The 57,671-nt window shown below is 48.3% G+C and carries 47 protein-coding genes, 1 tRNA gene and 1 pseudogene (1 of these 49 running past the window's edge); 22 read left to right on the top strand and 27 right to left on the bottom strand.

The genetic code is table 11. The features are described 5' to 3' along the window. Positions 1 to 258, top strand: the 3' end of a protein-coding gene (locus WBG78_RS05230) for a tetratricopeptide repeat protein (RefSeq protein ID WP_337325332.1). 945 nt of this gene lie to the left of the window's left edge; only the last 258 of its 1,203 coding nucleotides appear in the window; its start codon lies beyond the left edge, outside the window; the stop codon is at positions 256 to 258. 560 nt (positions 259 to 818) lie between these two features. Here WBG78_RS05230 and WBG78_RS05225 read toward each other — a convergent pair. Further along, complete coding sequence (locus tag WBG78_RS05225; RefSeq protein WP_337325331.1) at positions 819 to 1,361, bottom strand: thioredoxin family protein; 543 nt, start codon at positions 1,359 to 1,361, stop codon at positions 819 to 821. 248 nt (positions 1,362 to 1,609) lie between these two features. Between WBG78_RS05225 and WBG78_RS05220 the strand changes: the two genes are divergently transcribed. Further along, positions 1,610 to 1,807: a hypothetical protein gene (locus WBG78_RS05220; RefSeq protein ID WP_337325330.1), complete on the top strand. Its 198-nt coding sequence runs from the start codon at positions 1,610 to 1,612 to the stop codon at positions 1,805 to 1,807. A 6-nt stretch (positions 1,808 to 1,813) separates the two neighbouring features. Here the strand turns inward: WBG78_RS05220 and WBG78_RS05215 are convergent, their stop codons facing one another. The 4 genes from WBG78_RS05215 to WBG78_RS05200 form a co-directional block, all read right to left on the bottom strand. Continuing rightward, positions 1,814 to 2,431: a hypothetical protein gene (locus WBG78_RS05215; RefSeq protein ID WP_337325329.1), complete on the bottom strand. Its 618-nt coding sequence runs from the start codon at positions 2,429 to 2,431 to the stop codon at positions 1,814 to 1,816. Continuing rightward, positions 2,415 to 2,981, bottom strand: a complete 567-nt coding sequence (locus WBG78_RS05210; RefSeq protein ID WP_337325328.1) for a YkgJ family cysteine cluster protein — start codon at positions 2,979 to 2,981, stop codon at positions 2,415 to 2,417. The genes WBG78_RS05215 and WBG78_RS05210 overlap by 17 nt, the downstream gene beginning before the upstream one ends. Before the next feature lie 22 nt (positions 2,982 to 3,003). Beyond that, positions 3,004 to 3,504, bottom strand: a complete 501-nt coding sequence (locus tag WBG78_RS05205; RefSeq protein ID WP_337325327.1) for a nuclear transport factor 2 family protein — start codon at positions 3,502 to 3,504, stop codon at positions 3,004 to 3,006. Between the two features lie 246 nt (positions 3,505 to 3,750). Beyond that, on the bottom strand, positions 3,751 to 4,611 hold the full coding sequence (locus WBG78_RS05200; RefSeq protein ID WP_337325326.1) for an aminotransferase class IV: 861 nt from the start codon (positions 4,609 to 4,611) through the stop codon (positions 3,751 to 3,753). 157 nt (positions 4,612 to 4,768) lie between these two features. Here WBG78_RS05200 and WBG78_RS05195 point away from each other — a divergent pair, with 157 nt between their 5' ends. Next, a complete protein-coding gene (locus WBG78_RS05195) occupies positions 4,769 to 5,263 on the top strand; it encodes a heme-binding domain-containing protein (RefSeq protein WP_337325325.1) in 495 nt (164 codons plus the stop codon). A gap of 180 nt (positions 5,264 to 5,443) precedes the next feature. Beyond that, positions 5,444 to 7,864: a TonB-dependent receptor domain-containing protein gene (locus tag WBG78_RS05190; RefSeq protein ID WP_337325324.1), complete on the top strand. Its 2,421-nt coding sequence runs from the start codon at positions 5,444 to 5,446 to the stop codon at positions 7,862 to 7,864. A gap of 27 nt (positions 7,865 to 7,891) precedes the next feature. On the opposite strand, the gene WBG78_RS05185 is transcribed toward WBG78_RS05190, so the two are convergent. Together WBG78_RS05185 and WBG78_RS05180 are read right to left on the bottom strand one after the other, a co-directional pair. Further along, complete coding sequence (locus WBG78_RS05185) at positions 7,892 to 9,325, bottom strand: ATP-binding cassette domain-containing protein (RefSeq protein ID WP_337325323.1); 1,434 nt, start codon at positions 9,323 to 9,325, stop codon at positions 7,892 to 7,894. A gap of 407 nt (positions 9,326 to 9,732) precedes the next feature. Further along, a complete protein-coding gene (locus WBG78_RS05180) occupies positions 9,733 to 11,262 on the bottom strand; it encodes a TolB family protein (RefSeq protein WP_337325322.1) in 1,530 nt (509 codons plus the stop codon). A gap of 244 nt (positions 11,263 to 11,506) precedes the next feature. Between WBG78_RS05180 and WBG78_RS05175 the strand changes: the two genes are divergently transcribed. Further along, positions 11,507 to 12,532 carry a metallophosphoesterase gene (locus tag WBG78_RS05175; protein WP_337325321.1) on the top strand — a complete coding sequence of 342 codons (1,026 nt, stop codon included), beginning with the start codon at positions 11,507 to 11,509 and terminating at the stop codon, positions 12,530 to 12,532. Positions 12,533 to 12,604: 72 nt separating this feature from the next. Here the strand turns inward: WBG78_RS05175 and WBG78_RS05170 are convergent, their stop codons facing one another. The 4 genes from WBG78_RS05170 to WBG78_RS05155 all read right to left on the bottom strand — a co-directional run bounded on the left by WBG78_RS05170 (position 12,605) and on the right by WBG78_RS05155 (position 14,901). Then, positions 12,605 to 13,210, bottom strand: coding sequence for a superoxide dismutase (locus tag WBG78_RS05170; protein ID WP_337325320.1), 606 nt, complete (start codon positions 13,208 to 13,210; stop codon positions 12,605 to 12,607). 214 nt (positions 13,211 to 13,424) lie between these two features. Beyond that, entirely contained in the window at positions 13,425 to 13,772 is a 348-nt protein-coding gene (locus tag WBG78_RS05165) for a DUF3127 domain-containing protein (protein ID WP_337325319.1), read from the bottom strand. Positions 13,773 to 13,795: 23 nt separating this feature from the next. After that, positions 13,796 to 14,242: a nucleoside deaminase gene (locus WBG78_RS05160; protein WP_337325318.1), complete on the bottom strand. Its 447-nt coding sequence runs from the start codon at positions 14,240 to 14,242 to the stop codon at positions 13,796 to 13,798. An 89-nt stretch (positions 14,243 to 14,331) separates the two neighbouring features. Further along, the gene (locus tag WBG78_RS05155; protein WP_337325317.1) at positions 14,332 to 14,901 is read right to left on the bottom strand and encodes a hypothetical protein; all 570 of its coding nucleotides are present in this window, start codon (positions 14,899 to 14,901) and stop codon (positions 14,332 to 14,334) included. Between the two features lie 112 nt (positions 14,902 to 15,013). Here WBG78_RS05155 and aspS point away from each other — a divergent pair, with 112 nt between their 5' ends. The 6 genes from aspS (at position 15,014) to WBG78_RS05125 (ending at position 24,762) form a co-directional block, all read left to right on the top strand. Further along, positions 15,014 to 16,771 (top strand): aspartate--tRNA ligase, encoded by a 1,758-nt coding sequence (gene aspS / locus WBG78_RS05150; protein WP_337325316.1) that lies wholly within the window; start codon positions 15,014 to 15,016, stop codon positions 16,769 to 16,771. A gap of 95 nt (positions 16,772 to 16,866) precedes the next feature. Next, entirely contained in the window at positions 16,867 to 18,084 is a 1,218-nt protein-coding gene (locus WBG78_RS05145) for an alpha/beta hydrolase family protein (protein WP_337325315.1), read from the top strand. Between the two features lie 79 nt (positions 18,085 to 18,163). Continuing rightward, the gene (gene speB / locus WBG78_RS05140) at positions 18,164 to 18,955 is read left to right on the top strand and encodes an agmatinase (protein ID WP_337325314.1); all 792 of its coding nucleotides are present in this window, start codon (positions 18,164 to 18,166) and stop codon (positions 18,953 to 18,955) included. Positions 18,956 to 19,037: 82 nt separating this feature from the next. Further along, entirely contained in the window at positions 19,038 to 20,705 is a 1,668-nt protein-coding gene (locus WBG78_RS05135; protein WP_337325313.1) for an N-acyl-D-amino-acid deacylase family protein, read from the top strand. 273 nt (positions 20,706 to 20,978) lie between these two features. Next, complete coding sequence (locus WBG78_RS05130; RefSeq protein ID WP_337325312.1) at positions 20,979 to 22,664, top strand: N-acyl-D-amino-acid deacylase family protein; 1,686 nt, start codon at positions 20,979 to 20,981, stop codon at positions 22,662 to 22,664. Positions 22,665 to 22,764: 100 nt separating this feature from the next. Beyond that, positions 22,765 to 24,762 (top strand): OmpA family protein, encoded by a 1,998-nt coding sequence (locus WBG78_RS05125; protein WP_337325311.1) that lies wholly within the window; start codon positions 22,765 to 22,767, stop codon positions 24,760 to 24,762. An 11-nt stretch (positions 24,763 to 24,773) separates the two neighbouring features. On the opposite strand, the gene WBG78_RS05120 is transcribed toward WBG78_RS05125, so the two are convergent. Both WBG78_RS05120 and WBG78_RS05115 read right to left on the bottom strand, forming a co-directional pair. Beyond that, entirely contained in the window at positions 24,774 to 25,187 is a 414-nt protein-coding gene (locus WBG78_RS05120) for a response regulator (protein WP_337325310.1), read from the bottom strand. Positions 25,188 to 25,328: 141 nt separating this feature from the next. Then, complete coding sequence (locus WBG78_RS05115; protein ID WP_337325309.1) at positions 25,329 to 27,680, bottom strand: TonB-dependent receptor; 2,352 nt, start codon at positions 27,678 to 27,680, stop codon at positions 25,329 to 25,331. A 313-nt stretch (positions 27,681 to 27,993) separates the two neighbouring features. On the opposite strand from WBG78_RS05115, the gene WBG78_RS05110 reads away from it, so the two are divergent. After that, positions 27,994 to 28,638, top strand: a complete 645-nt coding sequence (locus tag WBG78_RS05110) for a DedA family protein (RefSeq protein WP_337325308.1) — start codon at positions 27,994 to 27,996, stop codon at positions 28,636 to 28,638. A 14-nt stretch (positions 28,639 to 28,652) separates the two neighbouring features. Here the strand turns inward: WBG78_RS05110 and WBG78_RS05105 are convergent, their stop codons facing one another. The 7 genes and pseudogenes from WBG78_RS05105 to WBG78_RS05075 form a co-directional block, all read right to left on the bottom strand. Then, a complete protein-coding gene (locus WBG78_RS05105; protein WP_337325307.1) occupies positions 28,653 to 32,429 on the bottom strand; it encodes a metallophosphoesterase in 3,777 nt (1,258 codons plus the stop codon). Between the two features lie 120 nt (positions 32,430 to 32,549). Next, complete coding sequence (locus WBG78_RS05100) at positions 32,550 to 33,680, bottom strand: sensor histidine kinase (RefSeq protein WP_337325306.1); 1,131 nt, start codon at positions 33,678 to 33,680, stop codon at positions 32,550 to 32,552. A gap of 255 nt (positions 33,681 to 33,935) precedes the next feature. Beyond that, positions 33,936 to 35,378: an efflux transporter outer membrane subunit gene (locus WBG78_RS05095; protein ID WP_337325305.1), complete on the bottom strand. Its 1,443-nt coding sequence runs from the start codon at positions 35,376 to 35,378 to the stop codon at positions 33,936 to 33,938. Between the two features lie 5 nt (positions 35,379 to 35,383). Beyond that, a pseudogene (locus tag WBG78_RS05090) lies at positions 35,384 to 38,540 on the bottom strand (efflux RND transporter permease subunit). A gap of 30 nt (positions 38,541 to 38,570) precedes the next feature. Then, positions 38,571 to 39,728, bottom strand: a complete 1,158-nt coding sequence (locus WBG78_RS05085) for an efflux RND transporter periplasmic adaptor subunit (protein WP_337325304.1) — start codon at positions 39,726 to 39,728, stop codon at positions 38,571 to 38,573. An 81-nt stretch (positions 39,729 to 39,809) separates the two neighbouring features. After that, complete coding sequence (locus tag WBG78_RS05080) at positions 39,810 to 40,193, bottom strand: hypothetical protein (protein ID WP_337325303.1); 384 nt, start codon at positions 40,191 to 40,193, stop codon at positions 39,810 to 39,812. A 385-nt stretch (positions 40,194 to 40,578) separates the two neighbouring features. Continuing rightward, complete coding sequence (locus WBG78_RS05075; RefSeq protein ID WP_337325302.1) at positions 40,579 to 40,941, bottom strand: DoxX family protein; 363 nt, start codon at positions 40,939 to 40,941, stop codon at positions 40,579 to 40,581. 119 nt (positions 40,942 to 41,060) lie between these two features. Between WBG78_RS05075 and WBG78_RS05070 the strand changes: the two genes are divergently transcribed. Then, entirely contained in the window at positions 41,061 to 41,495 is a 435-nt protein-coding gene (locus tag WBG78_RS05070) for a winged helix-turn-helix transcriptional regulator (RefSeq protein WP_337325301.1), read from the top strand. A gap of 130 nt (positions 41,496 to 41,625) precedes the next feature. Here WBG78_RS05070 and WBG78_RS05065 read toward each other — a convergent pair whose 3' ends face one another. Both WBG78_RS05065 and WBG78_RS05060 read right to left on the bottom strand, forming a co-directional pair. Continuing rightward, positions 41,626 to 42,816: an FG-GAP repeat domain-containing protein gene (locus WBG78_RS05065; protein ID WP_337325300.1), complete on the bottom strand. Its 1,191-nt coding sequence runs from the start codon at positions 42,814 to 42,816 to the stop codon at positions 41,626 to 41,628. Position 42,817: 1 nt separating this feature from the next. After that, on the bottom strand, positions 42,818 to 45,895 hold the full coding sequence (locus tag WBG78_RS05060) for a PVC-type heme-binding CxxCH protein (protein ID WP_337325299.1): 3,078 nt from the start codon (positions 45,893 to 45,895) through the stop codon (positions 42,818 to 42,820). Positions 45,896 to 46,220: 325 nt separating this feature from the next. Between WBG78_RS05060 and WBG78_RS05055 the strand changes: the two genes are divergently transcribed. The 3 genes from WBG78_RS05055 to WBG78_RS05045 are packed head-to-tail and all read left to right on the top strand — an operon-like array spanning position 46,221 to position 49,121. Next, complete coding sequence (locus WBG78_RS05055) at positions 46,221 to 47,093, top strand: diacylglycerol/lipid kinase family protein (protein WP_337325298.1); 873 nt, start codon at positions 46,221 to 46,223, stop codon at positions 47,091 to 47,093. Further along, positions 47,090 to 48,184, top strand: coding sequence for an App1 family protein (locus WBG78_RS05050; protein ID WP_337325297.1), 1,095 nt, complete (start codon positions 47,090 to 47,092; stop codon positions 48,182 to 48,184). The genes WBG78_RS05055 and WBG78_RS05050 overlap by 4 nt, the downstream gene beginning before the upstream one ends. A gap of 1 nt (position 48,185) precedes the next feature. Beyond that, positions 48,186 to 49,121 (top strand): cation diffusion facilitator family transporter, encoded by a 936-nt coding sequence (locus WBG78_RS05045; RefSeq protein ID WP_337325296.1) that lies wholly within the window; start codon positions 48,186 to 48,188, stop codon positions 49,119 to 49,121. Positions 49,122 to 49,195: 74 nt separating this feature from the next. Here WBG78_RS05045 and WBG78_RS05040 read toward each other — a convergent pair whose 3' ends face one another. Next, positions 49,196 to 49,564 (bottom strand): hypothetical protein, encoded by a 369-nt coding sequence (locus WBG78_RS05040; protein WP_337325295.1) that lies wholly within the window; start codon positions 49,562 to 49,564, stop codon positions 49,196 to 49,198. A gap of 171 nt (positions 49,565 to 49,735) precedes the next feature. On the opposite strand from WBG78_RS05040, the gene WBG78_RS05035 reads away from it, so the two are divergent. From WBG78_RS05035 to WBG78_RS05020, 4 genes are all read left to right on the top strand, one after another. Beyond that, positions 49,736 to 52,330, top strand: a complete 2,595-nt coding sequence (locus tag WBG78_RS05035; RefSeq protein WP_337325294.1) for a helix-turn-helix transcriptional regulator — start codon at positions 49,736 to 49,738, stop codon at positions 52,328 to 52,330. Between the two features lie 110 nt (positions 52,331 to 52,440). Further along, positions 52,441 to 52,725 carry a DUF4242 domain-containing protein gene (locus tag WBG78_RS05030; protein WP_337325293.1) on the top strand — a complete coding sequence of 95 codons (285 nt, stop codon included), beginning with the start codon at positions 52,441 to 52,443 and terminating at the stop codon, positions 52,723 to 52,725. A 33-nt stretch (positions 52,726 to 52,758) separates the two neighbouring features. Then, positions 52,759 to 54,003, top strand: coding sequence for a DUF1624 domain-containing protein (locus tag WBG78_RS05025; protein WP_337325292.1), 1,245 nt, complete (start codon positions 52,759 to 52,761; stop codon positions 54,001 to 54,003). A gap of 540 nt (positions 54,004 to 54,543) precedes the next feature. Then, positions 54,544 to 54,615, top strand: a tRNA-Arg gene (locus WBG78_RS05020). 177 nt (positions 54,616 to 54,792) lie between these two features. On the opposite strand, the gene WBG78_RS05015 is transcribed toward WBG78_RS05020, so the two are convergent. The 4 genes from WBG78_RS05015 to WBG78_RS05000 all read right to left on the bottom strand — a co-directional run bounded on the left by WBG78_RS05015 (position 54,793) and on the right by WBG78_RS05000 (position 56,214). Then, positions 54,793 to 55,137: a hypothetical protein gene (locus tag WBG78_RS05015; protein WP_337325291.1), complete on the bottom strand. Its 345-nt coding sequence runs from the start codon at positions 55,135 to 55,137 to the stop codon at positions 54,793 to 54,795. A gap of 84 nt (positions 55,138 to 55,221) precedes the next feature. Beyond that, complete coding sequence (locus WBG78_RS05010) at positions 55,222 to 55,494, bottom strand: hypothetical protein (RefSeq protein WP_337325290.1); 273 nt, start codon at positions 55,492 to 55,494, stop codon at positions 55,222 to 55,224. Between the two features lie 179 nt (positions 55,495 to 55,673). Continuing rightward, the gene (locus WBG78_RS05005; protein WP_337325289.1) at positions 55,674 to 55,907 is read right to left on the bottom strand and encodes a hypothetical protein; all 234 of its coding nucleotides are present in this window, start codon (positions 55,905 to 55,907) and stop codon (positions 55,674 to 55,676) included. Positions 55,908 to 56,052: 145 nt separating this feature from the next. After that, entirely contained in the window at positions 56,053 to 56,214 is a 162-nt protein-coding gene (locus WBG78_RS05000; protein ID WP_337325288.1) for a hypothetical protein, read from the bottom strand. Between the two features lie 101 nt (positions 56,215 to 56,315). Here WBG78_RS05000 and WBG78_RS04995 point away from each other — a divergent pair, with 101 nt between their 5' ends. Together WBG78_RS04995 and WBG78_RS04990 are read left to right on the top strand one after the other, a co-directional pair. Next, positions 56,316 to 57,248, top strand: coding sequence for a hypothetical protein (locus WBG78_RS04995; protein WP_337325287.1), 933 nt, complete (start codon positions 56,316 to 56,318; stop codon positions 57,246 to 57,248). Positions 57,249 to 57,256: 8 nt separating this feature from the next. Further along, positions 57,257 to 57,616, top strand: coding sequence for a hypothetical protein (locus WBG78_RS04990; RefSeq protein ID WP_337325286.1), 360 nt, complete (start codon positions 57,257 to 57,259; stop codon positions 57,614 to 57,616). Positions 57,617 to 57,671 lie beyond the last annotated feature (55 nt).

Here is a 57,671-nt window from a genome sequence, read left to right as displayed (position 1 = left end):
TATAGTGAGGAAAGCAGCCGCAACATCGCGCAGATGGAGATGATCATTGAATTTGAGGAAAAGGAGCATGAACTGTCCTCACTTCGCGCCCAGTCTGAAATCGATCGTCTCGAACTGCGGTCCCGGACCCTCTTTATTGTTGTCATTACCATTTCCGGCCTGGCGATCGTTGGAGGGTATAACTTTTATTATATCAACAAGAAACAGTCCCTGAAGGCCCGAAAAGAACTTGCGAAGGCCCTTTCCAGGGACAAATAGGGCTTTCTGCACTTCGGCGATTACCGCCCATCTTTTTGCGCAAATAGCTTTGGAGGAAGGTAAACTGCCCTTATTTTTACCGCAAATAAGACAGACATGTTTCATCAGTTTATTGGGGACGGCGCAAACGTATTCATCGCTATAGCAGCTGTGGTTATAGGTTTTCTTGCTGCCCTTGGCTTCACAGATTTCAGGAAAACTACCAAGAAGGAAAACGAGGATCATAACCATCATTGATCTCCCGTTAGGGATCGGTGAGATTTTCCTTTGTTAGCAGATCGGTATTAGATTCAGTTCCAGATTACGAGCAGTTTAGCTCCAGTTCATTGCCGGGAAACGGTGGGGCGCATCTGGGCAATTCGTTAAATTCCATCAAAATGAAAAAGGCTGTCCCATTGGGCAGCCTTTCTTTTTTCAATGTCTTAGGTATAACGGCTTATAGTGACCTTACAGTGACCTTATAGTGACATGAGAGGCCTCTTAGAAGCCTCTTAGATGCTGCAGGTAGCTGGCTTCGGATTAAAGTGCATATAGTGCCTCAGCTGGCGGGCCGTCAGGGGCTAGTACGGAGACTTGTATTGCTTTTCAAACTCCTGCCAGGCGATCGTCTTGAAATGGCCCTCACCAATATATGTTGCAATTGGAAGGAACTCAGGCGCCTTGCGATAACCAGCGAGTGGCAGCAACAGATTGTAATTCTCATCGAGGAAAACCACTGTTGGATATGAGAGTTGATTATTCAGCAACGCTGCAGCGAGCTGATGATATCCACGGCCGCCCTCTCCCACATACTTGTATGTATTGCCATTGAATACAACATCCTCTTTTTGTTCGCCGTCGAACTTCACAGGGTAGAAATTTTCATTCAATTGCTTCGCTACGAGCGGATCACTGAAGGTATTCTTGTCCATGACCTTGCACCATCCGCACCAGGTAGTATAGACGTCGATAAAGATTGGTTTCTTCACCGTCTTGGACTTTTCCATCGCCTGTTCGATCGTCATCCACTTGACCGGTCCTTCCTCAGCGGCTTTATCGGTGGTCAGGGAAGTTGAACCCGCGAGTACAATCGCGAGTCCGAAGAGTAAAAATATCTTGTTCATACCTGTCATGGTTAATGACTTCAGCTAGACAAATTTATCAATGTAAGGCATTGAGCCATCGGTGTTAACGGTTGACGACCCAAAATTTCGCCAGCCTGCTCGTAACCTATACCCGTTACCGGGGTACTTATTGTACGAAACGATAAATCAGCGTGTTCATAACTGAACGATATAGCCTTCAAAATGGTGCCAAATATGTGAAAAACCACGATTGGCCTGGTGGCATGCAATTAGTAAACACCAGGGCTGTGAAACGGGGCCTTACATATCGCAGCATCATTCTCGCACTCGGAATCGGCGTTGCGTTGATTGTTGTCCTTACGTTTTGGGCATCACGTAAGCATTCCCCTGTCGCGATAACAAAACCTGTTGCAAGCATCATCCCGCAGGCATCCGATGTTTCGTTCCTTAAAGACCTGTTAAAGAAATCCGAAGTTATCTATTGATGAGCTCTACTTGCCCGAGCGAACCTTCCGCCTGGGAGCGTCTTTGAGATCGAAGTAATCCCTGTTGAGATTAAACACCAGTGAGAAGCGATGGCGGCTGATCGAACTGATGCCTCCGTCGCTGGAAACCGGTATGGCGTATCCATAGAAAACATTGGCAAATCCGAGTATGGAAATGCCGGCCTTCGGAGTGATCATCAGAGAATTGCGATTACCCCCCTCGCCGTCGTAGTTGTGATCAATAAAGTAAGTTGCATCAGCTGCAAGCCCGAAAAGTCCCGCAGTAACCTCATAACCCAGCTTTGGTCCGAGAAGGATGTTGCTGTCGTCGATGAATACATCTACGGTAGTGTAGGGGCCGTGAGACAACAGCGTGAGTGGATGCCGGTAAATGCTATGCCACTGTATGCCTAATTCTACGAAGGCCCGGTCCATAGCACCAACGCCAAGTTTGGGTACAATACGAGGTTTGGTCCAGAACCGTTCGAACGGAGTGCGTTGTACTTCCTGCGAAGGCGATGTATAAATGATTGTATCAGGTACCGTTGGCGTGCTTTGTGCCCATGCTCCACCGGCGGCAACCAAAAACAATATCACCAGCCAATTTCTACTCGCGGTACGCATAGTAATGCAATATAACTTCTATTGCCCTCCGGATGGCCTCGTTGATCGGGAAAAATTCCTTCGTCAAGACCGGATCAATCGCATGCAGCCGCATGTAGTATTGACTCATTACAGGAACCGGTTCTCCGTTGGACAATCCTGCCTCGGCAGCTTCGTAATTTTCTTTCTGCTCCGACTTGATTATCTGGCAGGTAACGAGTTCGCGTCCGCCATACTTATTGGTGCGCGCTGAATACCCGAACAAGCGGCAGATCAAACCCCGATGCTGGTATTGAGAGCATAAACCAGCACCACCCTGTGTCGGGTTCAGTATCAAACAATGGGCCGGATTTGTATTCTTGAGTTTTTCATACCATTCGTAGGCGACTCCCTGGGTATAGAGATGATGTGCGAACGGAAGGAATTCGAGTGGGGTGGCTTCTATATCGGACTTAAAACAGCACTTGCCACATCCCCACGCACAGTGAAGGGAAGTCCGGGACTGAAAGGCAGCTATCTCAGCATCCAACGCCCCAAAGACCTCTTCAACTTCCTTCACCTTGTCCAGCATGGGGCAAAGGTAACAGGATGCTTTATTTCGCCTGCATTGAAGTCATAAACTTGGTGAGGTTATGGTGGGCCGAATCTGAAACTTTGCGCTGCAGACCCGCTGTGCCTCCGAGGAGGAGCCCCGTAATGCCGAGCGCCTGACGCGACCATTTCCAAAAGCTAAAGTTATCAGCGTGACGAAAGATCTTGCCATCGTCGAAGGCAAAGGAGGCACGAATCACATTGTGCACCTGGCGATTGGTTCTGGAGAAGCGGTACCAGGCCTCCCACGAACAGGCGCCCTGCAGACGATCTGCTTCCACATGATGGAAGGAAATACGAAGGTCTTTTCCTGACTTGATAAGCATTTCCCACATGGCCCGAACCTCCGGGGCGTGAAGGGTGCCAAAAACCGGATCAGAGAAGGTAGCGCGGTCGTGATACATCGACTGCATCGTCTGATAGTCCCCTTGCTGAAAGGCGGTATAGAAGCGCTCGATCAACAGTTCGCCCGGAGCTTTTTCTACATAACCCAATGATTTCATCTTATAATCTATTTTGTGCGATTGATCATTTGCATGTGGCCCGTGCTCCTCAACTAGTAGTCGTGATGATTCCGGTCTAATGTTCATCTTCGGTCAATATGCAGGGTATGCTGTCTGCATACGGACATTTTCGCGAATGATATTGTGAGGTGTACAGATCTATCCAAATCCTTATACGGCAATTTCGCTGACGCGTCTCAGCATGCCGTAAAAAACTTTTTCGTCAATGATGTCGCAGGGAACAGGTCAGGCGACCTTAATTCCTTTGTCCTGCTTCTCCAACTGCAGCAGCTTCGTGAGCAACCCCAGGGCTATCGGCCCTGGCTTTCCATTCCCGATAACGCGATGATCAACTTCAACGATTGGAAGTATGCGCTTGGTCGTGCTTGTGAGAAACACCTCCGCGGCCCCATAAAGGTCATCCCTTGTAATATCTTTTTCCAATACCGTCATCGACCGCGATGCCAGTGAGATAACATTCTTCCTGGTCACTCCTTTGAGAATGTTGCGTGATGGCGTAAGCAACGTGCCCGAATGGTCCACCATGAAGATGTTTGACCTTGGAAATTCGCTTATTACTTCATCGTGATAATACAATACATCGGCAGCACGCTCCTGCTGAAGAACGTCGAGCAGCCAGATTCCCATCATATAATTGATTGATTTTGCAGCCGGAAATTCCTTGAAGTACGGATAAGAAATAACGCGAACACCTTTCTCAACCTGCTCATTCGTTGGCAGCTTCAGCGCATGTTGAGTAAGAATCAGATTCGATTCTCCCGGCGCATAGCCATCAGCAGAATAGCCACCGGTGAGAATCAGCTTAATTCCCGATGAAGGCATTTCGTTACGGGCAATCAATTGGTGAATTGCCTGCTCGATCTCATCGCGTTGCGCGGGCACCTGAAGTTTCAGAATCCTGGCTGATTCAAAGAACCTGTCGAGATGGTCGTTGATAAAGAACGGATGGCCATCCTCTATTTTAAAGAAATCGAAAATGCCATAGCCGCGTTGAATGGCCAGATCACTTACGTGTATGAGGGCATCGCTTACCGGAACTATCTGGCCTCTGATGTAGGCAAAACGCGCGTTTTGGCTGGCATTCATGATGAAGAAGATCAGCTGGCAAGGTAGGGGAAAATTGAGAATTGAAAATTGACAATTGAGAATTATCAGGGGGCCGAGTGGCCCCCGAACCGTATGGCCTTGCTGTGGTTATTCTGATTTTATTGTTGCAAATTACAAGTCTGTCATACCTCCATCTATGCTAAAGAAGATTCTTGTCGGCCTGCTGGTCGTTCTTATCGTTATCCAGTTCATCAAGCCAGAGCGCAACCTTTCCGACGACAACACCACATCCGTGGCAACAAAGTATGATATGCCAAAGGATGTAGATCTCATACTCCAGAAGGCTTGTTACGACTGCCACAGCAACAAGACTGTTTATCCATGGTATTCCAACATTCAGCCTGTAGCCTGGTGGTTAGCAGGCCACGTTAATGATGGCAAACGCCATTTGAACTATTCGGCATTCACGACCAGTCCCCTCGCCCGCCAGTTCCACAAGTTTGAGGAGACCGTCGAGGTGTTGGAAGAAAACGAAATGCCACTTGAATCCTACACATGGCTTGGGATGCATTCCAACGCTAAGCTCACCGACGAAGAAAAAGCGGCGGTGATTAGCTGGGCCAAAGCGCAAATGGATACCATGCGCCGGCAGTATCCGCCTGACAGCCTTGTAAGGAAGCGCAGATCCTAAAATTTATCGATTAGCCTTTCACGTTTGTTACCGGGGAATCGCGCCCGCCGAAGTTGCGAAGACCGGCCATCAGGTATACTTACCCAACATTCGAAATCGCATCGTTTCATCCGTTTGAGGAACGACTTTTGTAACCGTGCCTTGCCACCGGGTACATGATTCGACGTATTAACCCTGCTTATGAAAACAACCACGCGGTCATTGATTGCGGCACTATTCCTGTTTGGCATGCACTTGTCTGCAATCTCCGTACTTGCCCAGGGGAAATTCAATGTTACCGGAAAGGTTCTTGATTCATTAAACAAGGCGCCCCTCGCCTTTGCTACTGTTCGCGTAATCAATGCTGAAAACAATGCGCTGGTGAACGGAGCGATCACCACGGACGATGGTTCCTTCAAGATCGATCTCCAGGCCGGTCGTTACGTAGCCGAGATAGACTTTATGGGCTATCAGTCATACCGGTCAAATTCATTCACACTTTCGCGCGAGCACGATGAACATAACATTGGATCAGTGTTGCTTTCTTCTTCATCCAGGACGCTCGACGAAGTAGTTATTCAGGCAGAGAAAAGCTCTATGGAGCTGGCGCTTGATAAACGCATCTTCAATGTAGGCCAGGACCTTGCCAACCGTGGAGGTACTGCTACGGACATCCTCATGAACGTACCATCCGTGTCGGTGGATCCAGAGGGTGGTGTGCGACTACGTGGAAGCGATAATGTTCGGATACTGATCGATGGAAAGCCGTCTGGGCTTGTAAGTTTCAAAGGCGGAAGTGGACTGCAACAGCTTCAGGCCAGTATGATCGAACGTGTTGAAGTGATCACGAATCCTTCGGCGCGCTATGAGGCGGAAGGGATGGCCGGGATCATTAACATCGTACTGAAGAAAGACAACAGCCAGGGGTTCAACGGATCGTTCGAAGTGATCACAGGCCATCCGGTAAATTATGGTGCAGCGGCCAACGTCAACTTTCGTCACCGGAAAGTAAACTTCTTTGTAAACTATTCGATCGCGTATCGCGAGCAGCCAGGTGTTGGTCACCAATATCAGGAGGCATATGACCAGGGCTATACGCATGTGACAGAACAATCGAGCAAGGCCTATATCACAGGTTTCAACAACAGCATCCGCGGAGGAATTGATTTCTTCTTCAGTGAAAAGAGTGTCCTTACCGGCTCGTACCTGTGGCGACGCAGCGATGCCAGCCGTGTAACGAATATTCATTACGACGACTTTCTGAATCCTGGCAACATCGCTATTGGTTCGACAGACCGAAGACAGGATGAAGATGAGATCGAACCAAATTCAGAGTACTCACTTATCTACAAAAGATCGTTCTCGAGAAAAGGCCATGAGCTGACCGGAGAAATCAAATTCCTCGACAACTGGGAAAGTTCCAATCAGTTATTTACAACAAAGATCTATCCTGCTGATGAAACGGCGGATAGCGAAACCGTAGAGACATCGCTCAACGATGAATATGAGAAGCAGTTCCTTGTTCAGCTTGACTATGTTCAGCCTTTTGCAAAGGATGGCAAGTTTGAGACCGGAGTACGCACAAGCTTCCGCGATATGGAAAATGACTACATCGTGTCGAGGAAAAATGACAGCGGCGGATACGATCCACTTCCAGGTCTTGACAATGTGTTCCTGTACGATGAGAACATTCATGCTGCATATGGGATCGTGGGAAACAAGACCGGAAAGTTTTCTTATCAGGCAGGCCTGCGTGCTGAGTGGACAGATGTGAAGACTACGCTAGTGGAAACGAACGAAGTAAATCCGCGCAAGTATGCCAATCTGTTCCCCAGCGCCCACGCAACTCTTGACCTGCCATCGCAGAATGCTATTCAGGTAAGTTACAGCCGTCGCGTGAGAAGGCCCTTCTACAATGATTTAAGTCCGTTCATGACTTTCTCCGATAACCGTAACTTCTTCAGCGGTAATCCCGATCTGAATCCGGAGTTCACGGATGTATTTGAAGTTGGACATATCAAGTATTTCGAGATCGGGACATTAACGTCGTCGGTTTATTATCGCGACACCGATGACAAAATCCAAAGCATCAGGACGGTAGATCCAACAACAGGTTTTGCACGTACAATGCCGAGGAACCTCAAAGGAGAAAAATCATATGGCATTGAGTTCGTGAGCAATCTGAACCCTGTGAAGTGGTGGAAGGTTGATTTGAACTTTAACTTCTTCCATTCAAACGTCGATGGAAGCAACATTGATGAAAGTTACAAGCGGACCACTTACAGCTGGTTTGCCCGCGCCACCAATCGCTTTACACTTCCGAAAGGATTTGACGCGCAGGTACGCGCCAACTATGAAGCGCCCCAAAAGACTGCGCAGGGCGAGCGGAAGGAGCTATACTATTTTGATCTGTCATTCAGCAAGGATATTCTGAAGGGACGAGGAACACTTAACCTCAACGTACTCGATCTTTTTAACACGCGGAGGATGCGTACTGTCACGGAGGGTGAAGACTTCTATACGTATAACAACAGTCAGTTCAGACGCCGGCAGATCAATCTTACCTTTAGTTACCGCATCAAGCAGGCCAAGTCTGCTAAGCGCGTGCTGTCTGAGGAATAGCCATCTTTCTGAAAATGGCTACCAAAGTTAAAGACGCTTCGTATGATTGGTCCACTGCTCCAGATCAATGGCGTAGTGTGTAATCAGAATTAAAGTTTTGTGTTCGTCGAGATATGAATTCAGCACGCGGTTGAGTGCCGCTTTTCTATCCACGTCGAGAAACTGAAACGGCTCGTCCAAAAGGAGCAACTCACACGGAGTGAGCAGACACTGCATGATGAGAACCACCTGAAGTTGACCGGACGACAATACACGCACCGGAAGATTCAAAAAGGATTCCGCATGAAATGCGTCAGTCAGCTTCGAGAGTTGACTAGCATCCCAATGTTTTGTTGTGCGAAGCAGGTACTCGTGCGCTGTTATATGAATGTTCGCTGGTGAAAGGTAGCTTAGTTGTTCGGGGCCGAGGTAGCTAATGCGTCGTTTGATGTCCCATATCGACTCGCCGGTGCCGCGCTTTCGTCCGAACAGGTAAACGTTCTGGCTATACGCCATCGGATGGTCAGCGAAGATCATACTGAATAGTGTCGTCTTACCAGCGCCATTTCTTCCGACCAGGGCCCATCGTTCACCCTTGTTCACGCGCCAGTTAAAGTTTTCCAGAATGACTTTATCGCCGTACTGGATCTTCAGGTTTAAGACTTCGACTACTGGTTCATCGGTAACAGATGTTTCGGATGAAGCGCGCGTTGTGTCCCGACGTTCTGTAACTGCATTGTTGGGATTGGCACCTGCTCCGTTTTCAATAATATGATCCGGCGGGCCGGCGTAAGCACCAACGGCGATACATTCGAAGTTCCTTATTTCAAGTCGTCGATTGATGCGTGACGGCAGTTCGTTGTGCTGATCGACGATCACTACCTGCATACCGTGATGACCCATCATGTAGTCAATTAACCTGCAAAGCGCAAGGCGACTTGCCTGGTCGAGTCCCTCGAAGGGATAGTCGAACAACATCAGCCGTGGCACACCGGTAAGGAGCACTTTGATCAACAGAAGTTTCTTCAGCTGTCCGTTTGACAGGCGATTGACTTCCACGGATAACAAATGATCGATAGAAAACTCCTCGGGAAGGTTCAGGTTATTGAGCGCCTCGATGGAGTTTCCCAACAGGTCGAGCACAGTTGGTTGCTGTTGGTCTCCAATTGAATAATAGCGCTGTTGATAATACTGATGCTGGTCCTGCTTCAGCAATGACTGCACTGCATGTGTTGGTACATAGTGAATCCATCGCTTGCGCTGTGCATAGCGGTCATCCCACGACTTACCATCGATAAAATCGATACGCACCTCGCCTTCCGTAGGATGAGTTTTTCCGGCAAGAAGTTCAAGCAGCAAAGTCTTACCGCTTCCGTTCGGTCCCTGGATGACCCAGTTTTCTCCCTCCTCGATCCGCCAGCTGAAACCTTTCATCAACGCTATGCTGTGGCGACCGGCCTGCACGTTTTGGAATTCAATCATGGGGAAAAATTAGGAAATATATTGAGTAGTTGGTCCTGAGTATTTAGTCCTGAGTAATTGGTTCGTGGGTGGTAGTTTAATTCGTGGGTATAAAGTCGTATTGGTATGCAGTGAGTAGTTCGACTACCATTCGGTGAAGCTGACGAACAACTGATAGTCAGTATAGGACTTTTAATCGTCAGAATGAAAGACAGCGCTGCGCGAGTATAGAGAAGTATAGAGAAGTATAGAGAGGGTATAGAAAAGTGTAGAGCGGGTATAGAGAAAGTATAGAGCAGCTATAGAAGCACTATAGGAGATCTATAGAGGAAGACCAGCACGAAAAGACACGTGTATGCCGAACAGTTATCTAACCTGATACTGCTACAAGTTTATTACAGAACCAACCAGAGCGAAACGTGCCTTGTCTAATTCCCTTCCTTTTTCGGGCCGTAGCTGACGAAAGCAATCGACTTGCTATCAGGTGACCAGGAAGGCACATTGATCGTACCCTGACCGCCATACAGATATGCGATCACCTTTGGTGCGCCGCCATTGACAGGCATCAGTCTCAGGGTAACGCGTTTGTACGCAGGGTGATCATTTACTGGTATCGTCGAAGGGAAAGAAATGTAGGCGATCCATTTTCCATCGGGTGAAATGTGAGGGAACCAGTTGTTGTTTTCATCGAACGTAAGTTGTTCTGGTGATGAACCATCACGCTTCATACGCCATAGCTGCATTGAACCTGAAACGTTGTTGTTGTAATAAATAAATTTTCCGTCGGGTGATATTTCGGGCCCATCTGCCAGCGTGCCATTGCTATTTGTCAGCTTTACTTCAGCCCCACCGTTGACAGGCATTTTATAGATGTCATAATTTTTGCCGTCGCGTTGCGCGGTATAAACGACTTCTTTGCCGTCGGGTGACCATCCATGCAAATAAGAAGGTGTTTTCTCAGTTAACAATCTTGGTGTGCCGCCAGTTGCAGGCACGATATAAACCGTTGACCCACCCCCGGGAAGTCCATCGCGATGGCTGCTGATGGCAAGCCATTTTCCATCGAACGAGAGGACGTGATCGTTATTGTTTCGCTTTATGTCGCCGGTGCTGATTTGTTCAAGGGTTCCTCCTTCCACAGGCAACTTGTATAACGATCCTCCTTTGTTAATAATCAATGATTTTCCGTCGCGCGTCCAGTTAGGTGCTTCGAATCTCTCTGGCTCCTCATAGATGATCTTTCGTTTTCCTTCGAATACGTTCATGATCTCCAGGCGACTGCCGAGTATAAATCCCTGGCGATATGCGTTGTAATCATCGGGTACCGGCTGGTCTATGCGCACATTCCAAACGCGGGCCTCTTCCACAACATCAGGGTTATGGGAGCCGATAAATAAACCAATGAATACTTCATCAGGCATATCTTCCAGAGCAATAGAACCGAGTTCCTGCATCGGTTCGCCAGGATGAGCGCCGCGCATAATGATCTTCTTTCCCTGGCGTTCCAGTTGCATTGTGCGATAGTGGTGCTTGGGCGTAAAGATTTCGTCCTGAGGGTCTCGCATGAAGGCGCCCTTGAGTCTTCTCCACTGCAGCAGCGTCAGACCGTCGCCGTGTACAACTGCACTTACATGTGAAGCATTTTCGTCGAGGGACTCGCGTACCATCCATCCAATCTTCCGGTGCGGGTCTTTACCGGCGCCGACGAATTCAAAGTCGCCAGTGAGAATAAAGTCACCCTTTATCTTGCGATAGGTATAGTGAAACTCGTCGCGCTCGAACCAGATATTGTATCCGCCTCCTTTGAGATTATAAAACTGTGCAGCGGCATCAAAGCTTGCATCTCCGGAAAGTTTAGGCTTACCGATGTCTTTATGGTCCTGGAAAATGCCAACCGGATTTTCCTGGGCATACGTGGCTCCGGCCGCAAACAAGACTAACAGGGCGATGATTCTCATGGGTGTTGACTCTATGAAGTTTGGGTGATGATCGCTCAAGACAAGCGAACACATGAAGTTATGGAAATGGATGTTTCTTCGTTCACGTTAACCAATGATTTCGACTGGGCATTATTGACTTTTTTACAACAGGTTTAAAACTTGTTTTAATGATTTATAATGTCACCTAATTTTTGACAGGAATGATTGCCCTGACATCAACTGTCGGACAAAAGTTTTAAGTTGGCCCCTGTATCACTCAGACATGCGATCATTACTAAGATTTCTGCTGCTGCGACCGATCCTGTGGCTGAGCTCGCGCTTCTCGTCGGCGCCGGTACGGGAGCGGGTATTCGAGGCACTGTCTGTGCTCAGGGCGAAGATGGATCTCGATCCGGGTAAGAAAGGATTCATCATTCCGTTTCAGCCATTACAAAGCAGGTTCGTAATCTTTTCCGATCAGCATAAGGGCGCGCGAAATGGCGCCGATGATTTTGCACTAGCTGAGGCGAACTATCTCAACGCACTAAAACACTACAATGATGAGCGCTTTCATCTCATATTACTGGGCGACTCTGAAGAGCTTTGGGAGAATACGCTGATCCAAATCAAGAAGTTTAACCGAGCAACGTTTCAGGCCGAAGGGCTATTCCTGAAGAGGCACGCACTTACGAAGATCTTTGGCAATCACGACCTTGACTGGGAGATTAATCCCATGGCCGCGTCAGAGCTGCGCAAGATCTATGGGGGCGATCTCATTGCGCTGGAAGGCGTGATCCTCGCCGGCGAGATCAACAAGAAACGTATCGAGATATTCTGCACTCACGGGCATCAGGGCGACGCTCAAAGTGATGGCAATCTGTTCAGTAAATTCTTTGTGTCGAATATATGGGCGCCACTGCAGGCCTACCTGCGTATCAATCCGAACACGCCGGCATATAATCAGTCATTAAAAACGACTCACAATGGGATGATGTACGAGTGGTCGTCGCAGCAACGGAACCTATTCCTGATCACTGGTCATACTCATCAGCCGGTTTTTGAGTCTTTGACACACTTCGAGCGCATTCAACGCAGTGAAGATCCTACGGGAAAAGTATACGGCGACATCAGGCCGTGTTACTTTAATACTGGTTGTTGCTGTTATGATGACGGGGACATCACCGGCATAGAAATCTCGGAAGGAGAGATCAGGTTGATCAAGTGGACGGGTAAGCAGGGAAAGATAAGTCGTGTTGTTCTTGAGCAGGCCAGGCTGGAAAAATTAAGTGCCGCATTAACCGATGAATAAATCATCCGATCAACGCGGCACCAATAATAAACTCATGAACGAACGTGACTAGCTAGTCACTTACATCATGGATTATTTTGACTTCAATCGCTTCGCCACTTCATCCCAATTCACCACATTCCAGAAGGCAGTGATGTAATCAGGTCTGCGGTTTTGATAATTGAGATAATAAGCGTGTTCCCAAACATCAAGACCGAGTACAGGGGTTCCTTTTACTTCTGCTACATCCATAAGAGGATTGTCCTGATTTGGAGTAGAAGTGATCTGCAACTTGCCTGATCCGTCTACAATGAGCCATGCCCATCCTGACCCGAAACGGCCAGCGCCAGCGGCGGCAAATTTGGTTTTGAATTCATCAAAGCTGCCGAACGCTCCATTGATAGCCTCTGCAACGGCACCGCTAGGTGCGCCACCGGCTTTTGGTCCCATGATCGTCCAGAACAGACTGTGATTATAGTGCCCACCGCCGTTGTTGCGAACTGGAGCGGGATACTTTGAAATATTCTTGCAAATCTCTTCGATGCTGAGGCTTTCCTCAGGCTTGCCGGCAATGGCGGTGTTAAGATTTGTTACATATGCGTTGTGATGCTTGCCATGGTGAATCTCCATGGTACGCGCGTCAATATGCGGCTCTAAAGCGTTGAATGCATAAGGCAATGCAGGAAGTGTGAATGCCATAGTGAGTATTTATTTAAGGTTGAACGATAAAATTAGATATTAATTAGGAATATGAAATTAGTACTGAGGAATTATCTGACGCCATTGCAGCAGGTTGTACTGCCTCCGACCTGCAGATAATTCCTGATTTTCAGAACTTTATTCGCTACAATGGTTGAATGTCTCCCTCTCATATCGCAAGGCTGAATCACCTTTCCCTCCTGATCTCTACTGACTAAAAGGGCAGGTCTTCAGAAGAAGCGCTTTCCGAATAGAAAGGTTCCTGATCTGGCGGAGGTGCACCAGCACTACCACCACCACCAATCTTGTCAACCTTCCAGGCACGCGCTTCAGTATACCAGCGACCGTTGTATTCCCGGCTTTCAAGATCCACAGCCACGTTCACGAGATCACCAACAGCCAGATTATACTGATCAACTTTCTCGCCCCATACCGAGAGGCAAACCTTCTTCGGGTACTGGCTTTGAGTTTCGAGAATGAACTCCTGTTTCTTCCAGGGGCCTTTCTTTCCCATTCCGGACTGGAGCGCGAGCAGTTGAATTACTTTTCCTTTGACTTCCATATGTTATAAATAGATTCGATTACTTATTTGTTCCTTAAGCTCTTAAAAAAACGATCGAGCAATGCTTTTGCCTCGTCGCCCAAAAGGCCTTTCACCACCTCGGTACGAGGATGCAGCAAAGGGTTTTGGATCAGACCGTACCCCCGCTGAACATCGGAGGCTCCGTACACCAGCTTCTTTAACTGCGTCCAGTGCAAGGCACCTGCGCACATAACACAGGGCTCAAGGGTGACATACAAGGTACACTCGTTCAGATACTTCGAGCCAAGATAATTTTCGGCAGCGGTGATTGACAACATTTCGGCATGGGCCGTTGCATCAATCAGCTTCTCGGTCAGATTATGTCCCCGGGCAATAATCCTGTTCCCACTAACTACCACAGCACCAACGGGGATCTCACCCTGATCGAGAGCTTTATTCGCCTCTTTCAAGGCTTCGCGCATAAAATACTCGTCTGAATAAAGCTCCATACAATCAGTAAAGAGTGATAATGTTAGCTGATTTAAATTCGGCGCAATGCGCCGGCAGTATATCGCCAAATCACCACATCACCAAATCTCTATTTAACCTTGACTCCTTTCATCATTTCCCGTGCTGATGCCTGCCATTCTTCTCTCATACGACGCGGACAGGAAAAGGAAAATACCAGGGCCTTGCCTGGCTGAATCAGGTATTGTATGTATGTGTATCGCAGCACCGGTTCGCGAAGCTCTTCCTGTGACTTATTACCATTTACCCTTGATTCGAATTCGAAGTAAATAAATTTCTTACCCGACAATTCGTGAATGCCCTCATCGATCATCTCGACCTTGTCGAACATGTTCACCAGTCCTGACTTGAAAAACTCCTTGGCCAGTTCCACATTATCGTCAGGCCATTGTGTCGCAGAGATATTAACGCTGTAGTCAGCCACCCGTTCGAAGTTCGTATAGGCGACCAGTGGTGCGCGAACAGAAGGGTATCGTTGCGCGATATCCATTTCGTCCATCTTCTGCCAGTCTTTAGGCACCAGCACAGTAAGGGTCTCGTTAACTTTTACTTTAACCAGCTTCTGCTGAGCGGGGGCCAGAAAGGGCACCAGCGAGAGCACAAACATCAAAAGCCACCCGATACATTTAATTTTTACCATATAAGGCCCAAAGTCAAATATTCTTAAATTCGCGCCTGCCTTTTTGGCCGGCTCCAGCATTACCGATGAGAGCACCGGCCGTGTCAGGGGCGCAAAATTAACTAAAACTCAGATGTTACGGACTCACACGTGCGGTGAATTAAAGTTAGGAGATGCTGGTAAGCAAGTTACGCTTGCGGGATGGGTACAACGTACACGCGACAAAGGAAGTGTACTGTGGATCGACCTTCGTGACCGATACGGCATCACACAGCTTATTTTTGAAGAAGGGAAGACAGAGAAGTCGCTTGTGGATAATGCCCGTTCTGTGGGCCGGGAATATGTTATCCAGGTGGAGGGAACGGTTGTGGAGCGCCTCTCCAAAAATGACAAAATGGCCACGGGTGATATCGAAATCAAGGTATCTGCATTGCATGTTCTTAATGCTGCAAAGCTTCCACCCTTTACCATCGAAGATGATACTGATGGAGGCGACGAATTGCGGATGAAATATCGCTATCTGGACCTGAGAAGAAATCCTGTGCGCGAAAGCCTGCAGCTTCGTCACAAAATGGCACAGCAGACACGTGCATATCTCGACGGCCAGCAATTCATCGAGGTGGAAACGCCTGTACTTATTAAATCGACACCCGAGGGTGCCCGCGACTTCGTGGTGCCTTCACGCATCCATCATGGTGAATTCTACGCGCTCCCTCAGTCGCCTCAAACCTTCAAACAATTGTTGATGGTATCCGGCTTCGACCGGTATTATCAGATTGTAAAGTGTTTCCGCGATGAAGATCTTCGCGCGGATCGTCAGCCGGAGTTTACTCAAATCGACTGCGAGATGGCCTTCATCACGCAGGAAGATATTCTCAATACTTTCGAAGGACTCATTCGTCACCTGTTCAAGAACGTTAAAGGCATTGATCTTCCATCAGTGCCGCGCATGAGATACGACGATGCAATGGCTCTGTATGGCTCCGACAAGCCCGATACGCGTTTCGAGATGAAGTTTGTTGAGATCACTTCAAACACACGCGGAAAGAATTTCCCTGTGTTCGAAAGTGCTCAGCTTGTAGTCGGCATAAATGCAAAAGGATGCTCTGAATATTCACGCAAACAGCTTGATGAGCTCACCGAGTTTGTAAAAAGACCGCAGGTTGGCGCCAAGGGTCTGGTGTATGTTCAATACAGAACTGACGGCACTATAAAGTCGTCGGTTGATAAGTTTTACAGCGCCGATGACCTTAAGGTATGGCTGGAAAAGTTTAACGCTGCTCCTGGCGATCTTTTGCTCATTTTGTCAGGTGAAGAATATCAGACGCGCAAGCAGCTCAATGAACTTCGCCTCCTTATGGGCGAGAAACTGGGACTTCGCGATAAACAAAAATTCTCGGCATTGTGGGTGATGGATTTTCCGCTGCTTGAGTGGAACGAAGAGACAAACCGATATCACGCCATGCACCACCCTTTCACGTCGCCTAAGCGTGAAGACATCGCATTGCTGGATACTGATCCTGGAAAGGTTCGCGCCAATGCTTACGATATGGTTATCAATGGTACTGAAGTTGGCGGTGGATCGATCCGTATACATGATCGTCCAACGCAGCAGCTCATGTTCACGCATCTGGGCTTTACAGAAGATGAGGCGCGTAAACAATTCGGTTTCCTCATGGAAGCTTTTGAATACGGAGCTCCTCCGCATGGTGGTATTGCCTTCGGCTTCGATCGCCTCTGTTCGATATTTGGTGGTGCTGATTCGATCCGCGACTTCATTGCATTCCCCAAGAACAACGCGGGCCGTGATGTGATGATCGATACACCATCGACGATTTCTGAAGAGCAATTGAAGGAGCTGGCGTTGAAGGTCCCCAATCCGAAGGCTTGAGTTATCAGGACGAAGTCCTAAGTATTTAGTCCTGAGTCCTGAGTTTGGTCGTTAGTAGTTGGAGTTTAATAGTAGTTCGGTGATCTTGTTCGTCAATGAAGCTGCGAAAGGATTTTGTCGTCACTAAAGGCCATAAGTACTCAGTACCTACTAAGGACTCAGGACTAAATACTAAGGACCACTATAACTACTCAGTACCTACTAAGGACTCAGGACTAAGGACTCAGGACTCACTGGCAAGTGAGTACCGAGCTATCAGACGCTTTCCTATCCTCTGCCTATTCCTTTTTTTCTCCGCCTCTTCTACCTTAGCACAACCTGTGAAAGTTGCTGCCCCTGAATTCCCGATTCCCGCTACGCTTGCTGAATGGCAGGCGAACAGGAAAGCAGTGCGCGAAACTCTCGTTAAGTTAATGGGTGCACTGCCGGCGCGTCCGAAGTCACCGAACGTTACCGTTGAAAAGCGCGAAGACAAGGGGAACTACTTTGAAGAAAGATTTTCATTTGACAATGGTGCGGGCGCAATTGTTCCAGGTGTTGTTTTGATTCCGAAGGGAAAGTTGAAGACATATCCCACGATTTATTATTGTCACTGGCACGGCGGAAACTATGATCTCGGAAAGCGCGAGCTGTTTACCACGCATCACACGCCGCAGATTCCGGCGGAAGCGCTGACACAGATGGGATTTCTGGTAGTGGCCATAGATGCTTATTGTTTTGGAGAAAGAAGTGGTCGCGGGCCTGGCGGACCGGATGAAAAGGGTGGAGCGGAAGAATTATCAACTTCGAAAAGAGAATTGTGGTTGGGACGATCATTGTGGAGCATGATGGTACGCGATGACCAGATGGCCATCGATTATTTGTTTACGCGACCCGACGTTGATGTATCGCGGGTTGCTGTTACCGGAATCAGCATGGGTGCCACTCGTACCTGGTGGCTTATGGCACTTGATGAGCGTTTGAAAACCGGAGTGGCCGTTGGGTGCATGACGCGCTATGAAGAGCTGATTGCCGCGCAGCAATTGAAGGCTCATGGCATCTATTACTTTGTACCGGGTATGCTCAATTATTTTGATACCGAGGCAATTATCAGCCTCGCAGCCCCACGGCCAATGCTGTTTATGACTGGTGATGAGGATTCAGGATCGCCAGTGGAAGGTATTCATCACATCGAGAAAGTTGTGCGCCGTGTCTATCAGTTGTATGGAGCGGAGTCGTCGTTTATAAATGTAATTTATCCACAGACAGGACACGTATATACAGAAGATATGTGGGATCGGATGTCGAAGTGGATGATGACGCATCTCAAATAGAGCACCTTGTCGGGCAGGTAGCCCGGAATTTCAACGAGGACAACGTAGTAGTTTCAATAAGGGGCATAATGACCAGGCAATGGTTTTTACTATAGGCATACCGTTAGACGAGAACTCATCATACCTTCGCGGATCAGCCGCCGCCCCTACGGAGATCAGGAAGGCATTTCATTCTGACTCGGCAAATTACTGGACTGAGGACTCGCTCAATCTTGAACGTCATCCCAAACTAAAAGACGACGGCGATCTTAAGTTGCCTCCGATGCCTGCCGCATTTGATGCAATAACGTCAGCCGTAAGCAACCGTGTCCAACAGGGAAATAAGGTATTATGCCTTGGCGGTGATCATTCAATCACCTATCCCATCATTCGGGGGTTCGCGCAACATTATCGCGAGCTTACCATTATTCATCTTGATGCCCACGGTGATCTGTACGATTCCTTCAACGAGAACCGGTTCTCACATGCCTGCCCTTTTGCGCGCATTATGGAAGCGAATCTGGCAAGCCGGCTCATCCAGGTAGGTATTCGTACCTACAATAGTCATCAACGGGAACAGGTGGCGAGGTTCGGTGTTGAATCTATCGAAATGAAAGACTGGAACGATGACTTACGGTTTGTCATTGATGGTCCTGTGTACCTATCATTGGATCTTGATGCTCTGGACCCTGCGTTTGTTCCGGGAGTCTCTCATCATGAACCGGGTGGATTTTCAACACGGCAGGTACTGAACATTATTCAACAGCTCGATTGCAATCTTGTGGGAGCCGACATTGTTGAGCTTAATCCCATTCGTGATATTCATGGTATGACCGCTATGGTTGCCGCCAAGTGCTATAAAGAACTACTGGCGCGTTTGTTGATGACATGAGCGCGGGACAATCGTCACCGCGCGCGATGAATCGAGTATTGAGGCGACCGCGTGTTTTCTTTTGTTAATAAACGTAACTAACATGCGGCTTCATTTCGCCATGCGCCCACTTCTGATTTTTTGCTTCGGCCTTCTCATTATTCTCGCCTGTAACCGCCGCCCAGTTACCCAGTATGATGTTGTAATTCGCAATGGGACGCTATACGATGGCTCCGGTAAGCCAGGCGTTAAGGGAGACATTGCCCTGAATGGCGACACGATTGCTGCCATGGGCGATCTGCGCGACGCAACGGGCAAATCAGAGATCGATGCGTCGGGGCTTGCTATCGCTCCCGGATTCATCAACATGTTAAGCTGGGCAGATCGCAGTTTATTGCTTGATGGCACATCGATGAGTGATATCAAGCAGGGTGTAACACTTGAAGTGTTCGGTGAAGGATGGAGTCCTGGCCCAACAAAACGCAAAGCAACAGCGAGGCCGGTTGACAGTTTATGGACAACACTGGGAGGCTATTTCAAATTTCTTGAGAAGAAGGGCATCTCGCCCAATGCGGCTTCATTTGTCGGTGCGACAACGGTAAGGATACACGAAGTAGGATACGACAAACGGCCACCAAATACTGAAGAGCTAAAGCGTATGCAGGACCTTGTGCGCCAGGCAATGGAAGAAGGCGCCATGGGACTAGGGTCTTCTCTTATTTACGCACCCGCCGACTATGCGTCGACAGACGAACTGATTGCCCTTGCGCGTGTTGCCGCATCCTACGGGGGCATGTATACAACTCACATGCGCAGCGAGGGAGACTTCATTTTGAAAGCATTGAATGAAACATTTACGATAGCGCGCGAAGCCAAAATTCCTACTGAGATCTATCACCTGAAAATCAACATCGCGCGCAACTGGAATAAGATCGACACGGTGTTGTTTAAGATTGACAGTGCCCGTCGTGCCGGACTGAAAATCTCGGCCAACAACTATCCTTATATCGCCAGCGCTACCGGTCTTACGGCGCGATTGCCAAACTGGGTGCAGGAAGGTGGTGCCGCAGAGATGCGTAAGCGGTTGAGAAACCCCACCATGCGAAAGAAGGTTTTGTATGAAATGCGCATGGGAATTCCCTACAAGAATTCAGATGCAAGTGATGTACAGCTCCTCGGCTTCAGGCTCGATTCATTGAATAAGAAGTACCGGGGAAAACGCCTGGATGAAGTTGCCCGTATGCATGGCAAGGATGCTGACGAAACGGTTATCGATCTGGTAATGCGGGATAAGTCAACTATTGCTGCCGTCTACTATCAGCAATCGGAGGAAAACATCAAGCGCATTTTGCAACAACCCTATGTAAGCTTTGGCTCCGATGGCGCTTCTATGTCGGAGGCCAAAATATTTGAAGACTGGGGTACTCATCCGAGAGCATATGGAACATTCGCGCGTGTGCTGGGGAAATATGTTCGTGAGGAGAAATTATTAAGTCTTCATGAAGCTATCCGGCGTTTAACATCACTTCCTGCAACGAATCTTAAGCTTAAGAAACGAGGCATTCTCGTTGCCGGAAACTATGCAGACCTTGCCATCTTCGATCCCGCTGTAATCCAGGACCAGGCAACATTTGAAGAGCCAAAGAAATATGCCGTCGGTATGCGACATGTATTCGTGAATGGTGTTCTCGTGCTGAAGGACGGTGAACACACCGGTGCTAAGCCGGGACGCGTTCTTAGAGGCCCTGGGTATCGTTCCGGTCAGAAATAGATCTTCTCTTTTGGAAGGTTTGCAGGACCGAAGGAATTAAGAATTAAGAGTTAAGAATTTGCTACCAGCCTTCGGCTGACTAAAAACCACGATCGAAGGTCGTGACAGCCAATTCTTAACTCTTAATTCTTAATTTTTTCCTGTGTCTCAGGTACCCTTTGGATGCCACGTCTTGCGGCCCTTTGTTTCCGGAAAATTACCGCAAACCGATTATTATGTGCGGCTTTGGGCGTAATGGAAAAAGAACTACTTTCCGAAAACCTAAACTGAATCATGTTCCGCCTGCTCTGCAGCTTTCTAACACTGCTCGTTCTTTTCTCCTGTTCGAAACGAAAATCGTTTGATACAGTCATTCGCAATGGCACCGTCTATGACGGGTCCGGAGGAGAACCTTATTCCGCCGATATTGGTATAGTTGGAGATTCAATCGCCGAAATAGGTGATCTGTCCGGAGCAGAAGCAAAAACTGTTATCGATGCTAAAGGCATGGCAGTTGCTCCAGGATTTATCAACATGCTGAGTTGGGCAACGGAGAGCCTATTGCTCGATGGCAAGTCACAAAGCGACATTCGCCAGGGGGTTACACTCGAGGTGTTTGGTGAGGGCATCTCATTTGGGCCAGTGAACGACGACATACGGAAAGGGATGATCTCGCAGATGCGCGACTATTCATTTGAAATTCCCTGGACAACCCTCGGCGAGTATCTCGAATGGCTCGAAAAAAAAGGAGTTTCCCCTAACGTGGCCTCGTTTGTGGGAGCCACAACGCTACGCATACACGAGCTAGGAATGGAAAACCGCGCTCCTACTCCCGAAGAACTTGGCCGCATGAAAGACCTGGCGCGAAACGCCATGGAAGAAGGTGCACTTGGCATTGGATCGTCACTTATATATGCGCCCGGCAACTATGCCGGAACCGACGAGTTAATAGAGTTGTGTAAAGTTGCTTCAGAGTATGGGGGGATCTACATCACTCATATGCGCAGTGAGGGCAACTCGATCTATTCAGCCGTAGGCGAAACGATTAAGATTGCGCGCGAAGCAAAGATTCCATCGGAGATCTATCACCTGAAGATGGCAGGTACCGATAACTGGAACAAACTTGATACGGTCATCCAAATGATCAGTGCAGCGAACGAATCGGGCCTGCATATCACGGCAGATATGTACACTTACCCCGCCGGCGCAACTGGTCTCGATGCAGCTATGCCACCGTGGGTTCAGGAAGGAGGCATATATCAATGGATGAAACGCATGGGAGATCCGGCCATCCGGAAAAGAGTGGCCAACGAGATGCGTACACGCACAGACGGATGGGAGAATCTGCTTCTCATGGCGGGCAGCACAGACAATGTATTGCTGGTGGGTTTTGCAAATGATTCACTCAAACGCTATACAGGTAAGACACTATCAGAGGTAGCACGCATAAATGGAAAGTCACCGGAGGAAACTGCGATGGATCTCGTCATTGCAGACAGCACGCGTGTTAGTACAGTATATTTTATGATGTCGGAGGACAACATAAAACGACAACTGAAATTGCCTTATGTCAGCCTTGGCTCCGACGCGGAATCTTCCGCACCTGAAGGCGCCTTCCTTAAGTCAAGCACGCATCCCAGGGCTTACGGCAACTTCGCCCGTTTCCTTGCCAAGTATATTCGGGAAGATAAGATTATGCCACTGCAGGAAGGCATCCGAAGGCTGACTTCACTGCCAGCATCAAACCTTAAGATAAAACGCAGAGGGACACTGGCCGCCGGAAATTATGCCGACATCGTGGTCTTTGACCCTGCGAAAATTCAGGATCACGCCACGTTCGAAAACCCGATGCAGTACGCAACGGGGATGTCATACGTCCTTGTCAACGGCACAGTTGTAATGAGTAACGGCGAGCACACCGGCGCCACACCTGGCCGCGTGGTACGGGGTCCAGGCTGGACCCCCAGTTCCGACCGTTAATCGAGTCTGGTACCATCCTGCGAATTATGCGGCACCATTGGCGGGCCGATTTTCGATCTTTGTTAGCCCTCTTTTTTTTGGTCGAACCTTGTCCGCTGATATGCGCCATTTCTTATTGACAACTGCGCTGTTCATGGTGCTTTTCAGGGGTTATTCCCAGGATCAAAAGACACTCATTGCCGCAGGTGATAAATTCTATTCCAAGAAAGACTACAAACATGCGCTTGAGTCTTTCCTGGCAGCCCAGGCGTTGAACCCTGACGACGCTTCCCTGAATTTCAAGATAGGCCTCACCTATCTTTACTCGGAAACAAAATCGAAAGCTGCGTCGTACATCGATAAGGCATACCGTCTCAATCCCGCTGTCAATCCAGATATAGATTATCATCTTGGCATTGCTTTTCAGAACACGAACGAATTCAAGAAAGCAATCGACCATTTCGAACGCTTCAAGAAGAAGAAGAAGGAGTTGAGTACCATAGCCGACGAACGCATCGCCGAGTGCCACATTGCCGACTCCCTCTCTCAAAATGAACTCAACGTCATCATTGAGAACCTTGGCCAGATCAACACACCTTACAGCGACTACTCGCCCATCATTTCCGCGGATGGCAACACTCTTATTTTTACTTCGAACAGAACTGACGATCCTGCGAGGGCCAAAGCCAATGCAAATTTCGAAGACATTTACGTAGCTACGCGAAGTGGAAACAGCTGGTCGGAACCCAAGCTCATCAGTTCCAATATTAACATCAAATACAACGATGCTGCTGCATCGCTTTCTCCGGATGGTAAAACGCTGTTCCTGTATTACGAAGAAGGCGAAGGAGACATCTACACTTCCACTCTTGAAGGTGGCGAATGGTCTAAACCAAGGCCGCTGAATAAAAACATTAACACATCGCTTTTCTACGAAACTTCTGCCAGCGTAACTGCAGACGGTAAGAAACTATACTTCGCCAGCAACAGACCTGGAGGAATCGGAGAGCTGGATATTTATGTGAGCGAGCTCGATGGAAAGGGCGATTGGGGCAAGGCTGTAAATCTGGGACCTGTCGTCAACACTCCTGACAACGAGGATTCACCCTTTATACACCACGACGGAGTTACTTTATACTTCTCTTCCGACGGTCATCCTACTTTAGGTAACAGCGACATATTCGTTTCAGAGTTTAAGAATAATAAATGGTCGAAGCCTGAGAACATTGGCTGGCCACTTAACTCCTGGGAATACGATGGATTCTTCACATTGTCACCCGATAAAAAGAAGGGCTACTTTTCGACTGTAAAGGAAGGCGGTCTCGGGGATGCGGACGTTTATTCAATCACATTCCTGGAGCCAAAGTATAAACCTAAGCCCAAGCCCGTTGTTGCAACGCCTGCGGCAGTGGCTGCAGCAGAAAAGCCTAAAACAGAGATACCCAAGGCTGAGGAGTTTATTGATCCGTCAATTGCTGCGAAGAAGGCTTCTAAAGTTGTCACCTTGTTAAAGGGTAAAGTAATTGATGAGAACTCGGCGGCGCCGCTGGCTGCTGTGATCTCGCTGATCGACAACACCAATAATAAGGTGATGGCCAAGATCAACAGCAATCCGGCTACAGGTGAATTCGAACTTACCATTCCTCACGGCGGAAACTACGGTGTGGCTACAGAAAAAACCGGCTACCTGTTTAACTCTATCAACTTCAATGTACCGGCATTTGCCGACTACCAGGAGATTGATACGCACATCATCATGGTTAAGGCAGAGATCGGTTCAAAAGTCGTGTTGAAAAACATCTTCTTTGACGTAGGCAAATCGGACCTTCGGCCCGAGTCAATTGCCGAGGTTGAAAACATCCGCGAGCTGCTGGTTGGCAATCCCAATCTTCGCGTGCAGATCAACGGACACACCGACAACAGCGGTAATGCGGCCACCAACAAGGCATTGTCGCTTAAGCGTGCAACATCAGTGGTTGCTTACCTGGCCCAGAAAGGGATTGCCGAGAGCAGGCTGACTGCCAAGGGCTATGGCTCGGACAGGCCCATCGTTTCCAACGATGACGAGGAAGGTGGTCGTGAGATCAACCGACGGACGGAAATAGAAATTATTAAGTAGAGTTGATGTTATCAGCGCTTTTGCATGAAGGCGCTCACCATATCCTTCAGGACCTCCAGCGTTACCGGCTTTTGGAAGTATGCTTTTACCCCAGGCACCGACGTTGCCCGGCTTAAGTCACGCGGGTGATTGGAAGAACTGATAATGTATACCTCGGCCTTCTTCATCAGCTGATGCTCTATTTCCCGAAGCTGTTCAAGAAACTCCCATCCATCGACTTCCGGCATATAGATGTCGAGCATGATAATGTCCGGCAGGTGTTCAACCGTCTTTTTGTGATGAAGCAAATAATCAATAGCTCCCTGTGCAGTGTTGTAAATGGTGATGATGTGGGCGAGTTCACCGAGTTCTGCAAGTCGTTTGATGTAGAATGACGACATAGGGTCGTCATCAATGATCCACAGGTTTGGTATTTTGGTTGACATGCCTGGCTCTCAAGATACGATTTTTATTTGATCACGCTGCGGGTGCTGTTTTTCACGAAAAGGCACCGGTCGCGTAATTCAAATAGTGAATTTGATTTCTGGGTATTGGGGTTAAAGATAAAGATACCCGACAACTTTCATCTAAAAGTTTACCCTAAATGTAACACCATAAGTGCGGGGATCGCCCAGATGGGTCGCGCCAAAGTTGTAGGCATAGGCGATATAGTGCTCATCGCCGAGGTTTCGGCCCCAGAACATAAGCTCATAGCGGTCATAAGCCCCACCTGCCCGCACGTTGAAGAGGCTGTATCCATCCTGTTTGATCGTATTGGGGAGGTCAAAATATTGCTCGCCTAGCATCATCCACTCGCCGCGTGCTGTCAGCTTTATTGGCCCGGCCATAAATCCGTATTGCAGGGCAGCCATCGACGTAAAGGCTGGAGTAAAGATCTGCTTGTTGCCTTTCAGGTTGGTCTCATTGCCATCCTGTGAGAGGTTTAGCTTGTCGTACTTAGCGTCGTTCACGCCAAAGTTATAGTCGAACTGAAGGTTCTTAACTGGCGTAGCCGAAAATTGAAGGTCTACCCCCTTGCTTGTAAGCTCGCCAGCGTTCTTAGTAATGGTTATGGCATCCGGTAACACCAGCGTTGGTACCTGGACATCGGTAACTTTGATATAGAACAATGATACGTTGACCATTACCTTATTGTCGAGGAAATAATGCTTTGTACCCACTTCATAGTTGCTGCTGTACTCTGGTTTGTAAGGATAGAGCGGCGGTTGTGAAGGATCTGATCCAAGCGGCGTCATACCACCCGCGCGAAATCCACGCGTATAAGACGCATAGTAGGTGTGATTTCCCTGCCTGTAGGCCACGGCCAGCTTGGGAGAGATCGCATTAAAATCGGCTCTTCCAGTCGTATCAGGCTGCGTTTCAAACATCGGATTCGGATCTGGATCGTGCTGGTACTCCCCTAAAACTGTTTGCTTCTTGTGCTCGTAGTCATAGCGAAGACCCAGAGTCACGTCAAGGTGATCAAAGAACGTGTAGGTACCCTGTCCATAAACTGCAATGCCATTGCCATACGCGGTTGTTGTGTTAATGGTAGAGAAGTTCGCATCATCGATACCATACATCCAGGCGTCTTCACCGAATCTGGTTGCCTGCTTGTTTGGTGTATACTGATGGAACAGATATGTTCCTGCTGTCCACTTAAATGGAGATGTGAGTGACGCTGGCGATGAGAATTTAAACTCCTGCGTCAGAACCTTCACATTGTTCCAGTCCTTTCCATAATTGTTGATGATGGTGACAATATCAGCAGGAGAAAAATCGCCATCAATAGGATCTTCATAGTAACGATAGTTCGACTGGTATGCTGTCTGCGAGAAGAAGTTAATCTTGTCACCGCTGTGATTGACCACAAGTGACCCATTGAAATTGTCGTCGATCAGCTTAGTCGTTGCATTCTGGTTTACAGTAAAAGGATTTGAGAAGGCATCCTCTACGCTACCCGCCAACGGGAAGGCCCCGTTGTTGCGGTTAATATTTTGTTTCATATTCAACGAGACGGCCCAGCGCTGAGAAACATTATACTTCAGAAAATAATTTGCGGTCAGCGTACTACGCTTATCGAAGTCCGAATTGTTGTAGAGGTTCGTATAGAATCCGTTAGTCTTCTCGTAAACGGCGCTGATTCCAAAGAACAATTTATTAGGAATGAGTGGAGTGCGATAACCCAGCGCGTATCGCGCCTGGCCATAATTACCGACGTTGATTTCGCCAAAGCCGGATGGCGTGTTGGTCGGTTGCTTGGTGATAATGTTGATCACACCCGCCATAGCATTACGTCCGTAAAGTGTGCCCTGAGGTCCGCTCAGCACTTCGATGCGTTCAATATCCAGCAGCTGCGGAATGTAAGTATCGAGGGTAAACTGATTCACGCCATCAACGTAGGTGGCAACGGCCGGATCGTACGACGTAGTGGTTATGCCACGAATAGAGGTCACGTTGCGGTTATCACCGGAGTTGTTAGAATAAAGATTGGGGACAATGGCAGTGATGTCGCGCGCATTCCATAAACGATACTCCCGTACCTGTTCAGAAGAAAGCGTACTGATAGTCGCGGGTATTTTCTGCTTGTCCTCTTCCTGCTTTTGTGCCGTTACTACAACATCAGCAAGCTGTGTCGAAGATTCAGAAAGCCTGAAGTCAAAGTTTGCCTTTTCATTTCCTATAGTTACGTCGGCTGTGCGTGTAGCGTAACCTATAGCAGATATCTGCACGATAAAGCGGCCAGAGGGAAGTCCACCAATTGTAAACTGTCCGCTAGCGTCGGTAATGGCACCAAAGTTTGTATTGAGCAACCGAACTGACGCGTGACCAATAACACGATCCTGATCGTCGGTAATTTTACCTGAAAGAATGTTCCCATCCTGTGCGGAAACAGAGAAGATTGTCACTAAGAAAATGCACGAAAGAAAATACCTCATCACTAAATCAGATTGATAAAATAGGGCGTGAATTTACTGTTTTTACGTCAAAACAACAGCCTCAACCGTGTGTTCGGCGCAATACGCAGGACCTAAGGGGCAAATTCATATAAGAACGGCCCCCAGGCTATTGATTTTCTGCAGGATGATCCGGTTCTATTACAAAAATATTTTTGTTTCAACACCATCCTGTATCAATGATGAGCGGCTTTTTCCCTGCCTCATTTTCGCTAGCTTGCACCCTTATCCCAGATAAAATTGATCTTATTGGCTTCATTGTCCGTAAGTAATTGAACATAATAGCGGAGCCCGAATGACAATTACTCTGTCCATAGTTGAATTTTTCAATCCTCAGTATCTGATACAATACGGAGGGCTCGCACTTTTGCTCTTTATTGTATTTGCTGAAACGGGGCTTTTCTTCGGGTTCTTTCTGCCGGGCGACTCATTGCTGTTCGTTGCGGGATTATTGACGACTTCTAAGTACATCGATCAACCGGTAGGGATACTTGTAGGCCTGCTGATTATTGCCGCATTTGCAGGGACATGCGTCGGATATTATTTCGGAGTGTGGGCCAAGCGTTATTTCAGGCCTAAGGATTCGAATCTGTTTTTCAAACAAAAATACCTGGACATGGCCCAGGATTTCTATGGCAAATACGGCATGATGGCCTTCATTGTCGGGCGCTTTCTTCCAATTGTCAGGACCTTCGTGCCTATACTCGCGGGCTTTGTCAGAATTGATGTCAAGAAGTTTCTCATCTACAACCTGCTTGGAGCGTCGTTGTGGATCGCTTCTTTGGTAATGGCAGGCTATTGGCTGGGAAGCCTTTTCCCCGGTCTTGTCGATAACGTCGAATTCATTATTGTCACACTGATTGTCGTAACGGCGATACCGGTGATCCTTTCCTATCGCAGGGCGAAGAGAGCTCCCACTGACCAGGGGCTGGAGTCCTGAATACTATTGCAGTCCTAGAAATTAAAGCCGAGTTTGAAAACAAACCGCGGTGACTCTTCGTCTTCCTCCTTAGGCATGAAGAGGCCGAAGGAAAAGACCAATGCATCAACCGGCATAAACCAGAGGCCTCCGCCGTAACTGTTGTGCCAGGTATCAGAGTTTTCACCTTTGAGCCATACACGGCCGTAATCAAATCCGCCGTATAGCCCCACCGTGAAGGGAACGATCGGATTACGACTGCTGGCGATACGAACGCGCAGATCGGTGCTTTGCCAGAACATGATGTCGCCATAAAATCGTTCTGTGCGATATCCACGTAGTCCCATTGAGCCTCCGATGGATGGCATTTGCCAGAATTCATAACCGGTACCAAAATTCTGACCGTAGCCGAACTGCGTAGCAAGAATAAGATTCTCCCGGCGATCGAGTGCTTTATAGAGTGAAAGCGTATTCCGCCATGTTGTAAATCCCTTCTCGTTTTTAAGGTTCTCCATCCAATCGAAAGTCGAGTTCAGACGAATACCTGAATGTGGTGAAAAGAAATTGTCGACGTTATTGTAGTGAAATCCGACACGGGCACCTGCATAATAAAGGCGGTCGAAGATATGTTCATTGCCATCTTCACCGTACTCGTGGATAAAGCGTCCGTTGGTATTTTCAGTATGAGCGAAAAGGAACGTCGGGCCCACTGTAAAATATCCGCTGATACCGGCAAAGCGTTTCTTAAGTGCAGGCAACAGAAACAATCCCTCCTGTCTGACGCGATAATAGTTTGGATCATCAACGGGACGTTTCGTTTCGTTTCCCATTCCGGCAAAGTTGAATGCATAGCTGGGTCCGTGGTAACGTGCGTCTATAAACACATCGACGCTTCGAAACACATCGAGGAAGTCGGCCTGGTAGTTCACCTTAACGGCCTTGGTTCCAAAGGCAAAACTTCCCCCGAATCGCTGATGAGACGCATATGGCACCTTTTTGAAAGTGTGCTTGATCATGTCGAACTGCGCGCCAATGAGGAACTGATCGTCCGGGTTATAGCCAACGATAGGGAATGGGATCGTTATGTCGTATTCGCTGTCGTAGCCTCTGCGGTCGTAGATGTTATAGCGGGAAAGGGATGAGCGCATGTCTTTGGTTTCAGCCCCGCCAAAAACAGAGTTTTTACGAAGGTCATCATAAATCAGAGTCTTCTTCCCTCCTCTTGCAACACGGGAGCTGTCATAAAACTTATCCTTACCCAAACCACCGATCAGCCGCAGTTTGATACCGTCCTTTGATCTGCCCCGAACAACAAAGTCATCATCGTCGCCGTTGCCATAGATCTGAATACTGTTTGTTACGGCATTGTCGAATGTACGCTGATAGGTAACTCGCTTTTGTTTTCCCTTCTTACTGAGTTCATAACCTGTTACACGGGTTTGTCCATCTATGCGCTCGATGACGAATCTTTCGGGATCGTCCGTACCAACAACATCGACCGACGAAGAAAGAAATTCGTAATGAGTGCGGGCGATTTGCATCAGGTGATCACGGCGTGCCTTAACAGCTGCAGCGATCTGCTGTTCCCGAAGTTCGGGGTTGGCAGGCCAGTCGCGAAAAGCACTATCGATAACAGCGTCGGTAAGTCGTTCCTGGATTCTTTTCACTTCAGCTTCCCATTCTTTCCATTCCAGTTCTGTGAGGAAGCTCCGGTCGAACAGGCGGGCACTCCAGGTGGTCCACTTCATGCTTCGTATATCCGGCCCATAGACCTGCAGTTGGCGAAGGAATGGCATGGTCTGTCTTGCGACAGATGAGATAACGCCGTCATACCGTGAGAATGCCTGATCGCGATCGCGCGGGATTGGTCTGTATAATATACTATCGTCAGATACTTCGAAGCTTGCCCACGTCCATTGATCATCGTGCCGGTCCCAATCGCCGATGAGGAAGTCGAGCATGCGCGTGCGGAGTGCCCATTGCTGATCAACCTTGTACTTGTTGTTCTTCAGCAAATTTTCCGTGAGATCAGGAGTACTCACGATCTTGTCGGGCGATCCAAACCACGGAGCATTCTTCCAGTGCTTACCTGCCGGCCGCTCTTCGACAAGGTGAACGCCACCGCCAAATGTTACATTGAACGCGCCCAGCGCAGGCTGTGGAGGGATATAATACAGTTTGGGATTAGTATGATAAACGTCAATTGCATCGGCCAGGTGAGGAACCGCCAAAGGTGCAAAAGGATGGGTGGAGAGGAAGTTGTCTTCAACCACGTATTTCGCTGCCACCATTTTGTTGAAAGGATAAGGAAGAAAGCGGGACACGTCTTTTGTCATTCCCCTGAGAGAATAGTCGTGGCCTTCACTATCGCGAACGCGGAGAGAATTTGTCTGGTTGCCTCCACCCTGCTTAATCGGTACAACGCCGCCTCTATACGTCGACAGGTCAAGGACCGGAAACTGATATTGCTGCAGGTAAAGGTTACGGTAATGTTCGCCAAGCATGAAATTATGAAATCCGCCAACTGCATCAACGCGGTTATTTACAACGGAATGGCTAACTGATTCCTTGTGCTGATCATACTCGGGAAAGGATGTGGGAATTGTCTCAGCGTCTCCGCGATGTCCTTCACGAACACGCTTCTTATAAACCAGTTCAGCGGCCGTACCTTCCGAATTCACCTCGTAGAAACTAACCCAGGACTCGCCTCCCTCGTAGAAAGAAACGGTACTGTATCCCATCGCACCGGAGGCAAACTTCGAACCGCGTCCCAGCATTACAGGGCTTTTCTTCGAGCCGCTGCCGCTCACTATAAAATGCTGTCCCTCGTTCTCAATATATTGAAGGGCGTGCTCGTGACCAGCTGCGAATATGAATGAACCATTCTTCTTTGTGCCAGCCATCAACGCAGAACGTAGTTCCTTGTAATCCTGGTGCGCGACATCCTGCTTTGACCCGATACTCGCACGAAAAATAGCGGCGATGCTTCCAAGACCGGGTAGCGGTACATAGAGGTTTGGATTCAACTCCGTCAATGGAAACACATGGTCCTTGAAGGCAAATCCACCGCCGTGTGGCCCATACGTATAGGGAGGATGATGCATGGCAATGACCACCTGCTGGTTCTTGTATTTGCGTATCATGTTCTCAAACTGAAAACGAAACGACGCCTTGTTCCTCACCGCGCATCCATCATTGATCTTGGGTTCCTCGTCGGAATCCTGGAGCCACCACTGTGAATCGACCACAATGATTACGATCCCATCATTCAGTTCAATCGCTTCTGGTCCTGCACAGCCATCATCGGGCAGAAGGTAATTTTCCCAATCATCTTTGTCGTCAATTCCCCGCTTGGTATTGATGTAGTCTTCGACAAACTTTTCCTGGCTTTTCAGACCCTTCTGTCCCCATCCCCGCCAGTCGTGATTGCCTGGCACAAACACCGGACGACCTTTAAACTCATCCAAAATTGCCAGCTGTGCCGTGATCCGGAATTCGCCGATCTTTCGGTTTACTGAATCTTCTTTTGGGGGCATCCCGTATTCGTAGATGTTGTCGCCCAGAAAGATGATTGAACTCTTTGATGACTCTTTGGGCAATACTGTTTTGAGATAGGTAAGCACCCGCGGCATGTCTTCGGGCGTAGCATCGCCCGCATCGCCGACCAGATACATCGTGTGTAAGAGCCGGAGGTCGCCTGCCTGCGACTCCTGATCCCATTGTTTTGCGTCGCGTGCGTAGTGTCGCTTATAGGTTGCGCAAGACGCCAGTACTGCTGCAATCAGAGCGATGGAAAAGAGGGTTCGGAACATGGATGGAAAGGTAATCGATTTTGTCGAACGATTACTTAGCCGTACAGTCGTATAAAACGATAAAAAAATTGTCTGAACGCTGACTCTGAGTGCGCCTCCCAGGCTTAGATAACTGTCAAGTCAAACGGAGGCCGAGCTTACGTAATTGGGTATCACGAGCCGGAAGGTCGTGCCGAGCCCGGGAACTGATGACAATTCAATGGTACCCCCCAGCTTTTCAATAGTTTCTTTTACGATGAACAGTCCTAATCCGGATCCTTCGGAGCTTTCGGTAGCACGATAGAACATGTCGAAAACGCGTTGCTGCAGTTCAAGAGGTATACCGATGCCGTTGTCTTCGATTTCAATGACGGCCTGCTCAGACACCCTTCGAACCTGCATGCGTACATATGATCTCTCCTTCGCGGGGTCATAGTATTTGATGGCATTCGACACAATGTTGAGCAATATCAGATACAATTTCATTCTGCTGCAATAGAACGGTCGCCCCGGGTGTACCGTAACTTCTTTTGTTATGGCTTCAGGACTGTTGATATGTTCGAGGTTGTTGAAAATCTCTTCAAACATCCTCTCAAAGTCGATTTCCTCAACTTCTTCAACGAGCTGCTTTGTGCGGGAGTAGTCAAGAATCAGTTTGATGGTATCGTCGAGCGCATGAATGCTGTTTTCCATCAGGCCGTAGTATTGATCCAGGTTATCCAGCTTGCCCGCTGCAAGTTCCTGACGTGAAAGATAAATGAGGCCAAGCACTGAACGAAGTGGCGCGCGCAGGTTATGAGAGGTGCTATGGACAAACATCTCAAGGTCGCGATTCACTTTCTTGAGTTCAGCATTCTGATGGCGCAGCAGAACTTCATGACGCCGCCGGGAGTTTTCCTGGCGCCGCTGTTGTATTGCCGACTTGATCGTGAGCGGTAGCCTGGAGAGATCGGGCTTGATGATGTAATCGAATGCTCCGCTGCGCAGTGCCTCCACCGCGAATTCTTCCGAGACGCTATCACTAACAACGATGAACGGAATATCGGGAGTCTTCTTGAGGCATTGCCGTAGCGCATCAATTACGTCGATGGCAGGCGATGGACTTGCAAGTATGATGTCGGGACGAAATGAGTCGATGTAGTTACAAGCTTCATTGCCGCAAGAGGTACGAGCTGAAGTATATACGAGCTTGCTATCCTTTAACGCATCAAGCATTTTACCCGCCTCTTCCTCAGAGTTCTCCAACATCAATATCCTCACCTCCTTCTGCATAAGCTCACCCGTTTGCTCTTCGTACGCCGCGATCGTCCTCGACTGCAAGAGGACGCTTCAATTAAATTTACTCAATTTAACGGGCAATCAGGGTGATAGATTCCCTAAAAAAAATGAGCCATCCAAATATCGAAACATGGCCTGAATGGTCGGATAAACCCGTTCGTCCGACGGCTTTTGTCAGCTCAATCAACAGTATGGTCGTTGGGTTGCTTATCAGGTCAAAACAGACCATGTAATGTTTTGGTTTTTTGTCTATTCCCATCCTCCTCCCAGGGAACGATAAAGATCAATAACAGCTTTGAATTGATCACGACGTATCTGTGCCAGCGTGAGTTCTGCATCCAGTGCACCGCGTTGTGCCGCGATCACTTCAAGATAAGTTGCAAAGCCAGTGGCGAACAAATCGTTTGAAGCCTGCACGGCAAGATTAAGGTCCTGAAGCTCTTCCGTCTTGTAGCGCGACATGCTATCGTAGTTATCGATTCGCGACAGGTTTGTCATCACATCTCTGTACGCATCGATGGACACCTGTTGGTATTCATAGAATGCTTCGTATCCATTGGCTGATGAGATCCGGAATTGTGAACTGATCTGGTTCCTGTTGAGGATAGGTGCAGTGAGTCCTCCCAGGAGAGAATAGGCCAATGACCCGGCGTTGAAGAGCTTGGAAGGATCAAATGCCTGCAATCCAACGGATGCGCTAAGCGCGATCGTCGGGAAGAATGCAGCGTATGCGGCATTCACATCCGCTTTTGCGGCCTCAAGTGAGTAGGCTGCTGCCTGAACATCAGGACGTCGCATCAGCATCTGTGCGGGTATGCCAATATGCAGCGACTCGGGCAGGCGTTGTTCCATGATAGGATTACCGCGTTCTATTGTTTGAGGAAATCTTCCGAGCATGAAATTCATTCGATACTCTACTTCTGCAATATCCTGCTTCAGCTTCGATCGTAGCGTTTGAGTGTTGAGTACCTGCGCGGTTAGCTGGCGAACACCAAGCTCATTTGCTCTTCCGGCCATCTTTTGCACTTTGATTACTTCTACCGCGCGTTCCTGGAGGAGCAGGTTCTTGTTTACAATCGCCAGTTCGTTGTCCAGTGATAGCAGATCGTAGTACAAAGAAGCCACCTCGGTAATGACCCTCGTTGTGAGCCAACGCCTGCCCTGCTCGCTTGCCAGGACTCGTGCGGCCGCGGCACGCCTCGCATTGCGCAGCTTGCCCCAAACGTCGATCTCCCACGTGCTTTGCACACCGATATAATAGTCAGGCAGGCGTTCGGGAATCCGTTTATCATCGCCGATGTTATCGGAGAAGTTTGTATCATAATTACCGATGCCATCCATGGTGTAATCACCGAACCGACGCTGAGCTGCACTAGCCACGCCGTTAACCGTCGGAAGGAATGCTCCCTTTGACGCGCGCAAGCCTGCCTGGGAAATCATCAGACGCTGATAAGCCTTCTTAATCTCAAGATTTTCACGCAAAGCTTCATCGAGGAGTCCGAGTAACAATGAGTCCCTGAAGAACGATCGGATTGGAATTCGCGCAATGGTCGATGAGGTATCGCTGTTTTGTTTATAAGTAGCCGGAACCTCCCGCAGCTTCGGGTATTCAGGTCGTTGGGACGCGCATGCAACAAGCATGCTCGTGGCAGCAATGAATTTTATATAGTATAGTAACGACTTGGTTTTCATTTCAATCAGGCAATCGTTTCTTGTTCAACATAGACGGAAGGTTTGGCGGCAGCCACAACACGCGGCCTGCGGGCGCGGGCGAAGATCACGAAGAGGCCTGGCACAATGACGACACCGAATACGGTGCCAATGAACAATACCTCCTAAAGCCGCTGTACCAATTGAGCGGTTGCCGAGAGCGCCGGCGCCTGAAGCAGCTACGAGAGGTATGAGTCCTGCAATGAAAGCAAATGAAGTCATGAGAATGGGGCGTAGCCTGGCCGTTGCGCCATCTACGGCAGCGCGCAGTACTGAAGCTCCTTCATTCAATTTCAGAATGGCGAACTCCACGATGAGGATTGCATTTTTTCCAAGAAGTCCGATAAGCATGACCATCGATACCTGTGCATAAATATTGTTCTGCAGTCCGAACAATTTGAGAAAGAGGAAAGCTCCAAACACCCCACATGGCAACGACAGAATGACGGGCAACGGCAGCAGCAGACTTTCATACTGCGCCGCGAGCAAAAGATAAACGAACAGGAGGCAGATCGCGAAAATGTATATGGCCTGGTTTCCGGATAGTATTTCTTCGCGGGTCATACCAGACCACTCAAACGTGAAGCCCTGCGGCAGTGATTCTTGGGCCACTTCCTGAATGGCACGTATTGCATCGCCACTACTGTAACCAGGAGCCGCGTCGCCATTGATCATGGCAGCCGTGTACATATTGTAACGCGTTAGTTGTTCTGGTCCATAAACGCGTTCCAGCGTTACGAACGTTGAGTAAGGAACCATTTCACCCGCGTCATTCTTCACATGCAGCTTCAGCAGATCCTCGGGCCGCGCGCGATATTGCGCATCGGCCTGGACCATAACCTTATACATCTGGCCGAATCGAATGAAGTTCGTCGCGTACAAGCTTCCGATCAGTGTCTGAAGGTTGCTCATTGCGCGTTCGATCGTAATTCCCTTTTGAGCGGCCATATCCTGATCTACGCGAACGAGATATTGCGGATAGCTTACATCGAAACTCGTGAATGCGGACCCAATCTCTGGTCTTTGTCTTATGGTTTCGATGAATTTGTTTGTGACAGCAGAGGTATTTGAAAGATCGCCTGTTCCGGTACGATCGAGCAATCGAAGCTCAAAGCCGCTGGAATTTCCAAAGCCAGGGACTGTGGGGGGAGGAAAGTATTGAATCGTAGCATCTTTGATGTGAGAGGTGTGCTTCTCCAGATCATTAATGACCTCCCAAACACCTTTGCGCTTCTCCCATGGCGCAAGGTTGATCATGCCCATTCCAAACGAGGAGCCAGCACCATCAGTCATGAGACTGAAGCCAGCCAGTGTTGAAACAGACTCCACGCCCGGTACGGCGGACGCAGCGCGTTCAACGTCGTCCATAACTTTCTCGGTGCGTTCAACGGTAGCGCCAGACGGCGTTGTTACGTTCACGTAGATCATTCCCTGATCTTCCGTTGGAATGAACCCTGAAGGCAGGACACTGGAAATACCCCAGGTCGCAACGAAGAAGAAAGCAAGCATTCCGAGGGTTACCAGCTTACGGGCAGCAATGCGTCCTGTCATGGCCTGATAGCGAACTGATACGGCGTCGTATCTTTTGTTGAAGCCGTTGAAGAATCGGCTTAGCCAGTTCTTTCCGTGATGATGATGATCAACAGGTTTCAGTACAAGGGCACAAAGTGCTGGTGTAAGGGTGAGCGCATTTATTCCTGATATAACAATGGCTACTGCAAGGGTGAGTGAGAACTGCCTGTAGAAAATGCCAACTGGGCCTGACATGAAAGCGACGGGCACAAACACAGCCGACATCACCAGTGTAATCGCCACGATCGCGCCGCTGATCTCCTTCATGGCGGCAACCGTCGCTTCGTGTGGAGAAAGTCCCTCGTGCATTTTAACATGCACTGCCTCTACGACCACGATGGCATTATCCACGACGATTCCAATAGCAAGTACCAGAGCGAATAGTGTAAGCAGGTTGATGGAGAAACCCAGCATCTGCATAAAGAAGAATGCACCCACCAGTGAAACCGGTACGGCAAGAGCCGGAATAAGGGTCGACCGCCAATCCTGTAAGAACAGGAACACCACGACAGACACCAGAAGGAATGCTTCGATCAGGGTTCTCACAACCTCATGGATAGACGCATCCAGAAACCGCGATACATCATAGCTCACGTTGTATGTCATTCCCTGTGGAAAGGTGCTTTCTTTGAGCTCGTCCATTCTTTGTTTCACCTGAGCTATTACTTCGCTCGCATTGGATCCCGGACGCTGCTTAAGCATGATAGCAGCAGACGGCTTGCCGTCCAGCTTCGACAGTACGCCGTATTCCATCGAGCCGAATTCCACTTCGGCAATATCTTTCAGTTTGATCATCGCACCATCGGCACTGGCCCTGATCACGACGTTCTCATACTCGGAAGGAGTATTGAACTTGCCAGTGTAGCGGAGTACATATTGCAGGACCTGCTTGTACCTGTCGGAGCTTTCTCCAGTCTTGCCGGGCGCTGCCTCAACGTTCTGGTTGCGCAAAGCGCCAACAACTTCTTCGGCGGACACGTCATAAACTGCCATACGATCAGGCTTTAGCCATATGCGCATGGAGTATTCTCTTTGACCCATGATGTCGGCGAAGCCCACGCCATCGATGCGTTTGAGTTCAGGCAGAACGTTAATGTCTGCAAAGTTGTAAATGAACTTCTCGTCAACACTTGTGTCGTCGGTAGTCAGGTTCAGATACAACAACATACTGTTTACTTCCTTTTCAGTTTGAACCCCAGCACGGATCACTTCTTCGGGAAGTTCATCAAGAACGGTAGAGACGCGATTTTGAACGTTCACTGCTGCGAGATCCGGATCAGTGCCAACTCGGAAATAGATCTGAATGATACTCGTTCCATCATTGCTTGATACGGAAGTCATGTACGTCATACCAGGAACACCGTTTATCGCGCGTTCCAACGTAGTGACTACTGCCTTCGAGCTGGTTTCGGCGTTTGCTCCAATGTAGCTGGTGGTTACGGTAACCGCCGGCGGTACGATATCAGGGAACTGTGTCACCGGCAGCTCTGTCAACGCAAGTATTCCCAACAGGGTAATAATGAGCGATATGACCAATGAAAGTATTGGCCGATTGATGAAAGTCTCAACCATAAGAAAACTCTAAGAATGGATCGTAATAACTCAGATATCGATTGATCCGATATCCTGTGCGACAAGCATCAGACTGTCCATGAGGACAGCCGTGGGACTGATCTTCATTCCCTCTTTGACGTTCTGCAGTCCCTCGTAAACGACTTTATCTCCGGACTCCACTCCTTCCTCGACAATATAGAAGTGCGAAAAGCGAAGCTTTGGAGTAATGCTCTGCATCCTCAATTGATTCTGTTCATCAACCACGTATACATATGTCTTATCCTGTATCTCGAACGTAGCCTTTTGAGGTACAATGATGGCATCCTTCAGGGTGGTCATCAACTTGACCTTGCCGCTGGCACCATGCTTCAATATCTTATCTGGATTGGGGAACAGTGCACGAAAGGCAATGGTGCCGGTGGTGTTCTCAAACTCTCCATCCATTGTTTCGATCTTTCCCGTTTGCGGATGCTCTGAACCGTCGGCCAGTATAAGCGTCGCATCGTCGCTGTCTTCATTAGTTTGTTCAAGCTTCTTCTGCATGTAATCGAGATACTCGCTCTCCGATACATTGTAATAGGCATACACGAAGCGGGTGTCAGACACCGTTGTCAGCAGGCTGCCTTCGTCAATCAGACTACCTACCTTAAAAGGAATACGATCGATTATGCCAGTGAACGGTGACCGTATTGAGGTGTACTCAACTTTCAGAGCAGCACTTGCCACACGAGATTTGGCCTCTTCAACCTTTGCACTGTACGCATCGCGTTTCGCCCTTGCCACTTCCAGCTCAGTATTTGAAATCACATTCTTTTCGACAAGCAGCTTCACCTGGCCAAGTTCGAGCTGCGCAGTACGGGCCTCGGCCTCTGCACTGGCGAGCGTGGCCTTTTCCTCTCTCAGCTGCGCCATGTATTCATCGGCATTGATTCGAAACAGCAACTGACCTTCCTTTACTTCTTTTCCTTCGTCGACATAGATCTGTTCGATATAGCCCTGAATACGGGCGCGAATTTCTGTTTTACGATATGCATTGATGTCGGCGACGTACACGCGGTCGACGACAGTGTCTTTCGCAACAATTTGCGTGACCGGAATAAATGGTTGTTGCTCAACAGTGCGTTCCTTTGCGTCGCCTGAACAACCTGATAAGTAGACTACAATTAATAATAATGGAATAATTCCTCCCGGAAACTCAACTTTCATGATGGATTTTTTAGCGTACGTGATCAATAGGAAAGTCATTGTCAACACAACAATGACGTGTCGCCTGGACGACAATAATCACTACGCTTTGGGAGGAGGTGTATTTATCTGCAACGCCGGATTGGCCGGGCAATCGTAATTCTCGGGACGACCCTTTACATCGGATTCCTCATAGGTGTTCAATACAAAGGCTGACCTGCATGACAGGTAATCTACGGCAACAGATACATCGTCTGCATCATCGGGGAAATTCAAACCGGCATCGTCCAGTCCGAGAAGGTTTTCAAGCATCACCTCGAGCAAAGAAGAATCTACGTGAGCGATCAAGTGAACATCATTCATCATGTATCGTTCAATAGTCGGAAAGAAGCTGGTATTGACCAGCACACTTACGGAGAAATACAACATCATGTTCCTAAGAACTGACATCCGAAGTATCTCCATTAGTGTTACTGATCTCTTCACGATTGACTATTTATCCTTTCAATGCAGGCGCTAAGTAAATGTAGCATTATTACAGGGGCTTCGAAACATTGGTCTGAGTTTGTTGCGAATATTCCTCGCAATTTACATAGACAACGTTTGCACTATCCGCGATTGACGCACACTGACATTAGATGCAATATGGTACAATCGTTTTCAACAACGCATGAGTTTAAACAAATACCATGCCCCCGCACTCCCGATCAACTGCCACTGATACTAATATGGCGCAGCTCATCACAGTTCTCCCGTTAAAACACTGAGCAAGGATCGATGCTTTCAGTATTAAATCGAAACAAAAGAGGCAGTAGCACTGCTGCTCCCGCCTCTCAATACACAAACATTATGTGAACTATAAACCTATCGGTTATGCCGACGCGCTTTTCGTTTTGTTCCAATAAATGTATGATACTCCAAGTACGACAAGGAACAACAGCGGCGCGATCCAGGGCGTTGCAGTGGCCGCGTGTGTCCATATTGCGCCGGCAAAGGTGAAGAGGAAGCCAGCATAAGTCCATTCTTTAAAACGTGCAGCAACAGGTGCAAGCAACAAAATCGCTCCAATAAGTTTGGCAGTTCCGAGAAGCATCACCAAATACAATGGCAGTCCAATCGCGGCGAAGTTTTTTATTAACTCTTCACTTTTGCTCAAATACATAAAAGCGCTAAGCAGCATGGCCACAGCGATGAGTCCTGTGGCGATCCAATAGATAATCTTGTCCTTTTTCATAGGTTAATCATTTGATGCAACAAAGTTCAGCATGAGATGATCAATTCTCTGCCAGGGTTTCACCGAGGAAACCAGTACCCGCGAGGAAACTAATCTTCAGCGATCTAGGTTTACAACATATGACAAGAATTGAGAAACCTACCGAATTGATCACTGATGGGCCCGTCAGCCAGAGTAAAGCCGGTTTTGCCCTCGATGAAAACGTGGACGGAGACCTGGCCTGCACGGATCACCATCACCGAATTCTCGCCATCCAGGATGCGATGGCTGTACTATCAGGCAAATGGAAAATACTGGTGTTAGGCAGCCTGTCATTTAAGGGGACGCAGCGCTTTACTGAATTGCTTAAGAGTGTTGGTGGCATCCGTGCGAAGATGCTTTCAAAGGAACTGCAGGAACTGGAAGCCAACCAGCTTGTAACGCGCACCGTGAAGCAAACGAAGCCACTAACCGTAGAGTATGCAATCACGCCTTATGGCAGAACGCTGGAACAGCTCATTATTGAGATCGTGAATTGGGGCACTGCACATCGCGAACGCATTATGAAGGGCTGATCATCCGCATCGCTAACGTTTTTCGTTTGAAAGCCGAGGAGTGTGTACGTAATTCCCCACATGACAAACGTGAAGCGAAGATGAACGCGATTAGCTTAAGAACTTATAGCACTGAGGAAGACTAACTGAATCAGTGCTTTTCTTCTTTCGGCTTACCGCGGACCTGTTCAAAGTAGAATACGCCGTTTTTGTTGCCAATGGCGAAGTCCAGCAGTCCATCGCGATTGATATCTTCCGCCTCGAATTGAATACCAATGCCGGAATTATTGTCGATCTCGTGTCTGATCCAATAGGGTTGCTTCTTCCCGTTGCGCAGCAACTGATACCAGTAAACGACAGCGGGATCCAATCCGCCCGGGCCATGACCCTGATGAGAAAAGTAACGCTTGCCCGTGATAAGGTCGGGCAGGCCATCACTGTCGACGTCTTTCAACACCATACTGTGCAGTTCTGAAAACGTTGAATCAATCAGGTGCCGGACAAACGCGATTTGCTGGCTTCCATCCTTCACCTGCTCATGCCACCACAATCCAAAGTTATGTGCTGAGCCCGATATCACGTCGAGATCTCCGTCGCCATCAAAATCGTATGGAAGCATTTGTGAGCAAGGAAAGCCAAGACTTGTTTCGTGAAACTTCCATGGAGAATTTCCGAAGTTTGCCGGAGCCTCCCACCAGCCTCCGATGATCATTACATCCTTACGTCCATCACCGTTGATATCTCCCCAGCCAAGACCGTGTGCAAACATCCCCACTCCTTTTGCTTTTGCTTCACTGATCGCATGGGACGTCCAGGTAACCTTCTTCGATTTCACAGCATGACTCCACCAGTTCATCTGACCTGTTTTCTCATTGCCGAATACCAGGTCCTGTTTACCATCGCTGTCAATATCAACCATCATCGGTGATTCATTGGAAGCCACTGAGTCGATCAGGTATCGCTTCCATTGAATGTCGACGTTGCCGGGATTCTCAAGCCAGTATACTTCCTTGCCCGGAAAGTCAAAGTTTATAAGATCAGGCCAGCCGTCTTCATTGACGTCGGTCATGAAGTTCAGAAAGGAGTCGCTATACCCTTTCGTATAATCGAATTTCTTATGAGTCCAGATATCATGAGGCTTCCAGTCGGGTGCTTCGAACCAACGGGCACCGGCGATGATGTCGGGTTTGCCATCCTTGTTTACATCTGCAATAGTCGACGCTTCAGTATAGAACGCATCCCATAAGTGATACTTCCTGAATGCAATCTGCGGGTCCGGGAATTGGGCGAGTAGCCTGAGCGATGCGAGCATCAGTATTCCAATGAACAGGTTTGTCTTCATGTTACAGCGTAAGGAGGTAATTTACCAATTGATAGAAATCTCTTTCTTCTATCGTGCCTGAAAATGAGTCAGGCATCAATGTAAACTTTGAAAGCTTCTCCTCGCTAATATCGCCTTTCTGAATGGTGAACTCCTTGCCGGTAATGTCAGCATAGACCCGGGCGTCGCCCTGCTGGCGACGGAAAAGTCCAGTCTTTAAAGTTCCATCTTTTAATGTGATACTATAATTGCGGAATGCCTTTGAAATGTTTCGATTGGGATCAACGATCTTTTCAATAAGTCCCGAGGTGCCTGTCGAACCGATTCCATCGAGTTGGGGACCGACACCCAGCTGTCCTCCGAGCTTATGACATACCCCGCAGTTCTGCTCGAAAACAGCACGGCCTGAATCAATTGATAAATGACTTCGGTCGAGAGCATTGAAATAAGCAATACGCTGGTCGATGATCTTCTGAAGCTCTTCGCTAATGGGAGTGAGTTCACCTGTAAGATCGTCATATTGCTTTCGTTGCTGAGGTGAGGCTTTGCTAAGAAGGGCTTCACGTGCGCGGTTGCCTGTGAGCGCGCGGGGGTTTAGCGTTCCCTGCGAAGCCTTTCGAAAGGCAATGTCCTTGCCCTGAGGAGATCCTGCCAACGCAACGACTACTGCTTCCTGAACATCGGCCGGGACGGGACCATACATGTTTAGCGCATCATTCAGTGCCTTTCCTGGAAACTCTGCCATCACAGACAACTGTCTCCGCTGGTATTCCCGCACAGAGTCGTGCTGAAGGATGTTAAGACCTATGGCCATGTTGGCAAGGTCGATTTTAAGCAACGAACGAAGCGCACTCTGACGCATACCCCAACCGATGGCTGGTCCCTCGTCAATGAATTTTTTCAGCTCCGGCTGCAGTGAAGTTATCTTAAAGTCGCCCACCATATCAATGGCTGTTCGCTGATGAACGTACTTCTCTTCAAAGTCGGCGGTGTCGGTGGCGGGATACTTTGCAAGGATATCTGATGCAAGAGAAGGTGCATAGGGAGCAAGTACTTCGGTTCCCGTATGTCCAAGTCTTTGTGCAAGACCATCGCGGAGGCCTTTATAAATGAATGCCTTCAAATCGACATCGCCCTGCGACAATGCCTGCTTTACAATGGCGGGCAACTGTGCTACCGGAACGAATCGCGCGATCTGAGTGTAGGCCGGAGGCACGCGATATCTGTCGAGCGTTCCCTTCGACATATAGTCAGCGAGGAAGGTGGCTGATGCAGGAAGGGGCACGTCAACCATGACGCCTGCAAGCAACGCAGCCTGCTCTCCTGTCCATTGCTTTGCCGATACTTCTGCGAGCGTTGGCTCGTGACGAAGCATGTTTCTCAAGGCGAGCCTGGCGGTATAGTAAAGGTGAGTATCGAAATCCTGCGGGGTTTTTTCCAATAGCGCCAGCGTCGACTCAATTGATTTGACGGTGGGATATTTCACCACCGCTTCAGTGGCCGAACGACGAACATGAGGATTGGGATCACTCAAGCCCGATGCAATCACATCATAAAAACCATCAGAAGCCGGTCTTTCCAGGAGCACACGAAACGCATGAAGTCTGATCAGTGTGTCAGGAGACGTTACGGCCTTTTGAAGATCATTCCCGGAGAGCTTGTCCAAACGATGCAACGCCCAGAGCGCATGAACATACTGGCGGGAACCCGAAGGATTTGACAATACCTTTACCAGCGCTTCTGTCGATTCGTTACCCAGCCTGTCCGTTATTTGATCCGTTGCCGCCATTCGCAGGGGGAGGTTATCTGCATCGAGCGCCTTTATGAGCTCATCGAGCGTGGATTTTGTCAGGTCTCTTCGTTCGTTCTTTTTACCCTTGTAAGTTATGCGCCAGATCCTTCCCCTTTGTCTATCGCGCTTGGGATGATTTAATGATACCTCATAGTGACCAATGATCGCGTTGTAAAAGTCGGCAACATACAAAGCGCCATCAGGACCGAGCTTGATGTTCACCGGACGGAACCACGGATCTTCGCTCTTTATAAAATCCACTTCCGATTTACCTACAGGTGAAGATCCCTTCCAGGTAAATGAATAACGATGCACACGTGAATTCACAACGTCGCCAATGAAGAAGCTGTTTTGGAATTCTTCAGGGAAGAGAACGTCAGCGTATTGAGTAATCCCACATAATGAAGTAGCCTCGTCCTTCAATGACTTCATGTCGGGACCGAAACCCATGTTCGACATCTTACCGAAATGGGGATAGTCGCCGGAGCGAATAAGCTGATATAGCGGTGAGCTGTGGCTGTCTGTTGAATACACGTAACCATATGCATCGAACACCAATCCGAATGGATTCACCTGTCCGAAGGTAAGCTGCTCTACGCGGGAACCGTTCGTATTGAACCTGAATGTATTGCCCGACACCAGTATAATCGAATCACCATCTGTTCCGGCAAACTTCGAATAGTTTGTAAAGCCATGGCAGGCATGTACCCATCCATCGTAACCGCGAATGAAGTTGCTGACCATGCCATGCGTGTCCTGATAACCGAAGGGGCCAAGCAGGAATTTACTTTGCTCCATCTGATCATCGTGGTTATTATCAAAGTACCGGTAAAGATTAGGAACACTGAATGACAATGCTCCGTCGGCCAATGGCAGAATACCGATAGGTATGTTCAACGTATCGCTTACACGTGTGAATTTGTCGGCTTTGCCATCGCCGTCTGTATCCTCGAGGATTGTAAGTTTATCCGTTCCCGTTTTGCCAATCATTGGAAAAGGATATTCAAAGGAAGAAGTTACCCACAGCCTTCCCTTCGCATCGAACGTTATGTTCATAGGTTTTTCAATGTCGGGTTCGCTGGCAAATAGTTGTATTTCAAATCCCGGCGGAAGAATGAAGCCCTTCAATTCCTCTTCTGCGGTGCGTGGACCCGTGGCCCGAATATTCTTCTTGAATGGCTCGCCATAAGTATTGCGATCGTCACGTGATTTTTCGGGCTGGCAGCCAGCGAGAATACCAATGACCAGGAAAAGAAAAAGGGACGTGTGATGACAGGACGGCGAAGGGAGGAGACTTCTTACGTGCATAGGAAGGTTATTACCTCTTTAACTTAAGAAATAATTTCAAGAATTGGTGGCCGCCTATCAAAGGAAGGTGCGAACGGCCATCCTTATAACGTGATCGTCTCCTATGCGTGCGCAAAATATTCCTCGGCGTGCGAAAATGTTCATCATACAGGATGCTCTATTCGGGTCATCAATTTAGCCTGTGTCGGTTCACGGCCCGGTTACCGTGATTAAAACACTCAAGTCAGCCTATTTGGGAAGACACGTGTGAAGGCAGAGGATCAGCAGGGCGATGGCATCATTTTAGGGGACAATGCATTAACATGATATTACTTCGTGAATCCATATGAAGGTCCTTTTTATTCTCAATCCGATCAGTGGCAACAAGAGCAACGACGATGCAATACTCAGGATACATCAGCTTGCAGTTGAAACGCCCTATGACTTCAAGATACTTTATACCACAGGAAAGGATGACGAAAAGAGGATCCTTAGCGACATCAAATGGTACAAGCCAGATCGTATCATTGCTGGCGGCGGGGATGGTACCTTGCAACTTGTGGCACGAACTATACGAGAGATGGACACGCCGTTCGGCGTACTTCCCCTTGGTTCAGCAAATGGATTTGCAACAGCGATAGGAATGCCTAAGGACCCCGCGGAAGCGGTGCGCGCAGTAATCGGCGCGACTCGTACAGTACCCCTGGATCTGTTGATCTTCAATAACAAGCATCTCTGCATTCACCTTGGCGATATCGGCATTAACGCACATATGGTGAAAGAATATTCACGTTCTGAGGATCGTGGCATGATGGCATATGCACGTCACCTGATGAGCTCGATGAAAGAGAGCGAGCTTCTTCGTTACACCATTACTACTCCGGAACAGACGTATCACAAGGAAGGATACATGCTGGCGTTTGCAAATGCTGACAAGTATGGAACTGGCATTCAGATCTCTGAAGGTGCCGTTGACGACGGTTGTTTCGAGATATGTAATGTTCCGCGTATCGCACTTGATGATGCTATAAAGGCCGGCCTCACGGCATTGAATGTATTCGTGGACAAGAACATGTTTTCAGATGTGATCTCATGCGAACATGCCGAGGTATCGATCAGTCAGAAGGTGCACTTTCAGATCGATGGCGAGTACATGGGCATGACCGATAAATTAACAGTGGGTATACTTCCATCTTCTGTACCTTTGCTGGTGTCATGAGCGCGAACCGGGTTCCGATATTGCTCAACTACTACGCACTTGCAAACGAAGGGCGTGCACTGATCTATGGGCAGATCACCACCAAGCGTCCCGGTGACCTGAGCTTTAATGCGTTCTCGAGGAGAACGACGTTTCGAACGCTGCTCTCACTGTACCGCTCGAGGGCACTGACAAACACAACGGTAAAGCTACACTATCAGGAATTTGAGCTGGAGGCTGTCACTGACGAAACCGGTTTCTTCATGGTCAGTCACGATGTTGATCAAAAAGAGTTTCCTCTTTACGACGTCACTGTCGATGGCAAACCCGTTCTTTTACTGGAAGGTTTGTATGACCGGAGCCTGAATCGCATCGTGACTCCCGACATTGTTGTCTCGGATATTGACGACACCATATTGCATTCACATATTTCGCGCAAGTTACGGAAGCTGAGTACGCTGATGTTCACACCTGTTGAACGACGCATGGCCGTAGAGCCTGTGAAGGAGTTGATCCAGCGCATTGTTGACCAGGGCGCAACGGCATTTTATCTCAGCAACAGTGAACAGAATCTGTATCCTCTTATATATCGTTTCCTTATTCTAAATTCCTTTCCAGCAGGCCCCGTGTTTCTTAAACAAATGCGGCGCCTACGCGACGTGATTCGCTACAGGAAGTTGCCAACGCCCGAGGTACACAAGCTGAAGATGCTCAACATTCTCCTCCCTATGTTTCCTGAAAAGAACTTCGTACTGATCGGAGACAATACGCAATACGACTTGTCGATATATCTGACGGCCGCCAAAAATTATCCCGATAACGTTAAGGCAATCTACATCAGGCGTGCAATACCCATGCCGGATGAGCTTGCAAAGGCGGCTGAACTGAAAGAACAGCTTGCCAAAAGCAACATAGAATTTCACTATGGTGACGACTTCGCCTCTGTGAAGTGGCCCGAGTCCAACGATCTGATCGCACCGGCAAAAGAAGCTCATTCAGCAGAGCCCTCCAAGGGTGCCATCCTTTTTGATAAAGAGCAGGATGGCCAGGATTTGAATGTACAATTTAGGAACCCGAAACCTGGAAACGGGAGCCACGTTAACAAGCCTTGAAATGTCTTCGAAGAACACCTCTGTTTATGCTGCTCTCGGCGCCAATCTGCTAATCGCGATAACCAAATTCGTGGCGGGCGGCATTACGCGTAGCTCAGCCATGATCTCCGAAGGTATTCACTCGACCGTTGACTGCACCAATCAACTGTTATTGCTTTACGGGTTAAAGCAAAGCAAACGTCCGGCAGACAAAAACAAGCCTTTCGGCTACGGCAAGGAGCTTTACTTCTGGTCGTTCATGGTATCGATACTTATCTTCGGTCTGGGAGGAGGTTTGTCGATCTATCATGGCATTCACTTTCTACAGGATCCACATGAGCTCGGTAATCCGATGGTGAATTATGTCGTACTGGGACTATCGGCCATCTTTGAATTGATCTCATGCTGGTTTGCACTGAAGGAATTCAATGCAGCGAGAGGAACGCAGAGCTGGTGGACGGCAATCAAAACCAGCAAGAACCCGATTACTTTTCTTGTTCTCTTTGAAGACCTTGCGGCTCTGGCGGGTTTGATGATCGTGCTGGTATTCACTGCGCTCACGCATTGGTTAAACATGCCGGTACTTGACGGAGTTGCTTCTATTCTCGTCGGTTTGTTATTGGGAGGCGTTGCCTGGCTTCTTGGAACGGAGAGTCGCTCGCTGCTGATGGGCGAAGGCATTGCTCCGGAGACACAAAGGGAAATCTGTGCACTGACAGAGAGAGACCCGGCAGTAGTGAAGGTGATCAACATACTTTCCACCTATCAGTCACCTGAATCGGTTATACTTATGTTGGTTGTAGCGTTCGACAACGGGCTCAGTACTGTGCAGATTACCAACGCAATTGAACGTATCAGGACGGCGATCAAAAAAGCCTATCCGTATGCTGAGTTTGTGGTGGTCCAGCCCCAGACGTTGGTTAAGGCTAATTCGAATCCTGTATACAACTATCTTTGAAAAAGGACCTCCCCATAAGGTGTTGCCCGCTAATAAAAAGGGGCAACAGAAATTAGTTTGATGATCATTAACCTTCAGGAACTCGTTCGAGTTTTTCGAACATAAACGACCAGGGCAACGACGAACATAGCTGCAGCGAAAAAATAGGCGTATGGAATCAGGGTCTTGCCTTCCTTTATGAAAAGGTATCCGATGGTAAAAACGACGATTGCTTCAAGTCCAAAAGTATATGCCTTAAAATGACGTAACAGACGTTCAAACTTGTGATGGAATATGGTGCCAATAAAAATAAACAATGCTATACAGAGGAATAATATTCCAATTCCAGTCTTACCGGGAGTTGTTAGCTTATCAAATCCTTTCATGGACACTACAAAGGCAGTGAGGTAATGAGTGATTGTTTCCAGTATTTGATTGCGTTTCGTTTTACCATCAGTGCTCATGAATGTAAATTAAGTGATAGCAAGCAGGAAATGACACACCCGATGTTTAGAATCCATAAAAAAAAGTATGTTTTTTTGGTCTGCTGATGCCATTTCAGGGCATTATTGTTATTTAGTGTACGGTGGACGCGCGAGGAGAAATCGCCAGATCAAACAATCAACAGACAGTCAATGATTCTCATTGAACGTGAAAACTATCTCAAAACACTCCAGGACCGGTTCGCGGAGGTGAGCAGCGCGGGGCATACCGTCTTCCTTATGGGTGAGGCAGGCATCGGAAAGACTTCTCTTGTTACGCATTTCAGAGAATCGCTGGGCATTCGTGCCCATACTTATATCGGCGGATGTGATTCACTGTTCACCCCTCACCCACTTGGACCGTTGCATGATATAGCTCCGCAGCTGGATAGCGACTTCGCGACGTTGCTCCGAACAGAAAAAGAACGCTCAGTAATTTTCACGTCGTTCTTCGAAAGTTTGTCAGCGTCGAAGCGCCCCGTGTTGCTGGTCATCGAGGATGTGCATTGGGCTGACGAGGCCACTATAGACCTGATCAAATTTATCTCCAGGAGAATTTCGAAGCTGCGTTGTTTGTTTGTGTTGACCATGCGAGACAACGAGCTGGATGCACGCCACGCACTGAAGATATTGTTTGGTCAACTGCCGGCAGATACCTTTACGAAAGTCCATGTTAGTCCGCTGTCGAGAAAGGCAGTAGAAGAGATGGCCGTATCGAAAGGTCACAGCACGGGTGAAAAGGTGTTTGCTCTCACTGGCGGAAATCCTTTTTATGTGACGGAGGTGCTGGCGACGGGCATGGCTCCTATACCGGAACGCATTAAGGATTCAGTGCTCACGGCGTTTCATTCGAAAGATGAGCATACGCAGGAATTGTGGGAGTTGCTGTCGGTTCTTCCGTCACGTATCGAACCATCGATCGTATCGAAGATAGAACACGAGTATCCAAACGTGATTGAAAACTGCCTTGCTTCGGGCGTGATCGTAAATCGCAATGACACGCTTTCATTCAAACACGAGCTGTACCGCATTGCTATTGAAGAGTCGATCTCCAAATACAGGAGAAAGCATCTGCATAAACGTGTACTGGCATTGCTGGATGACAGCACCGGCGCCACGCTGGCACAACGGGTGCACCATGCGCGTTTTGCTGAAGATCACAGGCTTGTTGTTGAACTCGCACCGAAGGCGGCCAAAGAGGCTGCGGCGTTGGGTGCACATCTGGAAGCGGCAAAGTTATATAAGACCGCCATTGAACATGCTCCGGCAGACTACCAGGGCATGCCAGAGCTCTATGCGCGTTACGCCTACGAATGTTATCTTATCAATCAGATCTCCAATGCACTGACTGCGCAGGAACAGTGTCTGGCCTTTTATCGCAAGGGAGGAAACCTCCTGAGAATAGGTGACACGTTGCGTTTCCTGTCGCGCCTTCAATGGTTCGGCGGAAACCGGGGGCGCGCGAACACCTATGCCAATGAATCGGTGCAGGTACTGGAACAGCTTCCACCTTCGAAGGAACTCGCACTTGCATACAGCAATTTTGCTCAACTGAATATGCTGTCCGACAATAAACCACAGACACTTCATTGGGGTGAAAAGGCCATTGCATTAGCGGAGCAATTGAACGATGCTGAAATCTTATGTCATGCGTTGAACAATGTAGGAAGCATCCTGCTGAAGTCGGCGGGAAATGAAGAGGAAGGCGCGAGCAAGCTGCAACAGAGTCTTTCGATCGCACTTACGAACGGGTTTCATGAGCATGCAGCACGGGCGTATACCAACATGGGTTGCTTCTATGTGCTTATGAAGAGATACGATCGTGCCACGAAGTGGCTGGACGAAGGATTGAAATACTGTGAAGAGCTTGACCTCTTATCGTGGTACTATTACATGCAGGGCGAGCGAACAAGGTTGTTACTGGATACCGGGGCCTGGGCAGAGGCGGAGCGCATTTCGCTTTCGTTGCAATTAAATGCCGACCACTTCGCCCTTACACGGATTGGCGCTCTTGTTACCCTTGCGCGCTTCAACATACGACGTGGAAATTTCGATGATGCTCAGCACTATCTGGACATCGCGAAGCAGCTTGCAGCACCTACAGCTGAAGCGTACCGGATGTTGCCGGTGATGGCAGCTCAACTTGAACTCTGCTGGACAACAGGTAAGTCCGTGCCTGTGGAGGAATTGAACGCAGCCATTGCATTGCTTCCCGACATCCATGAATCGTGGCACTATGCAGGCGTTGCGTACTGGATGCTTCGTTGTTCCATACCTGTGGCCGATCACAGCGAGGTTCGCTATCCAGGTCCATTTGCGAAAGAACAGCAAGGGCAATTCGAAGCGGCTGCCCAGGAATGGAAGTCAGCAGGTTGTGCCTTCGAGCAGGCACTTGCCCTCATTGAATGTGGCGAAGAGCAGCAGCGCGCTGCGCTGGCTATTCTCGACAACCTTGGCGCTACTGCCACATCCGAGATGCTGAAAACAAAACTCCGCGAAAAAGGAATGCGCCACATCCCCCGCGGACCGAGGGAAAGTACCAAAAGCAATCCAGCCCATCTCACCGGCAGGCAGGTGGAGATCCTTGCCCTCCTGGACCTGGGTGCTCAAAACAAGGAGATCGCCGAAAAGCTTTTTATCTCCCCCAAAACGGTTGATCATCACATCTCCGCCATACTTTCCAAACTGTCCGTCAATTCACGTACAAAGGCCGTTGCCGAGGCTCGTCGCCTCGGAATCCTGAAATAGGGTAGCAATAGTTAATCCTAAAATAGGGAACCGGATTCCGATAAATAGGGAATTCTGCTGAAGCAGGGTTGAATGCGATTGCCCAATTTTGAATCATCAAATCGCAGGAAATGAAAAAGTACATCATCGAACGGCAATTGCCGGGGGCAGGGAAACTCACCTTGTCTGAATTGAAAGCTATAGCGAGGACTTCAAACGAAGTGATTGACGAGCTCGAAGCGCCATATCACTGGATCGAAACCTATGTAACCGATAATAAATTATATTGTGTTCACATCGCCCCCGACCGGGAAACAGTTCTAGAGCACGCGCGCAAAGGTGGGTTTCCCGTCGACAGCATCTCAGAAGTAAAATATATAATGGATCCAACGACCAGCGCCCTGAAGGCGGTGTGAAGTTGACGACTACATCATTAAAAAACACCTCATATGATAACCAGCGCATCACCCAGCAACAGTATAAGAATGCAGTCGTCACCCGACATTGCAATTGCCGGAGTTCGGGTCCAGTCCGTTGATGTATTACGCGGGCTCGTCATGATCATCATGGCCATCGACCACGTGCGAGTCTACTCGGGCATACCGGCAGGTGGTCTTACCGTTGGAATCTTTCTGACGCGATGGATCACGCATTTCTGCGCACCATCGTTCGCTTTCTTCGCGGGAACCAGTGCATTTCTTCAATATAATAAGACACGTGACCGGAAAGCGCTTGTCAGTTTCCTCGTAACGCGTGGCCTGCTGCTCGCGGTCTTCGAGCTGACAGTTGTTCGCTTCTTCTGGACATTCAATTTCGACTATGAGGCGTTCACGATAACCGGAGTGTTGTGGATGCTTGGATGGTGCATGGTATTGATGGCGGCCTTTATAAGAATAAAGCCACTGACGCTCGCTGTCATCGGCATAGGCATGGTGTTGTTTCAGTCACTCTTTGCGCAGGTACCTCTTTTGTTCCCCGAAGGACTTCAGGAAACTGTGGCGAAGTATTGGGGGTTCTTTTACCCTGCGGCGGTTGCCGGTAAAGAGGGTGTTGTTATTGGCGGAGGATCCGGTGGTCTGCCTTCAGTATTCGGATTGAGCATCTTCTATGTAATACTGCCCTGGCTTGGGGTGATGATGGCGGGATTTGGTTTCGGTGCGCTGTTGCTGAAAGATCCCGCCCTTGTAAAGCGAATATGCCTCTGGCTGGGCATCGGTATTACGATAGCGTTTCTCATCGTGGCCCTGATCAAAGCATTTTACTTCTACGCGCCGGACGACCCTACACCGTTGTTCGTGCGCGTTTTAGGGCAACAGAAGTATCCACCGTCACAGCTGTATGTGATGATGACGCTCGGGCCGGTGATTGCATTAGTGCCATGGGCACAGCGTGCAACGGGGTGGCTGGTGGATGCAATAAAGCTGATCGGCAGAGTGCCCATGTTTTACTATTTGTTGCATATCCTGCTGATTCACCTCTCCGCATTCGTTGTGAACCTTGTGCTCTATGGAAACATACACCAGGACTGGTATGTTACTGCGCCGTTTGTGGGCATGGCTGAACCAGATCGCTGGCACCTTGGTGTCCTTTATCTCGTGTGGGCTGTTGATGTAGTTATTCTCTACTTCATCTGTTCGAGGTACGCTCGCTTTAAGGCGGAGCATCCGGAGATCGGGTGGATCAAATACTTATAATTAATTGACAATTGATAATTGATAATTGATAATTAAGACCCGGCCGGGGTTCAGTGCGAATATTTTAGTTCATTGAGGGCTTATTGAAGCCGGGTGATGAATTCGGATCCGTGCACGCGGAGCAATTCATAATTCTTAACTCTTAATTCTTAACTCATCCGCTGTCAGGGTGTTGACAGGTGGATGTTCACCGTTGTCTGTTACGTTTTAAACCAGACCGAAGCCGTACTGAAGAACTGTGTGGATGCTGCAAAAACCCGTCTGTAGCATTGCACAGGGCTTCATACGCGGCTGGGAGCCAGACCAGGTAACGACTGCGCTGAAAGATATTTCTCTGACCGACTCACGCAGATTAAGCACCTCTCACAGATTAAGCACCCAATTCATCAGATCAAATTAAGCACTCCTGGCTAAAAAAGGCCGGGCACATCTGCCGAAAGCATTGGCTGACAGACATATGGCGCTCAATTTTTTAGGTTGCCCGGTTTGTTTATTTTTGCAGCGCTAATGTGGCGCGCAGGTGGCCTGCGCCGGGAACATGGCTCCGTATTTCAATGGATAGAATTTCAGATTCCGATTCTGAAGATGCAGGTTCGATTCCTGCCGGGGCTACAATTTGTGAGGGGACATTTGAGAGGATTCCCCTCCCATAATCGAAAATTTCAAGGACAATTTCCTTGCTGGTTTCGGGGTACAATGTACCCCATTTATTTTGCCCTTTTGGGGATGAACGGTCCCCTAGCCCCGAATCGAACCTGCATCTTCAGAACCGGAATCTCGCTGACTTTGCTACCATTTACTCCTTCCGGACAGGTCCACCGTAAGCGGGAATGTTACTGTACGAGCAAAGTTGAGATTCAAATCTTCCATTAGATTAAAGAGCCGGTGACGACTAAGCGGATATAAAGACGTTTCCCACTTCCCTGTTGAAGGGATATAGTCATCACTCATTTCATAAGCATCGATGTAGTACACATCGCCGTTCTTGTCCTCAACAATGTGATGATTGAATTTGTCTGCTCCGAGCCAAGAGCCAAAGTAAGTGCAGACTTGTCGATGAAGGAATCTAAACATTTTCAATTCTTCATGGTCTTCGATTTTGTGCAGCTTGTGCGTTGTTACTGATAGAGACATATAGATTCAAATTAAAGTTACAGATCGTAAGAAAGCCCCGCGACTTTCATCACACAGGGCTAACCTTTTAATACAAATATTCAACTACGCTTCTACTTTCTCTTTCAAAGAGATGTGCAAATTTTTGAATAGATATTCATGACCATCGGCTTTGAACCTGAACAAGTAGCTCTTCTCCATAAACTCAATGTAGAGCATATATTTGTTGGCTATGTGTATGCGATACTTGCCCTTGTTCAATGGGGATTCCGGATGCTCTCGCCACCATTGTTCTTCTTCCAATTCCTGTTGCTCCATCATCTCTTGATACTCGTCTGAGTTCATCCAACTCAACATTTCATCATCTACACTTCCCATATCGCTTATATTGTTTATAGTTGTCCAAAAGATGTTCCCGGCGATGAAGGTGTCATCTCGATTGAATAGTTGACTTATTTCAACCATTCACCAGCCGGGAACAAGATCATCAAGAAAGGGCTGAACCCGTCCGGTCCAACCCTCTCTGTCGTTAGTAAAACTCTCTAAAACAAAAAGTGCTACATTAGCAAAGCGCTGTATTGCTCCTGACTCATTGTCACCTCATAGAACCAATTGGTTTTGTTCAGGCTGTCTCGCTTGAATTGAAATCCCAATTCATTCAACGTTAATTCAAATAGTAAAGTCTCAAGAGTATTCTTGGAAATAAGGAAATGAGCGCGTCTGTTACTATCCGAACCATAAAAATCAGGACGGTTCACAAAAGTCAATACCTCTTTGGGTGTTATCATCATAATGGGTGTTGTTCTGTAATACTAAAGTACCGGTAGCCATAGCGTAGTCAAAGGTTGGACCAGAAGATATAACTGCCTATGTGACGCGCTACACAAGCTCTTACTTAAGAGTTGCGTGACACTTCTGCATATTTGTAGTCTTTTACTACTTTTCACTTTCGTGATTGTCGTCTTTTACGTGATTGTCGTGTTTGTTAAGATTGGTGAGATAGTAGTAATATATGAGTTCGTCAGCCGTGAGCGATCGATGACGGCGCACCAGCGCATGCAACATTGACTCAACATCAATCTTTAGAACATTGACCATAAACAATGACGGTCTTTTCCATAACAGAAGGTACGCCGTGATGGTCATTGCACGCAATCAGGTTTTCCGTATATTCGGAATGTAAACCCCGTTAACGTCAAATGGACGCTCTCAAAGAACTCTTTAGTAGCCTCAAGGAAAGGCTATCTAGTCCCTTCATATTCTCCTTTGTATTGTCTTGGTTAATTATCAACTGGAGAGTCACTGTCTCCTTGTTATGGTACGATAAAGAACAATGGAAGGATAAGTCTCTCCTAACATTCATTGAAGGTCACAATAATGCTTGTGACTTTTTCTGGTATCCACTTTTATGGGCACTGATATACACCTTTGCCTATCCGTTCATCACGATGCTTTGGAATGCACTGCAGACCTTTGTCACCACCCGTACCGAGAATTGGCAACTCTCCATATCTAAGGAAGCAAAGGTGCCAATGAGCAAGTTCATTGAAGAGCGTACTAAGTACAGCGAAAAAGCAGCCGACCTTGATAAAGTCATCGCTGAAGAAAAGGTCACTAGGACCAAACTCGAAACGGCGGAGCAGAACAACCTCACGCTGCAACAAGAGGTTGAGACTGCAAAAAGACAGGCAGACAGCTTTCGAGAAGCATCAAACGAAAAAGAAGCAACTATCAGAGAGTGTAAGGACAAATTCGAACTGATTGATAATATCAACCCATTGCTTGGAACATACGAGGTAGCCTACGATAACTTCACCTTGTTAATTGAAATTGATAACGGCGTAATTCTAGTAAGTAAAATTGCCAATCCGAAAGCTACAATGGCAATCGCCGCTCACACACCCCTTGGCACAATAGTTTCCCACAAATACAATCCGGTCAATCACTCTGCCTTAATCGCACTTAAACTCGATTCTGTAATCCGGTCTTCCGGAATGGCGCAAGAAGCTTTAGATGCCTCAGAGTATCAATACATCTATCTGTTCAGAACCGAGAACGGTTGGCGCGGAATGTGGAACGAGAAAGCCGTGATTTTCACTAGTACAACTATGGCAAAAAGTCTCAACCGCTAATCGTACATATGGACCCCTATCTACAAGCTCTCTTTTCTGCTGTAGTCTCTACGCTAACGACATTTATTACATTAATCCTTACGGGCTATTTCACCAAGAAGGCACAAAACCGAGCCGACATAGAAGACACAGCGAAGATTACCGAACTACAGGAGTCGGTAAGGCACCAGTTCGAAACTCTCAATGCCAAGGTCGACCTTGTTAATCAGAACAAACTTTCGCTTGCTGACGAGGAACGGAAGGCTATTTATGGCGTGAATGAAACAATATATGAGCTAGTCATGTTCCTCAATACCTTTATGGCAAGCCCCAAATATGCCCTTAACCCAACCACGGAGCTTATGACTGAATATTCCGGTAATGTTTGACCCACCATTCCGGTAATGGTTTGACCCAGGGATTCCGGTAATCATTTGACCCACC

The organism is Chryseolinea sp. T2 (assembly GCF_037203685.1).
Classification (GTDB): domain Bacteria; phylum Bacteroidota; class Bacteroidia; order Cytophagales; family Cyclobacteriaceae; genus Chryseolinea.
This window is presented reverse-complemented; position numbering and strand designations above follow the sequence as displayed.

Bases quoted from the DNA above. Each gene is read 5' to 3' on its own strand.
- WBG78_RS05225 (WP_337325331.1), bottom strand. From the start codon at position 1,361: ATGAACAAGATATTTTTACTCTTCGGACTCGCGATTGTACTCGCGGGT.
- WBG78_RS05215 (WP_337325329.1), bottom strand. From the start codon at position 2,431: ATGCGTACCGCGAGTAGAAATTGGCTGGTGATATTGTTTTTGGTTGCC.
- WBG78_RS05210 (WP_337325328.1), bottom strand. From the start codon at position 2,981: ATGCTGGACAAGGTGAAGGAAGTTGAAGAGGTCTTTGGGGCGTTGGAT.
- WBG78_RS05205 (WP_337325327.1), bottom strand. From the start codon at position 3,504: ATGAAATCATTGGGTTATGTAGAAAAAGCTCCGGGCGAACTGTTGATC.
- WBG78_RS05200 (WP_337325326.1), bottom strand. From the start codon at position 4,611: ATGAATGCCAGCCAAAACGCGCGTTTTGCCTACATCAGAGGCCAGATA.
- WBG78_RS05195 (WP_337325325.1), top strand. From the start codon at position 4,769: ATGCTAAAGAAGATTCTTGTCGGCCTGCTGGTCGTTCTTATCGTTATC.
- WBG78_RS05190 (WP_337325324.1), top strand. From the start codon at position 5,444: ATGAAAACAACCACGCGGTCATTGATTGCGGCACTATTCCTGTTTGGC.
- WBG78_RS05185 (WP_337325323.1), bottom strand. From the start codon at position 9,325: ATGATTGAATTCCAAAACGTGCAGGCCGGTCGCCACAGCATAGCGTTG.
- WBG78_RS05180 (WP_337325322.1), bottom strand. From the start codon at position 11,262: ATGAGAATCATCGCCCTGTTAGTCTTGTTTGCGGCCGGAGCCACGTAT.
- WBG78_RS05175 (WP_337325321.1), top strand. From the start codon at position 11,507: ATGCGATCATTACTAAGATTTCTGCTGCTGCGACCGATCCTGTGGCTG.
- WBG78_RS05170 (WP_337325320.1), bottom strand. From the start codon at position 13,210: ATGGCATTCACACTTCCTGCATTGCCTTATGCATTCAACGCTTTAGAG.
- WBG78_RS05165 (WP_337325319.1), bottom strand. From the start codon at position 13,772: ATGGAAGTCAAAGGAAAAGTAATTCAACTGCTCGCGCTCCAGTCCGGA.
- WBG78_RS05160 (WP_337325318.1), bottom strand. From the start codon at position 14,242: ATGGAGCTTTATTCAGACGAGTATTTTATGCGCGAAGCCTTGAAAGAG.
- WBG78_RS05155 (WP_337325317.1), bottom strand. From the start codon at position 14,901: ATGGTAAAAATTAAATGTATCGGGTGGCTTTTGATGTTTGTGCTCTCG.
- aspS (WP_337325316.1), top strand. From the start codon at position 15,014: ATGTTACGGACTCACACGTGCGGTGAATTAAAGTTAGGAGATGCTGGT.
- WBG78_RS05145 (WP_337325315.1), top strand. From the start codon at position 16,867: ATGAAGCTGCGAAAGGATTTTGTCGTCACTAAAGGCCATAAGTACTCA.
- speB (WP_337325314.1), top strand. From the start codon at position 18,164: ATGGTTTTTACTATAGGCATACCGTTAGACGAGAACTCATCATACCTT.
- WBG78_RS05135 (WP_337325313.1), top strand. From the start codon at position 19,038: ATGCGGCTTCATTTCGCCATGCGCCCACTTCTGATTTTTTGCTTCGGC.
- WBG78_RS05130 (WP_337325312.1), top strand. From the start codon at position 20,979: ATGTTCCGCCTGCTCTGCAGCTTTCTAACACTGCTCGTTCTTTTCTCC.
- WBG78_RS05125 (WP_337325311.1), top strand. From the start codon at position 22,765: ATGCGCCATTTCTTATTGACAACTGCGCTGTTCATGGTGCTTTTCAGG.
- WBG78_RS05120 (WP_337325310.1), bottom strand. From the start codon at position 25,187: ATGTCAACCAAAATACCAAACCTGTGGATCATTGATGACGACCCTATG.
- WBG78_RS05115 (WP_337325309.1), bottom strand. From the start codon at position 27,680: ATGAGGTATTTTCTTTCGTGCATTTTCTTAGTGACAATCTTCTCTGTT.
- WBG78_RS05110 (WP_337325308.1), top strand. From the start codon at position 27,994: ATGACAATTACTCTGTCCATAGTTGAATTTTTCAATCCTCAGTATCTG.
- WBG78_RS05105 (WP_337325307.1), bottom strand. From the start codon at position 32,429: ATGTTCCGAACCCTCTTTTCCATCGCTCTGATTGCAGCAGTACTGGCG.
- WBG78_RS05100 (WP_337325306.1), bottom strand. From the start codon at position 33,680: ATGCAGAAGGAGGTGAGGATATTGATGTTGGAGAACTCTGAGGAAGAG.
- WBG78_RS05095 (WP_337325305.1), bottom strand. From the start codon at position 35,378: ATGAAAACCAAGTCGTTACTATACTATATAAAATTCATTGCTGCCACG.
- WBG78_RS05085 (WP_337325304.1), bottom strand. From the start codon at position 39,728: ATGAAAGTTGAGTTTCCGGGAGGAATTATTCCATTATTATTAATTGTA.
- WBG78_RS05075 (WP_337325302.1), bottom strand. From the start codon at position 40,941: ATGAAAAAGGACAAGATTATCTATTGGATCGCCACAGGACTCATCGCT.
- WBG78_RS05070 (WP_337325301.1), top strand. From the start codon at position 41,061: ATGACAAGAATTGAGAAACCTACCGAATTGATCACTGATGGGCCCGTC.
- WBG78_RS05065 (WP_337325300.1), bottom strand. From the start codon at position 42,816: ATGAAGACAAACCTGTTCATTGGAATACTGATGCTCGCATCGCTCAGG.
- WBG78_RS05060 (WP_337325299.1), bottom strand. From the start codon at position 45,895: ATGCACGTAAGAAGTCTCCTCCCTTCGCCGTCCTGTCATCACACGTCC.
- WBG78_RS05055 (WP_337325298.1), top strand. From the start codon at position 46,221: ATGAAGGTCCTTTTTATTCTCAATCCGATCAGTGGCAACAAGAGCAAC.
- WBG78_RS05050 (WP_337325297.1), top strand. From the start codon at position 47,090: ATGAGCGCGAACCGGGTTCCGATATTGCTCAACTACTACGCACTTGCA.
- WBG78_RS05045 (WP_337325296.1), top strand. From the start codon at position 48,186: ATGTCTTCGAAGAACACCTCTGTTTATGCTGCTCTCGGCGCCAATCTG.
- WBG78_RS05040 (WP_337325295.1), bottom strand. From the start codon at position 49,564: ATGAGCACTGATGGTAAAACGAAACGCAATCAAATACTGGAAACAATC.
- WBG78_RS05035 (WP_337325294.1), top strand. From the start codon at position 49,736: ATGATTCTCATTGAACGTGAAAACTATCTCAAAACACTCCAGGACCGG.
- WBG78_RS05030 (WP_337325293.1), top strand. From the start codon at position 52,441: ATGAAAAAGTACATCATCGAACGGCAATTGCCGGGGGCAGGGAAACTC.
- WBG78_RS05025 (WP_337325292.1), top strand. From the start codon at position 52,759: ATGATAACCAGCGCATCACCCAGCAACAGTATAAGAATGCAGTCGTCA.
- WBG78_RS05015 (WP_337325291.1), bottom strand. From the start codon at position 55,137: ATGTCTCTATCAGTAACAACGCACAAGCTGCACAAAATCGAAGACCAT.
- WBG78_RS05010 (WP_337325290.1), bottom strand. From the start codon at position 55,494: ATGGGAAGTGTAGATGATGAAATGTTGAGTTGGATGAACTCAGACGAG.
- WBG78_RS05005 (WP_337325289.1), bottom strand. From the start codon at position 55,907: ATGATGATAACACCCAAAGAGGTATTGACTTTTGTGAACCGTCCTGAT.
- WBG78_RS05000 (WP_337325288.1), bottom strand. From the start codon at position 56,214: ATGGTCAATGTTCTAAAGATTGATGTTGAGTCAATGTTGCATGCGCTG.
- WBG78_RS04995 (WP_337325287.1), top strand. From the start codon at position 56,316: ATGGACGCTCTCAAAGAACTCTTTAGTAGCCTCAAGGAAAGGCTATCT.
- WBG78_RS04990 (WP_337325286.1), top strand. From the start codon at position 57,257: ATGGACCCCTATCTACAAGCTCTCTTTTCTGCTGTAGTCTCTACGCTA.